40 protein-coding genes and 1 riboswitch are annotated in these 48,931 nt (G+C 71.7%); of the genes, 29 read left to right on the top strand and 11 right to left on the bottom strand.

Annotated elements, in window-relative coordinates; all coding sequences use genetic code 11:
- Positions 1-94: 94 nt before the first annotated feature.
- Both valS and ABZE72_RS01095 read right to left on the bottom strand, forming a co-directional pair.
- Positions 95-2,710 carry a valine--tRNA ligase gene (gene valS, locus ABZE72_RS01100; protein ID WP_372727165.1) on the bottom strand — a complete coding sequence of 872 codons (2,616 nt, stop codon included), beginning with the start codon at positions 2,708-2,710 and terminating at the stop codon, positions 95-97.
- A 250-nt stretch (positions 2,711-2,960) separates the two neighbouring features.
- Complete coding sequence (locus tag ABZE72_RS01095; protein WP_372727164.1) at positions 2,961-3,212, bottom strand: hypothetical protein; 252 nt, start codon at positions 3,210-3,212, stop codon at positions 2,961-2,963.
- 116 nt (positions 3,213-3,328) lie between these two features.
- Here ABZE72_RS01095 and ABZE72_RS01090 point away from each other — a divergent pair, with 116 nt between their 5' ends.
- Positions 3,329-3,712 (top strand): GNAT family N-acetyltransferase, encoded by a 384-nt coding sequence (locus tag ABZE72_RS01090; RefSeq protein ID WP_372727163.1) that lies wholly within the window; start codon positions 3,329-3,331, stop codon positions 3,710-3,712.
- Here the strand turns inward: ABZE72_RS01090 and ABZE72_RS01085 are convergent.
- Complete coding sequence (locus tag ABZE72_RS01085) at positions 3,690-4,787, bottom strand: NAD(P)-dependent alcohol dehydrogenase (RefSeq protein WP_372727162.1); 1,098 nt, start codon at positions 4,785-4,787, stop codon at positions 3,690-3,692. The genes ABZE72_RS01090 and ABZE72_RS01085 overlap by 23 nt on opposite strands.
- 78 nt (positions 4,788-4,865) lie before the next feature.
- Between ABZE72_RS01085 and ABZE72_RS01080 the strand changes: the two genes are divergently transcribed.
- From ABZE72_RS01080 to rodA, 8 genes are all read left to right on the top strand, one after another.
- On the top strand, positions 4,866-6,236 hold the full coding sequence (locus tag ABZE72_RS01080; protein WP_372727161.1) for a folylpolyglutamate synthase/dihydrofolate synthase family protein: 1,371 nt from the start codon (positions 4,866-4,868) through the stop codon (positions 6,234-6,236).
- Positions 6,229-6,678, top strand: coding sequence for a DUF4233 domain-containing protein (locus tag ABZE72_RS01075; RefSeq protein WP_372727160.1), 450 nt, complete (start codon positions 6,229-6,231; stop codon positions 6,676-6,678). Before ABZE72_RS01080 ends, ABZE72_RS01075 begins: the two co-directional genes overlap by 8 nt.
- 220 nt (positions 6,679-6,898) lie before the next feature.
- Entirely contained in the window at positions 6,899-7,312 is a 414-nt protein-coding gene (gene ndk, locus ABZE72_RS01070) for a nucleoside-diphosphate kinase (protein WP_372727159.1), read from the top strand.
- A gap of 196 nt (positions 7,313-7,508) precedes the next feature.
- Positions 7,509-8,537, top strand: a complete 1,029-nt coding sequence (locus ABZE72_RS01065; protein WP_372727158.1) for a rod shape-determining protein — start codon at positions 7,509-7,511, stop codon at positions 8,535-8,537.
- Positions 8,537-9,460, top strand: a complete 924-nt coding sequence (mreC, locus tag ABZE72_RS01060; protein WP_372727157.1) for a rod shape-determining protein MreC — start codon at positions 8,537-8,539, stop codon at positions 9,458-9,460. Before ABZE72_RS01065 ends, mreC begins: the two co-directional genes overlap by 1 nt.
- On the top strand, positions 9,457-9,966 hold the full coding sequence (gene mreD, locus ABZE72_RS01055) for a rod shape-determining protein MreD (protein WP_372727156.1): 510 nt from the start codon (positions 9,457-9,459) through the stop codon (positions 9,964-9,966). The genes mreC and mreD overlap by 4 nt, the downstream gene beginning before the upstream one ends.
- A gap of 29 nt (positions 9,967-9,995) precedes the next feature.
- Complete coding sequence (mrdA, locus tag ABZE72_RS01050; protein ID WP_372727155.1) at positions 9,996-12,092, top strand: penicillin-binding protein 2; 2,097 nt, start codon at positions 9,996-9,998, stop codon at positions 12,090-12,092.
- Between the two features lie 3 nt (positions 12,093-12,095).
- Positions 12,096-13,292: a rod shape-determining protein RodA gene (rodA, locus tag ABZE72_RS01045; RefSeq protein WP_372727154.1), complete on the top strand. Its 1,197-nt coding sequence runs from the start codon at positions 12,096-12,098 to the stop codon at positions 13,290-13,292.
- Between the two features lie 19 nt (positions 13,293-13,311).
- Here the strand turns inward: rodA and ABZE72_RS01040 are convergent, their stop codons facing one another.
- Positions 13,312-15,330: an acyltransferase family protein gene (locus ABZE72_RS01040; protein WP_372727153.1), complete on the bottom strand. Its 2,019-nt coding sequence runs from the start codon at positions 15,328-15,330 to the stop codon at positions 13,312-13,314.
- A 65-nt stretch (positions 15,331-15,395) separates the two neighbouring features.
- Between ABZE72_RS01040 and ABZE72_RS01035 the strand changes: the two genes are divergently transcribed.
- On the top strand, positions 15,396-15,554 hold the full coding sequence (locus tag ABZE72_RS01035) for a hypothetical protein (protein WP_372727152.1): 159 nt from the start codon (positions 15,396-15,398) through the stop codon (positions 15,552-15,554).
- A 72-nt stretch (positions 15,555-15,626) separates the two neighbouring features.
- Positions 15,627-17,579 (top strand): TIGR03960 family B12-binding radical SAM protein, encoded by a 1,953-nt coding sequence (locus tag ABZE72_RS01030; protein WP_372727151.1) that lies wholly within the window; start codon positions 15,627-15,629, stop codon positions 17,577-17,579.
- Here ABZE72_RS01030 and ABZE72_RS01025 read toward each other — a convergent pair.
- Positions 17,549-18,757 carry an MFS transporter gene (locus ABZE72_RS01025; protein ID WP_372727150.1) on the bottom strand — a complete coding sequence of 403 codons (1,209 nt, stop codon included), beginning with the start codon at positions 18,755-18,757 and terminating at the stop codon, positions 17,549-17,551. The two genes, ABZE72_RS01030 and ABZE72_RS01025, sit on opposite strands and share 31 nt — an antisense overlap.
- A gap of 23 nt (positions 18,758-18,780) precedes the next feature.
- Positions 18,781-19,791, bottom strand: coding sequence for an endonuclease/exonuclease/phosphatase family protein (locus tag ABZE72_RS01020; protein ID WP_372727149.1), 1,011 nt, complete (start codon positions 19,789-19,791; stop codon positions 18,781-18,783).
- Between the two features lie 101 nt (positions 19,792-19,892).
- Here ABZE72_RS01020 and ABZE72_RS01015 point away from each other — a divergent pair, with 101 nt between their 5' ends.
- The 11 genes from ABZE72_RS01015 to ABZE72_RS00965 all read left to right on the top strand — a co-directional run bounded on the left by ABZE72_RS01015 (position 19,893) and on the right by ABZE72_RS00965 (position 33,047).
- Positions 19,893-20,627, top strand: coding sequence for a TIGR03936 family radical SAM-associated protein (locus ABZE72_RS01015; RefSeq protein WP_372727148.1), 735 nt, complete (start codon positions 19,893-19,895; stop codon positions 20,625-20,627).
- 372 nt (positions 20,628-20,999) lie between these two features.
- Positions 21,000-24,344, top strand: a complete 3,345-nt coding sequence (locus ABZE72_RS01010) for an Rne/Rng family ribonuclease (protein WP_372727147.1) — start codon at positions 21,000-21,002, stop codon at positions 24,342-24,344.
- Positions 24,345-24,577: 233 nt separating this feature from the next.
- The gene (gene rplU / locus ABZE72_RS01005) at positions 24,578-24,886 is read left to right on the top strand and encodes a 50S ribosomal protein L21 (protein WP_372727146.1); all 309 of its coding nucleotides are present in this window, start codon (positions 24,578-24,580) and stop codon (positions 24,884-24,886) included.
- Between the two features lie 39 nt (positions 24,887-24,925).
- Complete coding sequence (gene rpmA / locus ABZE72_RS01000; protein WP_372727145.1) at positions 24,926-25,180, top strand: 50S ribosomal protein L27; 255 nt, start codon at positions 24,926-24,928, stop codon at positions 25,178-25,180.
- A gap of 136 nt (positions 25,181-25,316) precedes the next feature.
- Positions 25,317-26,873 (top strand): GTPase ObgE, encoded by a 1,557-nt coding sequence (gene obgE / locus ABZE72_RS00995; RefSeq protein WP_372727144.1) that lies wholly within the window; start codon positions 25,317-25,319, stop codon positions 26,871-26,873.
- Positions 26,874-26,887: 14 nt separating this feature from the next.
- A complete protein-coding gene (gene proB / locus ABZE72_RS00990) occupies positions 26,888-28,009 on the top strand; it encodes a glutamate 5-kinase (RefSeq protein ID WP_372727143.1) in 1,122 nt (373 codons plus the stop codon).
- Complete coding sequence (locus tag ABZE72_RS00985; protein ID WP_372727142.1) at positions 28,006-29,040, top strand: endonuclease/exonuclease/phosphatase family protein; 1,035 nt, start codon at positions 28,006-28,008, stop codon at positions 29,038-29,040. Before proB ends, ABZE72_RS00985 begins: the two co-directional genes overlap by 4 nt.
- A 71-nt stretch (positions 29,041-29,111) precedes the next feature.
- Positions 29,112-30,353 (top strand): cysteine desulfurase family protein, encoded by a 1,242-nt coding sequence (locus ABZE72_RS00980; RefSeq protein ID WP_372727141.1) that lies wholly within the window; start codon positions 29,112-29,114, stop codon positions 30,351-30,353.
- On the top strand, positions 30,350-31,453 hold the full coding sequence (gene mnmA / locus ABZE72_RS00975) for a tRNA 2-thiouridine(34) synthase MnmA (protein ID WP_372727140.1): 1,104 nt from the start codon (positions 30,350-30,352) through the stop codon (positions 31,451-31,453). The genes ABZE72_RS00980 and mnmA overlap by 4 nt, the downstream gene beginning before the upstream one ends.
- Positions 31,450-32,445 (top strand): methionine synthase, encoded by a 996-nt coding sequence (locus ABZE72_RS00970; protein ID WP_372727139.1) that lies wholly within the window; start codon positions 31,450-31,452, stop codon positions 32,443-32,445. The genes mnmA and ABZE72_RS00970 overlap by 4 nt, the downstream gene beginning before the upstream one ends.
- 65 nt (positions 32,446-32,510) lie before the next feature.
- Positions 32,511-33,047 (top strand): type 1 glutamine amidotransferase domain-containing protein, encoded by a 537-nt coding sequence (locus tag ABZE72_RS00965; RefSeq protein ID WP_372727138.1) that lies wholly within the window; start codon positions 32,511-32,513, stop codon positions 33,045-33,047.
- Positions 33,048-33,051: 4 nt separating this feature from the next.
- On the opposite strand, the gene ABZE72_RS00960 is transcribed toward ABZE72_RS00965, so the two are convergent.
- The 3 genes from ABZE72_RS00960 to ABZE72_RS00950 all read right to left on the bottom strand — a co-directional run bounded on the left by ABZE72_RS00960 (position 33,052) and on the right by ABZE72_RS00950 (position 36,024).
- Positions 33,052-34,644: an MFS transporter gene (locus ABZE72_RS00960; protein ID WP_372727137.1), complete on the bottom strand. Its 1,593-nt coding sequence runs from the start codon at positions 34,642-34,644 to the stop codon at positions 33,052-33,054.
- Between the two features lie 20 nt (positions 34,645-34,664).
- Positions 34,665-35,270 (bottom strand): TetR/AcrR family transcriptional regulator, encoded by a 606-nt coding sequence (locus ABZE72_RS00955; RefSeq protein WP_372727136.1) that lies wholly within the window; start codon positions 35,268-35,270, stop codon positions 34,665-34,667.
- A gap of 103 nt (positions 35,271-35,373) precedes the next feature.
- On the bottom strand, positions 35,374-36,024 hold the full coding sequence (locus ABZE72_RS00950) for an alpha/beta hydrolase (protein ID WP_372727135.1): 651 nt from the start codon (positions 36,022-36,024) through the stop codon (positions 35,374-35,376).
- A 102-nt stretch (positions 36,025-36,126) separates the two neighbouring features.
- Here ABZE72_RS00950 and ligA point away from each other — a divergent pair, with 102 nt between their 5' ends.
- A complete protein-coding gene (ligA, locus tag ABZE72_RS00945; protein ID WP_372727134.1) occupies positions 36,127-38,223 on the top strand; it encodes an NAD-dependent DNA ligase LigA in 2,097 nt (698 codons plus the stop codon).
- A 123-nt stretch (positions 38,224-38,346) separates the two neighbouring features.
- Here the strand turns inward: ligA and ABZE72_RS00940 are convergent, their stop codons facing one another.
- Complete coding sequence (locus ABZE72_RS00940; protein WP_372727133.1) at positions 38,347-39,357, bottom strand: B12-binding domain-containing protein; 1,011 nt, start codon at positions 39,355-39,357, stop codon at positions 38,347-38,349.
- Positions 39,354-40,688: a PP2C family protein-serine/threonine phosphatase gene (locus tag ABZE72_RS00935; RefSeq protein ID WP_372727132.1), complete on the bottom strand. Its 1,335-nt coding sequence runs from the start codon at positions 40,686-40,688 to the stop codon at positions 39,354-39,356. Before ABZE72_RS00935 ends, ABZE72_RS00940 begins: the two co-directional genes overlap by 4 nt.
- Before the next feature lie 153 nt (positions 40,689-40,841).
- On the opposite strand from ABZE72_RS00935, the gene gatC reads away from it, so the two are divergent.
- From gatC to ABZE72_RS00905, 6 genes are all read left to right on the top strand, one after another.
- Positions 40,842-41,180 carry an Asp-tRNA(Asn)/Glu-tRNA(Gln) amidotransferase subunit GatC gene (gene gatC, locus ABZE72_RS00930; protein WP_372727131.1) on the top strand — a complete coding sequence of 113 codons (339 nt, stop codon included), beginning with the start codon at positions 40,842-40,844 and terminating at the stop codon, positions 41,178-41,180.
- Positions 41,177-42,700: an Asp-tRNA(Asn)/Glu-tRNA(Gln) amidotransferase subunit GatA gene (gatA, locus tag ABZE72_RS00925; protein WP_372727130.1), complete on the top strand. Its 1,524-nt coding sequence runs from the start codon at positions 41,177-41,179 to the stop codon at positions 42,698-42,700. The genes gatC and gatA overlap by 4 nt, the downstream gene beginning before the upstream one ends.
- On the top strand, positions 42,697-44,208 hold the full coding sequence (gene gatB, locus ABZE72_RS00920) for an Asp-tRNA(Asn)/Glu-tRNA(Gln) amidotransferase subunit GatB (RefSeq protein ID WP_372727129.1): 1,512 nt from the start codon (positions 42,697-42,699) through the stop codon (positions 44,206-44,208). The genes gatA and gatB overlap by 4 nt, the downstream gene beginning before the upstream one ends.
- Before the next feature lie 131 nt (positions 44,209-44,339).
- The gene (locus ABZE72_RS00915; RefSeq protein WP_372727128.1) at positions 44,340-45,614 is read left to right on the top strand and encodes a phosphatidylserine/phosphatidylglycerophosphate/cardiolipin synthase family protein; all 1,275 of its coding nucleotides are present in this window, start codon (positions 44,340-44,342) and stop codon (positions 45,612-45,614) included.
- A gap of 108 nt (positions 45,615-45,722) precedes the next feature.
- Positions 45,723-46,982, top strand: a complete 1,260-nt coding sequence (locus ABZE72_RS00910) for a phospholipase D-like domain-containing protein (RefSeq protein ID WP_372727127.1) — start codon at positions 45,723-45,725, stop codon at positions 46,980-46,982.
- Between the two features lie 111 nt (positions 46,983-47,093).
- A riboswitch (cobalamin riboswitch) is annotated at positions 47,094-47,172 on the top strand.
- A 102-nt stretch (positions 47,173-47,274) separates the two neighbouring features.
- Positions 47,275-48,882, top strand: a complete 1,608-nt coding sequence (locus tag ABZE72_RS00905) for a prenyltransferase/squalene oxidase repeat-containing protein (RefSeq protein WP_372727126.1) — start codon at positions 47,275-47,277, stop codon at positions 48,880-48,882.
- Positions 48,883-48,931: the final 49 nt, after the last annotated feature.

The following is a 48,931-nucleotide window of genomic DNA, read 5'->3' as shown; positions in this document are numbered from 1 at the left end:
GCGCTCGACTGAACCCAGGAAACGTGCACTTCACGCGGGGAGTTCCCCGGGTGAAGTGCACGTTTCACTGGTTAACCAGTGAATCTGCCCCCGCTCAGTCCTCGGTGGGCGCCAGCTCCGCTGCGACCGAGATCTCGGACCCGTCGGTGACGGTGAAGACCAGGTCGCCGGTGATCTTGCCGCTGCGTCGCAGGTCGGCCGCGGCCAGCTCGGCGCCGCGGACCAGGTTCTCGGGCCCGCTGATCTCCACCTTCGACAGCTCGGCACGCATCGACACCTTGGCCTGCGACTTCGCGCCCCGGATCCCGATCAGCGCGGACGCCACGGCCTCCAGGGTCGCCGGGCTGGCGGCGGCCGCGGAACCCAGGTCGAGCTCGGTGGGCCAGGCGGCCCGGTGGATCGAGCCCTCCTGCCACCACGACCAGACCTCCTCGGTCACGTAGGGCAGGAACGGCGCCAGCAGGCGCAGCTGCACCTGGAGCGCGATCGCCAGGGTCGCGCGGGCCGACGCGGTCGCCTGACCGCCGTCCTCGGCGTAGGCGCGCTCCTTGACCAGCTCGAGGTAGTCGTCGCAGAAGGCCCAGAAGAACTTCTCGACCGTCTCCAGCGCGGTGGTGTAGTCGTAGGCCTCGAAGGCCTCCGTCGCCTTGGTGACCACGTTGGCCAGCCCGCCCAGCAGTGCGCAGTCGATCGGCTCGGAGACCTCGAACGCGTTCAGCTGCGTCGCGCCGACCCCGCCGATGACGAACTTGGAGGCGTTGAGCACCTTCATCGCCAGCCGACGACCGACCTTCATCTGGGTCTCGTCGAAGGGCGAGTCCAGGCCCGGGCGGGCCATGGCGGCCCGCCAGCGGACGGCGTCGGCGCCGTACTTGTCCAGCACCGCGCTGGGCACCACCGCGTTGCCCTTGGACTTCGACATCTTCTTGCGGTCCGGGTCGACGATGAAGCCCGAGATCAGCGCGTGCGACCACGGGGCGGCGTGGTTCTCGAAGTGGGCGCGGACCACCCGGGAGAACAGCCAGGTGCGGATGATGTCGTGGGCGTGGGTGCACAGGTCCATCGGGAAGACCCGAGCGAAGAGGTCGTCGTCCTCCTCCCAGCCGCCGGCGATCTGCGGGGTCAGCGACGAGGTCGCCCAGGTGTCCATGATGTCCGGGTCGCCGATGAACCCGCCGGGCTTGCCGCGCTGGTCCTCGGAGTAGCCGCTCGGCGCGTCCGTCGAGGGGTCGACCGGCAGCTCGGCCTCGCTGGGCATCAGCGGGTGGGCGTAGTCCGGCTCGCCCTCGTCGTCGAGCGGGTACCAGACCGGGAACGGGATGCCGAAGAAGCGCTGGCGCGAGATCAGCCAGTCGCCGTTGAGTCCGTTGACCCAGTTGTCGTAGCGGTGCTTCATGTGGCCGGGGATCCACTCGACCTCGGCGCCGCGCTCGACCATCTCGGCCCGGACGCCTGCATCACGGCCACCGTTGCGGATGTACCACTGCCGGGTGGCGACGATCTCGAGCGGCTTGTCGCCCTTCTCGTAGAAGTTCGTCATCCGCTGGGTGGGCTTGGGCTCGCCGTCCAGGTCGCCGCTCGCGCGCAGCTTGGCGACCATCGCCTCGCGGGCCGAGAACGAGGTCTTGCCCTTGAGGTCCTCGTACGCCGCCGCGGCCTGCTCGCCGGCCAGCCACTCGGGCGTCTCCCGGGTCATCCGCCCGTCGCGGCCGATCACCGTGCGCACCGGCAGCTGCAGCTCGCGCCACCAGGTGACGTCGGTCAGGTCGCCGAACGTGCAGCACATCGCGATGCCGGCGCCCTTGTCCATCTCCGCCAGCGGGTGGGCCAGCACCGGGATCTCGACCCCGAACACCGGGCTGGTCACGGTCGTGCCGAACAGCGGCCGATAGCGCTCGTCGTCGGGGTGGGCGATCAGCGCCACCACGCTGGGGATCAGCTCGGGGCGGGTGGTCTCGATGTGGACCGGGGAGCCGTCGGGCCGGTGGAAGGCGACGCGGTGGTAGGCGCCGGCGTACTCGCGCGACTCCAGCTCGGCCTGGGCGACGGCGGTCTGGAAGGTGACGTCCCACAGGGTGGGCGCCTCCTGCAGGTAGGCCTCGCCGCGGGCGAAGTTGCGCAGGAAGGCGCGCTGGCTGGCGCGCTGGGCCTTCGGGCCGATGGTCGTGTAGTGCTGCTTCCAGTCGACCGAGAGGCCGAGAGTGCGCCACAGCGACTCGAAGATCTCCTCGTCCTGCTCCACGAGCTCCTCGCAGAGCTCGACGAAGTTCGGGCGGCTGATCGAGATCTGCTTCTTCGGGTCGGGCTTCTCCGGGGGCGTGAAGTCGGGGTCGTACGGCAGGCTCGGGTCGCAGCGCACGCCGTAGTAGTTCTGCACCCGGCGCTCGGTGGGCAGACCGTTGTCGTCCCAGCCCATCGGGTAGAAGACCGACTTGCCGCGCATCCGCTGGAAGCGGGCGATCAGGTCGGTGTGGGTGTACGAGAAGACGTGGCCCACGTGCAGGCTGCCGCTCACCGTGGGCGGAGGCGTGTCGATGGAGTAGACGTTCTCGCGGGGCTGGGTGCGATCGAAGGCGTAGGTGTCGTCGGCCTTCCACCGGGCGCTCCAGGTCGCTTCGAGGCCCTCCAGTGCCGGCTTCTCCGGTACGACGACGGCGCGCTGGTCGGTGCTCGTCTCGTCGGGGGCCGGGGCGTTCGGAGTCTCGGTCATGGGCGAAATCCTAGGGTGCCGGCACGCCGCCCCGGAAACCGGTTGTCGCAGGCGAGCGCACTGCCTAGCCTCCGGGGATGACTGAGGACCTCGGGCCCGGAGAGCTGACGCTGGACTTCACCGAGGATCCGGCGCACTTCCTGGCGGCGGCAGGCCCCTTCCTCGCCGCGGATCCGCTGCTGGCCACCGTGGTCTGCACGGTGACCGAGCGGGCTCTCGCGCGTGACCTGGCGGGGGAGCGGCGACCGGATCACCCGCAGTGGTGGGTCACCGTGCGCGAGGGCCGGCGCGTCGTGGGGGCGGCGATGCGGACGGCGCCGTTCGCGCCGTACCCGCTGTTCGTGCTGCCGATGGCCGACGAGGCCGCCCGCGCGATCGCCCGTGCGCTGCACGAGCGGGGCGAGGAGCTGACCGGCGTGAACGGCGCCCTGCCGGCGGTCGGGGCGCCGGCCGACGAGGCGGCCTCGCTGACCGGGGGTGCGGTGGGGGTGGAGCAGCACACCCGGCTCTTCGAGGTCTCGACCCTGGTGGAGCCGGCGCCCGTTCCCGGACGGCTGCGGCTCGCCGGGGCAACGGATCTCGACGTCTGCGTGCGCTGGTACGCGGCCTTCCACGCCGATGCCGACGAGCAGGCCGGACGATCGGGCGGCTCCGTCGACCCCCGAGGACGTCCGCGCCCGGATCGACGCGGGCAGGGTGTGGCTCTGGGAGAACGCGGCGGGGGAGGTGGTCCACCTGACCGGTGCCAGCCTGCCCAGTTTCGGCGTCTCGCGGATCGGGCCGGTCTACACCCCGCGCGAGCACCGCGGGCGCGGGTATGCGAGCTCCACGGTGGCGGCGGTCACGGCACGCCTGCTGGCGCAGGCCGAGCGGGTGTGTCTCTTCACCGACCAGGCGAACCCGATCTCGAACCGGATCTACGAGGCGCTCGGCTTCGAGCCGGTCACCGACATGGCGAACCTGCTGATCCGCCGGGACGTCACCACACCAGCACCGGTTTGACCACCCGGCCCTCGAGCAGGTCGTGCATGGCCGTGTTGATCTCGGAGAAGGCGTACGGCGCGACGAGCCGGTCGACGTCGAACTGACCGGCCGCACTCAGGCCGAGCAGCCGCGGCACCATCTCCAGGGGGTCGGAGTCGCCCTCCACCGAGCCTCGCACCACCTTGCCGTTCTGCATCAGGTCGATCGCGTCGAGCGAGAACTCCTCGGCGCCCAGGCCGAGGATGACCAGCTCGCCGCGGGGGCCGAGCGCCTGGGCGGCCTGCTTGATCACGGCGGGCACCGCGGTGGTGTCGATCGCGCCACTGGCGCCGCCACCGGTCAGCTCCTTGACCGTGTCGACCAGCGAGACGTCCCCCAGGTCGGCCGGGTTCACGGTCAGGGCGCCGTACGACGCGGCCACCTCGAGCCGACCGGGCGCGAGGTCGACGGCCACGACCGTCTCCACCCCGGCGCCCACGGCCGCCGCAATGGCCGCCAGGCCGACCGCACCCACGCCGTACACCGCCAGGCTGTCGCCGGGCCCGGGGCGGAGCACGTTGAGCACGGCGCCGGCGCCGGTCTGGAAGCCGCAGCCGTAGGGCCCGACCCGGGTGAGATCGAGGTCGGGGTCGACGACCACCACGTTGTCGGCGGTGGCCAGCGCGTGCCGGGCGAAGCTGGACTGGCCGAAGAAGGAGCCGTAGAGCGGCCCTTGGTCGCGGGTGTGGGTGGTCGAGCCGTCCATCCGCATGCCCATGTAGTTGAGCAGCATGCTGTTCTCGCAGTACCCCACCTCGCCGCGCTCGCACCGGGAGCAGGAGCGGCAGGAGCGCAGGCTGAGCACGACGTGGTCGCCCACGCTGATCCCGCTGACCTCGCTGCCGACCTCCTCCACGACGCCCGCGCCCTCGTGACCGAAGACCCGGGGGAACATCTCGGCCGGCAGCACGTCGCGCAGCGAGATGTCGGTGTGGCAGAGGCCGGTCGCGACGATGCGCACCAGCACCTCGTCCGCCCGGGGGGCGTCGAGCTCCACCTCCTCGAAGGTGAACTCCGCGCCCTGCTGGTCCACGACCGCCACTGTTGTCCGCATCCGGACAATCTAGAACGTGTTCTCGTGGCGCGCGACGTTTCACCGGGCCGTCGGTGCGTCAAATAGACTGGGGCCACGATGGAAGACACCCCCGCCGCCCCCCGCCTCGCCGAGACCTTCACCGAGGTCGAGGACGCCCTGCTCTCCCGCTGGCCCGAGACTCGGCTGGAGCCCTCGCTGGACCGGATCAAGGCGTTCGTCGAGCTCCTCGGCGAGCCCCAGACGTCGTTCGCCGTGATCCAGCTGACCGGCACCAACGGCAAGACCTCGACCTCGCGGATGATCGACCGCCTGCTGCGCACCCTGGAGCTGCGCACCGGTCGCTTCACCAGCCCGCACGTGGAGCGGATGACCGAGCGCATCTCCATCGACGGGGAGCACCTGAGCGACGAGCAGTTCGTCGCCGCCTTCAACGACGTCGCGCCGTACACCCACCTGGTCGACGCCGACCAGCTCCACCCGCTGTCCTTCTTCGAGACCGTGGTCGGGATGGCGTACGCCGCCTTCGCCGACGCGCCCGTCGACGTGGCCGTGGTCGAGGTCGGCATGGGCGGCGCCTGGGACGCCACCAGCGTCGCCGACGCCCAGGTGGCCGTGGTGCTTCCGGTCGCGATGGACCACGCGCAGTACCTCGGCGACTCGCCGGCGCAGATCGCGCGCGAGAAGGCCGGGATCATCAAGCCCGGTTCGATGGCCGTGCTCGCCGAGCAGCGGCCCGAGGTCGCCGAGATCCTGCTGCAGCGTGCTGCCGAGGTCGGTGCCCGCGTGGTCGTCGAGGGCGTCGACTTCGCGGTGACCTCGCGGGTGCCCGCCGTGGGCGGGCAGGTGATCTCGCTGCAGGGGCTGCGCGGCCACTACGACGAGGTCTTCCTGCCGCTGTACGGCGCTCACCAGGCGCAGAACGCGGCCATCGCGCTCGCGGCGGTCGAGGCCTTCGCCGGCAACGAACCGCTGTCCGACGAGATCGTCCGGGCCGCGTTCGCCGAGGTCACCTCACCGGGTCGCCTCGAGGTGATCCGGCGCAGCCCGACCATCGTGCTCGACGCCGCGCACAACCCGCACGGCGCCGAGGCGCTGGCGGACGCGCTCGACGACTCCTTCGCCTTCTCGCCGCTGATCGGCGTTCTCGGGGTGATGGCCGACAAGGACCACGAGGGGCTGCTGAACGCGCTCGAGCCCCAGTTGGCGCACGTGGTGTGCACGCAGAACTCCACCGACCGCGCGCTCCCGGCGGCGCAGCTCGCCGAGACCGCCATCGAGATCTTCGGCGAGGACCGGGTGACGATCGCCCCGGTGCTCGGCGACGCGATCGAGCAGGCGGCGGCCCTGGCCGAGGCGGGGGATGCGTTCGGCGACCCGCTCGGCTCGGGCGCCGTGCTGGTGACCGGCTCGGTGATCACCGTCGGCGAGGCCCGGAGCATGCTGACCCGCCGAGGTGGTCATGACTGAGCCCGGCGAGTCCGCCGAGTCCGCTGAGTCGGACGAGTCCGCCGAGTCCGCCGAGACGGCCGAGACGACGCCGCCCGCGCCCACCCGCTCCCCGCGCCGGGGGATGTGTGCGGCGATCCTGACCCTCGAGGCGATCGCCCTCGGGCTGACCACCCCGGTGCTGATCTCGGTGGCCGAGGTCTCGACCCGGACGTCGCTGGTGATCGGTCTCGGCCTGATGGTGGCCTGCCTGCTGCTCGCCGGGATGCTCCGCCGTTCGTGGGCCTACTCGGCCGGCTGGGCGATCCAGGTCGCCGCCGTCGCGCTGGGCTTCGTGATCCCGTTGATGTTCCTGCTCGGCGGGATCTTCGCCCTGCTCTGGGGCACCGCCGACTTCCTGGGGCGCAAGATCGAACGCGAGCGCGCCGCGGCGTACGCCGCCTTCCACGCCCAAGGCCGCTGACCTGCCACTTCTGGTTGCGCTGACCTGCCACTTCTGGTTGGGCCAAGGCCGCTCACCTGCCAGTTGTGGTTGTGCGGGTGCAACCACAACTGGCAGGTGAGCGCTGTTGAGCAACCACAAGTGGCAGGTGAGCGCTATTTGAGCAACCACAAGTGGCAGGTGGGCCCCGACGACGTACGCCGACTCGCCGCCGGCGGAGCGCCTCGATAGGCTGCGGGCCATGTCGACCCCCCAGCGCACCCTGGTCCTGCTCAAGCCCGACACCGTCCGTCGCGGCCTGGTCGGAGAGGTGATCTCCCGCTTCGAGGCCAAGGGGCTGACGATCGTCGCCCTCGAGCACCGGACGATCGACGCGAGCCTGGCCGACACCCACTACGCCGAGCACGTCGAGCGCGACTTCTACCCGCCGCTGCGCGACTTCGTCACCAGCGGCCCGCTGGTCGCGATGGTGCTCGAGGGTGACGAGGCGATCGAGGTGGTGCGCGCCCTGAACGGCGCCACCGACGGCCGCAAGGCGGCTCCGGGCACCATCCGCGGCGACCTGTCGCTCTCCAACCGCGAGAACCTCGTGCACGGTTCGGACTCGCCGGAGTCCGCCGAGCGCGAGATCGGGATCTGGTTCCCCGCTCTCTGACGGCCCGCTCTCTGACTGACCGCGCTCTGACGGGCCGCGTTCTGACGGGCCGCGCCCAAACGGGCAGCACTCCGAGCCCGACACCCAGCATTTCCTGACCTGCCCGGCGCGTGTCCTGCCGGGGGAGGTCGCCTGCGCTCCTTAGCCTTGGGTCACCACTTCCCCAGCAGCACCATCACGATCCAGGCGGCAGCACATGGCGAACAGCTTCATCGGCCGGGACATGGCCGTGGACCTCGGCACCGCCAACACCCTGGTCTACGTCCGCGGCAAGGGCATCCTGCTCGACGAACCGAGCGTCGTCGCGCTGAACGCCAGCACCGGCGAGATCCTGGCGGTCGGCCACGAGGCCAAACGGATGATCGGGCGCACGCCCGACAACATTGCTGCCATCCGCCCGCTCAAGGACGGCGTGATCGCCGACTTCGAGGCGACCGAGCAGATGCTCCGCTTCTTCATCCAGCAGGTGCACCGTCGCCGCTACTTCGCCAAGCCACGGATGGTCATCTGCGTGCCGAGCGGGATCACCGCGGTCGAGCAGCGTGCGGTGAAGGAGGCCGGCTACCAGGCGGGCGCCCGCCGGGTCTACATCGTGGAGGAGCCGATGGCCGCCGCCATCGGTGCCGGGCTGCCGGTGCACCAGGCGACCGGCAACATGATCGTCGACGTCGGCGGCGGCACCACCGAGGTCGCCGTGATCTCCCTGGGGGGCATCGTCACCAGCCTCTCCATCCGCACCGCCGGCGACGACCTCGACGCCGCGATCGTGGCGTGGATGAAGAAGGAGTACTCGCTGATGCTCGGCGAGCGCACGGCCGAGGAGGTCAAGATGACCCTCGGCTCGGCGGTCCCGCTGCCGCAGGAGCCCGAGGCCGAGATCCGCGGCCGGGACATGGTCTCCGGCCTGCCCCGCACGGTGAGCGTCTCCAGCGCCGAGATCCGCCAGGCGATCGAGGAGCCGTTGCACGCGATCGTCGACGCCGTCCGCACCACCCTCGACCAGACGCCGCCCGAGCTGGCCGGCGACATCATGGATCGCGGCATCGTGCTGACCGGTGGGGGAGCGCTGTTGCGTGGTCTCGACGAGCGCCTGCGCCACGAGACCGGGATGCCCGTCCACGTGGCCGAGGACCCGCTCTCGTCGGTCGCCCGCGGCGCGGGTCGCTGCGTGGAGGAGTTCGAGGCGCTCCAGCAGGTGCTGGTCACCGAGCCCCGGCGGTTCTGATGGTCGACCGTGAGAAGCGCTGGCGCGGCTCGGACCAGCTCGACCAGCGTGGACGCCCGCCCCGGAGCCTGATGGTCGCCCTGGTGCTGGCCTGCCTGACTTTGGTCACGCTCGACTACCACGGCGGTCCCGACTCGCCGATGGAGCCGGCCCGTCGCGTCGTCGGCGAGGCGCTGGGCCCGGTCGAGACCGGTACGGCGACGCTGGTCCGGCCGTTCACCTCGGTGCCTGCCTGGTTCCGCTCCCGCCAGTCGCTGCAGGGCGAGCTGGCCGATCTCGAGGCCGAGAACTCCCGGCTGCGCTCCGAGGCGGCGACCGCGAGCTTCGACCGCAACCGGCTGGCCGAGTACGAAGGCCTGACCGCCGCCGCCGGCACGCTGGGCTACGCCCTGGTGCCCGCCCGCGTGGTGGCGCTGGGTCCCTCCCAGTCCTTCTCTCGCACCGTCACGATCGACGCCGGCTCCGCGGCCGGCGTACGCCCCGACATGACCGTGATCAACAACGACGGTCTGGTCGGTCGCATCCTGCGGGTGACCCGTACGACGGCCACCGTCCTGCTCATCCTGGACCCCGACTCGGTGGTGGGGTCGCGGCTCGGCGAGAGCATGGAGCTCGGCTTCCTGCAGGGCCGCGGCGTGCTCGGCCGCCAGGGCCGCCTCGACCTGGAGCTGGTCGACGGCTCGGTCATCCCGGCCCGCAACGACACCGTGGTGACCTGGGGCAGCCAGGGCGGCGCGCCCTACGTCTCCGGCATCCCGGTCGGGCGGGTGACCTCGGTCTTCCGCAGCCTGCGCGAGACCACCCAGCGGGCGGTGATCGCGCCGTACGTCGACTTCGGCTCGCTCGACCTGGTCGGGGTGATCGTGCCCTCGGGCACGCTCAGCGACCGGGCCGTCATCGAGGCCGACGGGACCCTGCAGTGACCGGCCTGCGGGCCGCGGTCGCGGCGCTCGCCGTCGTGGTCGCGCTGATCCTCCAGGTCTCGCTCTTCCCGCACCTGGCCTGGCAGGGCATCGTGCCCAACCTGTGTCTGCTCGTGGTGGTGGGCGCGGCGCTCACCCGGGGTGCCCAGTTCGCGGCCGTGCTCGGCTTCGTCGCCGGCCTCGCCCTGGATCTCGCCCCGCCGGCCGACCACGTGGCCGGTCGCTGGGCGCTGGCCCTGGTGATCGTCGGGTATGTCGCCGGGCGCGTGCGCCAGGAGACCCGGCCCACGGCGACCGCGGTGATCGCCACCGTGGCCGCGACCTCGTTCATCGGCACCTCGGTCTTCGCGCTCAGCGGGATGCTGCTGCGCGACCCGGTCCTGCCGGTGACGGAGATGCTCCAGGTGATCGTGGTGGCGGTGGCCTTCGACGTCCTGCTCACGCCGTTCGTGCTGCCGCCGGTGATGACGATGTTCCAGCGGCTCGAACCCGTCCGGACCGCCTGATGGGTCCCTCGAGCGGTCGGGGTCCGAGCGTGTCGACGACGCGCGGCCGGCTGCGGCTGGTCGTGATCCAGGTTCTGGTCTTCTCGCTCTTCGCCACGCTCTTCACCCGGCTCTACTACCTCCAGGTGGTCACCGGCGAGGAGTACATCGCCCGCGCCGCGTCCCAGTCCGTCCGCGAGATCGTGGTGCAGCCGCAGCGTGGGCTGATCGTCGACGACGTCGGCCGCCCGCTGGTCGCGAACCGCACCTCCTGGGTGGTCTCGGTCGACCGCACGATGCTCGGCAAGATGTCGACCCGCCAGCGCAAGGCGCTGGTTGCGCGGCTCGCGGAGGTGGTCGGGCAGAGCCCGCAACGGATCCGGCGCAAGCTGGTCACCTGCGGCGACGAGGGCAGCGTGGTCGGCACCTGCTGGAACGGATCGCCGTACCAGCCCGTCCCGGTGGCTCGCGACGTCGCGCAGCCGGTCGCGCTGCGGATCCTCGAGCAGCCGGAGGACTTCCCGGCGATCCTGGCCGAGCAGCAGAGCGTGCGCGCCTACCCGCGACCGTTCGGCGTGAACCTCGCCCACGTGCTGGGCTACCTCAGCCCGATCACCGAGGCGGAGTACGACCAGGCGCGCGCCGACGGCGACCGCTCGGTCAACGGCGCCTCGTCCGTCGGGCGGGCCGGGGTGGAGAAGCAGTACGACCGCTGGCTGCGCGGCATGCCGGGCTACCGGCGGGTGGCCGTGGACTCCATGGGTCGGGTGCTCGGGGACGACGGCGAGGTCATGGGGCAGCCGGGCGACACGCTGGTGACCTCGATCGACGCCAAGGTGCAGGGCGAGGTCGAGCGCCAGCTCGCGGCCACGATCAAGCAGGCCCGGGCCACCCGGGACACCGTCACCGGCCGCAACTACGTCGCCGACTCCGGCGCGGTCGTCGTCCTCGAGGCGAAGACCGGTCGCGTGGTGGCGATGGCCAGCCAGCCGACGTACGACCCCTCGGTCTGGGTGGGCGGCATCACCAAGAAGCAGCTCGCGCGGCTCTACTCCGAGAAGGCGGGCACGCCGCTGCTTGCCCGCGCGACCCAGGGCCAGTTCGCGCCCGGCTCGACGTGGAAGCCGTTCATGACCTCCGGAGCGCTGCGGAACGGCTACCGCCGTGACGCCCGGCTGAACTGCTCCTCCGCGGTGCGGGTGGGCAACCGGGACTTCAAGAACTACGAGTCCGGCGCCTACGGCTTCATCGGCTTCGCCAAGGCCCTGGAGGTCTCCTGCAACACCTTCTTCTACCGGATCGGCTACGACTACTGGCGTCGCTACGGCTCCGACGTCGCCGACGTGAAGGCCAGGGACCCGCTGGTCGAGGAGGCCAAGGCCTTCGGGTTCGGCAAGCCCACCGGGATCGACATCCCCGGCGAGTCCTCGGGCCGGATCGCGGACCGCACGTGGAAGCGGGCCTACTACGAGTCGCAGAAGGACTACTACTGCAAGATCGGCAAGGAGCCCGGTCAGGACTTCCTGCACCGTTTCGCCCGTGAGTTCTGCATCGAGGGCTACGCCTACCGGGCCGGGGACGCGGTCAACTTCGCGATCGGCCAGGGCGACACCATCGTCACCCCGCTCCAGCTCGCCCGGGCCTACGGTGCGTTGGCCAACGGTGGCACCCTCTACGAGCCGCAGGTGGCCAAGGCGATCGTCGCTCCCGACGGCGAGGTGATCCGCCGCTTCGCGCCCCGGAAGGCGGGCCGGGTGCCGGCGCCGCGCGAGACGATCGCCTTCATCGACGAGGCGCTCAAGGGCGTCAGCCGGCAAGGCACCATGTCCTGGCGGTTGATCGGGTTCCCGCTCGACGAGGTCGTGGTCCGGTCCAAGACCGGCTCGGCGGAGGTCTACGGCAAGCAGTCCACCTCGTGGGTCGCCTCGTACAGCGACGACTACGTCGTGGTGATGATGGTCAGCCAGGGTGGCACCGGCTCGGGCACCAGCGGCCCGTCGGTGCGCGCCATCTGGGAGACGCTCTACGGCATCGAGGGCGAGACCGTGTCGCCGGCGCGTGCCGCCATTCCGGGGACCACGCCCCCCAAGCGCCTGCCCACGTTCATGAAGGACGGCTCGATCCTGCCGCCCGCGCGGAAGGACTGACCCGTGAGCTCCCGCACCTCCTCGCGCAGCACCCGTCCGGCCCTGCGGGCGCCCGGCCTGGACTGGATCCTGATGCTGGCCGTGCTCGCCCTGGTCACCCTGGGGTCGCTGCTGGTCTGGTCGGCCACCTCGCACCGCACGGACCTGAACTTCGGCCAGCCCACGGCGTACCTGGAGAAGCAGGTCGTCAACATCGCGATCGGTCTGGTGCTGCTGGTGATCGTGCTGGCCACCGACCACCGCTGGGTCCGGATCGCGGCGCCGCTGGTCTACCTCGCCTCGATCGTCGGCCTGGTCCTGGTGCTCACCATGGGCAGCACGATCAACGGCTCCCGGTCGTGGCTCCAGTTCGGCGGCGCCTCGGTGCAGCCCTCGGAGTTCGCCAAGCTCGCCGTTGTGATCGGGATGGCCCTGCTGCTGGCCGAACGCTCCGAGGGACGCTGGCGCAGCCGGGTGGGCACCGTCGAGGTGGTCGGCATGCTCCTCATCGCCGGCATCCCGGCCGCGCTGATCATGCTGCAGCCCGACCTCGGCACCATGCTCGTGCTCAGCGCCACGGTCTTCGGCGTGATCGCGGTCTCCGGGGCGCCGCGACGCTGGCTGCTGCTGCTCGCCGGCAGCGCGGTGACGGCCGGCGTGGCGGCGGTGGCGGCCGGACTGCTCAAGCAGTACCAGGTGGACCGTTTCCTGGCGTTCACGAACCCCGACCTCGACCCGCGGGGCGCGGGCTACAACGTCGAGCAGGCCCGGATCGCGGTCGGCAACGGCGGCCTCTTCGGTCAGGGCCTGTTCAACGGCTCCCAGACCCGCTCCGGCTTCGTGCCCGAGCAGCACACCGACTTCATCTTCACCGTCGCCGGCGAGGAGCTCGGCCTGGTCGGGTCGGCGATCCTGATCGGGCTGCTCGGCATCGTGATCTGGCGAGCCCTCGCGATCGCGGCCGCCAGTGACGACGTGTTCGGGCGGGTCGCGGCCGCGGGCATCGCCTGCTGGTTCGGTTTCCAGGCGTTCCAGAACGTCGGCATGTGCCTGGGGATCATGCCGGTCACCGGGGTGCCGCTGCCGTTCGTGTCGTACGGCGGCAGCTCGATGTTCGCGGGCATGCTCGCGATCGGGCTGCTGCAGAACATCCACCTGCGCTCGACCGCGTCGGTGCCGACGCGCTACGTGATGCCGACCCGGGTGCTGGCCGGTCGCTGACCCTCGGCGACCCGACGGCTCAGGACGCCGGCTCGAAGGCGCCCGTCGCGGTGAGCTTCTCCCAGATCGCGTCCCGCTTGCGCACCAGGGCCCGCGGGTGGAAGTGCACCCCGTCGCGCCAGACCGGGATGCGTCCGAGCATGGGGTCGCAGACCGGCCAGGCGGGGCACATCACGTCGTTCAGGGTGATCGAGTGAATCGCCTCCGATGTCGCGGCAGCGGTGCGGTAGTAGGCGTCCACGTCGTGCAGCGGGCTGATCGGCACCCGGCACTGGTCGGTCGTCTCGGCCGCCGAGAGGCACTCCAGCGGGTTGCCGAGCGAGTCGCGTGCGATCAACGGCGTCTCCACGATGACGGCCTGGGCGCCGGCCTCCTCGATGGTGGCCAGGGTCTGGTTGATCGTGGTCAGGTTCAGCTCGGCCAGCCCCGGGGTGGTGCCGTCGAGGCGGGTCAGGTTGGTCTCCCACGCCCCCTTGTCCCGGGCCACCTGGTTGAGCACGATGACGTCGACCTCGAGCTCCTGCAGGACGCCCTCGTAGAGGTCGCGGCGGGCAGAGGCGCACCGCTCGCGCTCGGCGGCGGTGTCGTAGAGGCTCTGCACGCCCTGCTGCCACGGACAGCCGCCGACGATGCTCAGCGCCAGCGTGAAGTCGTGCTCCTGGGCGAGCCGGGTCATCGTCCGCCGCAGCATCCGGGACTCGCTGTCACCGGCCAGCATCACGGTCAGGCCGCTGTCGCCTCGGTGCACCACGCACGTGTCGAGCGAGGACAGCCGGCAGGCCAGGTCCTCACCCCCGTTGTCGCTGGCCAGCCCGGGCCAGTCGATGTCGGCGGGGATCGGGCGGTCCACGTTCAGCTCCGTGCCGCTGACCGGCTGACCGCTGGCGCTGGCGACCAGGGACGGACGGCGCTCGGAGTTGAGGGCGCTCGGGGCCAGGGTGAAGGCGATGACGGCCGAGACGGTGAGGCCGGTCAGCAGCACCGGCACGGGAAACGGCGTGAGCCGTGGTGAGCGGCGGAAGGGGTGCTCGACGAGCTCGAAGGAGGCGGCTGCGAGTCCGGTGGCGACCCCGCTGGCCAGCAGCGCGATCACCCAGGAGCTGGTGTCCAGGATCTCGGTGAGCAGCAGGATGACCGGCCAGTGCCACAGGTAGGTGCCGTAGGAGATCCGGCCGAGGTAGGTGATGCCGCGCCCGCTGAGCAGTCGGTCCAGGCCGCCGTCGGCGCGCGTCATCAGGGCGAGCACCAGCGAGACCGAGGCGAGCGTGGCGAGGATGCCGCGCACGCTGGGGGTGACCGGCACGAGTGCGGTCGAGATCGCCAGCAGCGCCGCGAGGGCGGCCCAGCCCGCGCCACGCAGGGAGGGCGGTGCCTCGCGCCACCGTCGCCAGAGCAGGGCGGCCAGCACTCCGGCCATCAACTGGTAGAGCCGGGTGTCCGTGCCGTAGTAGGCGTGGTTGAGGTCGCGGGGCGCCCAGTAGAGCTGCGCTGCCAGGGAGAGCACCGTGATGGCCACGACCCCGACCAGCAGGGCCGGCGCCCAGCGACGCCGGAGCCAGAAGAGGCCGACCAGGAGCAGCGGGAAGACGACGTAGAACTGCTCCTCGATCGAGAGCGACCAGAAGTGCAGGTACGGCGACAGGTCGACGTCCGCGCCGAAGTACTCGTTGGACTGCAGCAGGAAGCGCCAGTTGGCGACGTACAGCAGGGCTGCCTGTGCGTCGCCGGCCCACGTCAGGCGTCGCAGCAACGGTGCCACCAACGGGAAGACCAGCGCCGTGGTCACGATCACGACCAGGGCGGCCGGAAGCAGGCGTCGGACTCGACGGGCGTAGAAGCGCCAGACGTCCAAGCGACCGGTCTCGTGCAGCTCGTCGAGGAGGATCGTGGAGACCAGGAATCCGGAGAGCACGAAGAAGAGGTCGACGCCGATGAACCCGCCGTCGAACCACGCCACGCCGCTGTGGAAGAGGAGCACGAGGTAGACCGCGATGCTGCGCAGGCCGTCCAGTGCCGGCCAGTACGCCCTCGATGCCATGGCTTGAGGTTAGGAAGCCGGGTGGTGGTCGCCAAATCGCGCGCTTCCTCTGTTTGGATGGAGCCATGAGCGAGCACTCCGTCGACCCGGCTGTCTCCGAGGCAGTCCAGTCCATCGCCAACCGCTTCGGCGTGGCCGGACTGGCCGACCTGATCGCGGTGGCCCAGGAGGAGCTCGAGACGGCCCGGCTGGCTCTCGAGGAGCTCGCCGACGAGGGCTCCTGACCCGCGAAATCGCCCGCGCCACGAAGGCGCGCGTACCCTTGGGGGATCCCGTTCTGCGATGAGAGGTACCCCTTGTCTGCCAGCACGTCCGAGAGCGTCTTCTCCCGCCTCGAGCCCCGGCTCCCGTCGGTCTCGAAGCCGATCCAGTACGTCGGCGGTGAGCTGAACTCCACCGTCAAGGAGTGGTCGTGCGCTCCCGAGGGGGAGACCGTCCGCTGGGCTTTGATGTACCCGGACGCCTACGAGGTGGGCCTGCCCAACCAGGGCGTGCAGATCCTCTACGAGGTCCTCAACGAGCGGGACTGGATCGTCGCCGAGCGCACCTACGCGGTCTGGCCCGACATGGAAGCCGTGATGCGTGAGGACGGCATCCCGCAGTTCACCGTCGACGCGCACCGTCCGGTCCGCGACTTCGACGTCTTCGGCCTGAGCTTCTCCACCGAGCTCGGCTACACGAACATGCTCAACGCCCTCGACCTGGCCGGGATCCCGCTGCACGCGGTCGACCGCACCGACCAGGACCCGATCGTCCTGGCCGGCGGCCACGCGGCCTTCAATCCCGAGCCGATCGCCGACTTCATCGACGCGGCCGTCCTCGGCGACGGCGAGGAGATCGTGCTCGCGATCTCCGAGGTCGTCCGGGAGTGGAAGACCGAGGGCGAGCCCGGCGGTCGGCAGGAGCTGCTGCGTCGGCTGGCCGTCAGCGGCGGCGTCTACGTCCCGCAGTTCTACGACGTCGCGTACGCCGAGGACGGCGCCATCGAGGCCGTCGTGCCGAACCGTCCCGGCATCCCGTTCCGGGTCCGCAAGCACACGCTGATGGACCTCGACGCCTGGCCGTACCCGGCCAAGCCGCTGGTGCCGCTGGCCGAGACCGTGCACGAGCGCTTCTCGGTCGAGATCTTCCGTGGCTGCACGCGCGGCTGCCGGTTCTGCCAGGCCGGGATGATCACCCGACCCGTGCGGGAGCGCTCGATCGAGACGATCGCGGCGATGGTAGAGAACGGCATCCGCAAGTCCGGTTTCGAGGAGGTCGGCCTGCTGTCGCTCTCCAGCGCGGACCACACCGAGATCGGAGACATCGCCAAGGGCCTGGCCGACCGCTACGAGGGCTCGAACGTCTCGCTGTCGCTGCCCAGCACCCGGGTCGACGCGTTCAACATCTCGCTGGCCAACGAGTTCTCCCGCAACGGCCGGCGCTCCGGCCTGACGTTCGCCCCCGAGGGCGGCTCGGAGCGGATGCGCAAGGTGATCAACAAGATGGTCACCGAGGAGGACCTGATCCGCACGGTCGCGGCGGCGTACTCGCACGGCTGGCGCCAGGTGAAGCTCTACTTCATGTGCGGCCTGCCCACCGAGACCGACGAGGACGTCCTCGAGATCGCCGACCTCGCCCGCAAGGTGATCGCCAAGGGCCGCGAGGTGACCGGTCGCAACGACATCCGCTGCACGGTCTCGATCGGCGGCTTCGTGCCCAAGCCGCACACCCCGTTCCAGTGGGCGGCGCAACTCGACCACGAGACGACCGACGAGCGGCTGAAGAAGCTGCGCGACATCGTCCGGGCCGACAAGAAGTTCGCCCGCGCGATCGGGTTCCGCTACCACGACGGCAAGCCCGGCACCATCGAGGGACTGCTGTCTCGCGGCGACCGTCGCGTGGGCGCGATCATCGAGGAGGTCTGGCGCGACGGTGGCCGTTTCGACGGCTGGAGCGAGCACTTCTCCTACGACCGCTGGGTGGCCTCGGCCGAGAAGGCGCTGGCCGACACCCCGGTCGACCTCGACTGGTACACCACCCGCGAGCGGGAGTACGACGAGGTCCTGCCCTGGGACCACCTCGACTCCGGTCTCGACAAGGACTGGCTCTGGGCGGACTGGGAGGACGCGATCGACCCGTCCACCGACGTCGAGGTCGAGGACTGCCGCTGGACCCCCTGCTACGACTGCGGCGTCTGTCCGGAGATGGGCACCGAGATCCAGATCGGGCCGACGGGTCAGAAGCTGCTGCCCCTCGCGGTCGTCTGAGCCGCGAGCTGGTCCTCGATCAGGTTCGGTCGGGCGACATAGAGCCCGAGGAGCATCTGGGGGAGCGTCAGCGCGATCAGCAGCGCCAACGGCCAGGTCCAGCCGCCGGTCGCCTCGTAGAGCAGGCCCACGGCGAACGGCCCGACCGCAGCGATCAGGTAGCCGAGCGACTGGGTCAGCCCGGAGAGCGCCGCGGTCCCGTCCGGGGTGCGCGAGCGCAGCCCGATCAGGGTGAGCACGATCGGGAAGGTCACCGCCCCGATCCCGACGAAGACCGCCCAGAGCAGCGCCCACGCGTGCGGCGCGACCATCAGCCCGAGGTAGCCCACCGGGTAGCAGGCCATCACGGCGAGCAGCAGCCCGCGCTGGTCGTCGCGGCGGGCGGCGGCGCGCGGTGCCCAGAACGACAGCGGGATCGACACGGCCGCCACCAGCCCGACCAACCCGCCCGCCTGCGCGGCGGTGAAGCCGTTGTCGCGCCACAGCTGCGCGAACCACCCGAAGATCACGTAGGCCTGCAGCGACTGCAGGCCGAAGAAGAGCGCCATCGACAGACCCAGCCGGGTCCGGGCCACGTCGAGGAAGCGGATGCCCCGCGGGGCCCGCTCCAGGGCCCGGTCGTGCGCCACCAGCCCGAGCCACGGGATCGCCGCCAGCAGGGCGACGAGCGCCCAGGTGCCCAGCCCGACCCGCCAGCCGCCGTACGCCTCGGCGATCGGGACGGTCAGCGTCAGCGCGCCGGTCAGGCCGATGGCGAGAGCGGTCGTGTAGATCGCGGTGACCAGGCCGATCCGGTGGGGGAAGTGCAGCTTGACCAGGGAGGGCAGCAGCACGTTCGCCATCGCCATCCCGGCCAGTGCCAGCATCGACAGTGCCAGGAACTCCGGGGCCGCCGAGACGACGGCGCGACCGCCGAGCCCGGCCACCACGGCCAGCAGGGCGAGCAGGGTGACCCGGTGCACGCCCAGCCGTCGGGCGAACCACGGGGCCAGCGCGCCGAAGAGGGCGAAGGCGAGCACCGGCAGCGAGGTGAGCAGGCCGGCCGCCGGGGCCGACATGCCCAGCCCGGCCCGCACCTCGGCCAGCACCGGTCCGACACTGACGGCAGCCGGGCGAAGGTTGAAGGAGAGCAGCACCAGCCCGAGGAGCACCAGCACTGACGTACGGCGGACAGTCACCGCCGCATGCTGTCAGGCCGAGGTCAGCGGCACGACTGCGGGAGGGGCAGGTCGAACTCCACCCGGACGGCCCGGTGGTCGGAGACCGAGGAGACGAAGGTGCGGGCGCTGGTGGGCACCCAGCCGGGGCCGTGCAGCAGGTAGTCGATGCGTCGGCGCGGCACCCGCGGCGGCACGGTCAGCCCGGCCCCGTTGCCGACCCGGGGCCACGGGTCGGCAAGGGTGCCACGCATCACGGCGAGGGCGGGGGAGTCGGGGGTGGCGTTGAGGTCGCCACCCACGATGACCGGGAACGGATGGGCAGCGATGATCTGGCGGATCGCCCGCAGCTGGACGATCCGGATGTTGCCCCGGGTGTGCTGCAGGTGGGTGTTGTAGACGTCCACCCACTGCCCGCCCACGGCCACCCGCGCCCGCAGCAGGCCACGGGGCTCCTGGCGCGGCTGCCGGGGGAGCGCCACGTTGCTCCAGTTCTGGATCGGCAGCCGGGACAGGATCGCGGTGCCGTACTCCTGCTCACGTCGCCCGGGGGCGGGTGGCGGCCAGATCACGTTGCGGCCGAAGACCACGTTCATGCCGAGCCGGGAGGCCAGTCGGGTGGGCTGGTCGTCGTACCGGGTCCGGGCGCGGCCGCGGTCCACCTCCTGCAGCAGGACCACGTCGGCGTCCCAGGCACGGATCTCGTCCGCGATCCGGTCCAGTCGGTAGCCGGCAGGGGAGAGGCCGCCGTGGATGTTGAAGGTCAGCACCGACAGTCGCCCGGGCGGGCCGGGCTCGGGGCAGGGGACGACCGTCGTACCGCCGCGGGCCCGGGGCGACGCGTTGCGCTTGCCGTTGCCGTTGCCGAAGCCGGAGTCCGTCCCGTCCCCGAAGTCCGTCCCGTCCCCGAAGTCCGGAGGCGTGAACGGCAGGCTCCCGGCGCCGGCGCCCGCAGGGGGTGCCGGCGTGAGCGCCGGGCGGGGCCAGCCGACGGCGATGCCGACGACGAGGCCGAGCACCAGCAGCCCGAAGGCCGCGTGGATCCAGCGGTTCATCGGCCTCCTCGTCGCGGGTCTGGCCTCCAAGGATAGGTGGGGTGCCGCGGGCGCAGAGGCACGATCGCGTGGTTGGGCCACCCACGCCGTAGCCTTGTCCGGTGCGTGAGCAGCCCGAACAGCAAGCCCCACCCGTCCAGCGACTCCGGATCCAGTACGCCAAGCGCGGCCGGCTCCGCTTCACCAGCCACCGTGACTTCAGTCGCGCCTTCGAGCGTGCGGTCTTCCGCGCCCGGGTGCCGATGGCCTACTCCTCGGGCTTCAACCCGCACCCGCGGATCTCGTACGCCGGCGCCGCCCCGACCGGGTCCGCCAGCGAGGCCGAGTACCTCGAGCTGGCCCTGGCCCAGGTCGTGGACCCCGCCGACGTGCACGCCGCGCTGGACGAGGCGATGCCCGACGGCCTCGACATCGTGGAGACCGTCGTGTCTCCGGGGGGCGCGCTCGCCGACCAGCTCCAGGCCAGCCACTGGTGGGTCGACCTCGTGGTCGACCCCGAGCAGGCCAGGGCCGCGGTGGCGGCCTTCCTCGCCGCCGACTCCGTGCCGGTCTCGCGGATGACGAAGAAGGGCCTGCGCGAGTTCGACTGCCGGGCCTCCGTGCTCGCACTGGTCGTCACCGACCCGGATCCCGAGGCGGCGCCCCAGGCGGCGGTCCGGCTCGACCTGCGGCTGCGACACGCCGTACCGGCCGTCCGGCCCGACGACGTCCTGACCGGCCTCGCCTCGGTGGCCGAGCTCTCGATCGAGGGCTCCCCGCTGCTGACCCGGCTCGCGCAGGGGCCTCTGGACCCCGAGACCGGGGAGATCGGCGATCCGTTGCGTCCGTCGGCGTAGCGGAGTTGGCGATGTGGTGTGCGATACTCGCGGTGGTTGACAGCAGGTGGTGGGTCCCAGGACAGGGCGCGTAGCGCTCGGCCCGAAGCTCCGCAGCCCAAGTCGACCCGACGACGATCTCGCCGCCCCCTCGATGGGTCGGCACACAGGGGACACGTCGTCGCCGGACCGCGACGCGGCCGGGCGAGTTCGGTGACAGGGACCTCGCCCATCGGCCCGCTGACCGCGGAAGGCGGCGCATCGGGGACCCAGTGACGCGCAGCGGGGACTGTCGCCGCCACCCGAAGGCTTTGCGTCGTCGGCCCTGAGTACGTCGGGCCCGCGGCGTCAGATCGCCGGTCGCACCTCGTGCGGCGGGCCGAGGAGCGCAACATGCTCGACGACACCCCGGTCGACGACTCGACCACCCCCGCAGCTTCGGACGACGCGTCGTCCGGGACGAGCGCCGCACCGGCCAAGAAGGCGGCTGCCAAGAAGGCGCCCGCCAAGAAGGCTGCTGCGAAGAAGGCGCCGGCCAAGAAGGCCGCAGCCAAGAAGACCGCCGCTGCCGAGGCCACCACCGAGGACCCCACCCTCGACGTGGCGCTCGAGCCGGGCGACGAGGCCGCCCCGGCGAAGAAGGCCGCGAAGAAGGCGCCCGCCAAGAAGGCCGCGGCCAAGAAGGCGCCCGCCAAGAAGGTGGCCGCTCCTGTCGAGGAGCCGGCCGTGGACGAGGCCGAGAACGAGACCGGCGAGGCCGAGGCCGAGGCAGCCGCGGCTGTGGCTGCCGCCCCGCCCACCATGCTGCTGTTCAAGGCGCCCGACCCGACCGCGGCAGCCCCGGTGCGGCGTACCCGCAAGGCGGCAGCGTCCGCCGAGACGCCTGCTGACACGTCGGCTGACACGTCGGCCGACTCGCCCGCTGCCACGGATGAGGCCCCGGCCCCGGCCAAGCGCACCCGCAGCCGCAAGCCCGCTGCCGCCCGTGACGAGGCGTCGGATGAGCCGACCGACGAGACCGACACCGCCGACGCCTCGCCGGAGGAGACCTCCGGCGCGCGCAACCGTGGCGGCCGCAAGCACACCAACGACCACGACGGCGGAGACCTCGACACCGGTGACGCGGGCGAGGTCGAGGGCGAGGACCGCGACAACGACGACCAGGACAACGACGGCGAAGGTGGCGGACGTCGTCGTCGCCGCCGCGGCGGGCGTCGGCGGCGCAAGTCCGGCGACGGTGAGTCGCAGGACTCCGGCTCCGACCAGGGCGGCAACGGCCAGGACCGGCAGCAGAACAACCAGAACCAGGACAAGCAGGACAAGCAGGACGGCGGCAAGCAGGACGGGCGCGGCGGCAACCGCTCCGGCGACCAGTCCCGCAACGACTCCGACGACGACTCCGGCGAGGGCGGCACGTCGCGCCGGCGGCGCCGTCGTCGGCGCTCCGGCGACGACGGTCCGGACGCCGCCGGCGACCCGGAGAACACCGTCACCCGGGTGCGCCGCCAGCGCAACGCGGAGGACGAGATCACCGCGATCTCCGGCTCCACGCGCCTCGAGGCCAAGAAGCAGCGTCGTCGGGACGGCCGCGAGGCCGGACGGCGTCGTGCGCCGATCGTGAGCGAGGCCGAGTTCCTGGCCCGACGTGAGGCCGTCGACCGGGTCATGGTGATCCGCCAGCAGAAGGACCTCACCCAGATCGCCGTGCTCGAGGACAAGGTCCTCGTCGAGCACTACGTCTCGCGCGAGTCGCAGACCTCGATCATCGGCAACGTCTACCTCGGTCGGGTGCAGAACGTGCTGCCGTCGATGGAAGCGGCGTTCATCGACATCGGCAAGGGCCGCAACGCGGTCCTCTACGCCGGTGAGGTCAACTGGTCGGCGCTGGGCCACCGCGACGGTCAGCCCCGCAAGATCGAGTCCGTGCTCTCCTCGGGCCAGTCGGTCCTCGTGCAGGTCACCAAGGATCCGATCGGTCACAAGGGTGCCCGGCTCACCAGCCAGGTCAGCCTGGCCGGTCGCTTCCTGGTCTACGTGCCCGACGGCACCACCAGCGGCATCTCGCGCAAGCTCCCCGACACCGAGCGCGCCCGGCTCAAGGCGCTGCTCAAGGAGATCGTCCCCGAGTCCGCCGGCGTGATCGTCCGTACGGCGGCCGAGGGTGCCTCCGAGGACGAGCTGACCCGCGACGTCGAGCGGCTCAAGGCGCGTTGGGAGGACATCGAGGCCAAGCTCAAGGGCCAGTCCCCGCAGCTGCTCTACGGCGAGCCCGACCTGACCCTCAAGGTCGTCCGCGACCTGTTCACCGAGGACTTCAGCAAGCTGGTCATCGAGGGCGACGACGCCTGGGACACCGTCCAGAGCTACGTCCAGCACCTCGCGCCCGACCTCGAGGAGCGCCTCGAGCGCTACGACCCGTCGGCGAACAACGGCAAGGACTCCTTCGCCGCCCACCGCATCGAGGAGCAGATCGCCAAGGGCCTGGACCGCAAGGTCTGGCTGCCCTCGGGCGGTTCGCTGGTCATCGACCGCACCGAGGCGATGACGGTCGTCGATGTGAACACCGGCAAGTTCACCGGATCCGGGGGCAACCTCGAGGAGACCGTCACCAAGAACAACCTCGAGGCCGCCGAGGAGATGGTGCGCCAGCTCCGGCTGCGCGACATCGGCGGCATCATCGTCATCGACTTCATCGACATGGTCCTGGAGTCCAACCGCGACCTGGTCCTGCGACGTCTCGTCGAGTGCCTCGGTCGCGACCGGACCCGCCACCAGGTCGCGGAGGTCACCTCGCTCGGCCTGGTCCAGATGACCCGCAAGCGGATCGGCACCGGCCTGGTCGAGACCTTCAGCGAGAACTGCACGCACTGCCAGGGTCGCGGGGTCGTCATCCAGGACACTCCGGTCGAGCCCACGACGGCCGAGGACGACTCGCGTCGTGGTGGCGGTGGCGGCAACAGCCGTCGATCGCGCGGTGGTCGGGGCCGCGGCCAGGACGGCGACGACCAGAACCAGAACCAGAACCAGAACCAGGGCGGCTCGGGCGGCAAGGCCACCCCGCCGGCGCCGACCCCCTCGCCGTCGTACGTCGCGGCGGTCGCCAAGCCCGAGAACGCCGAGAAGGCCCCGGTCGACGAGGCAGTCGAGCCCGCGGTCCAGCAGAAGGCCGGCGAGGAGCAGGCCGGCGAGGTGTCGGCCGAGGAGACCCCGGCCTCCACCGAGCCGCCCAAGGTCGTCACCCGGTCGCGTCGCCGCGGCGGGGGGCGTTCCTCGGCCACCACGACGGAGCCCACGTCCACCGAGGCCGTGGCGCCCGTCGAGGCGCCCGTGGCGGCGCCGGACGAGACGCCTGCCGAGGTCGCTGTGCAGCCCGCCGAGCAGCCCGCAGAACAGCAGTCCGCCGCGGAGCCGGCGCCCGCCGAGGCCGCCCCAGCAGCGCCCAAGGTGGTCACCACCACCCGCCGGCGCAGCGCCAGCCGACCGGTCACCACGATGACCCCGGTCACGCCGGTCACCACCGAGGTGGCCTCGGTCGCCGAGGCGGCTCCGGTCGTCGCGGCAGCCCCGGCCGCCGCTCCCAAGGTCGTCACCCGGACCCGTGGCCGCAGCGCGGCCCGTCCGGCCGGCCCGCCGAGCGTCGAGGCGGGGGAATCCACCCCTGCCGAGACGGGCGCGGAGCCCGAGGGCGAGCACGTCGAGCACGTCCCGATCAAGAAGAAGGGCTCGCGCAAGCGCTGAGCCAGCACGGGTCGTCCCGGCGCAACCCGCGCCGGGACGACCTGGTCCGCCGCAGGAAGCATCCCGTTTTGCGGTGTGGCCGTCCCATCCGTACTATTGAACCTCGGTGCGCGCTCCGGCGTCGCCCCTCCTGTGTGTCACCTCCACCCCGTCGTACGACCTCGCGGTCGTCCGGAGCGTGGGCGAGGCCCTCAGACCTGGACGTTCATGCAAGACCGACGAAGGAGACCGCGGTGTACGCGATCGTGCGCGCAGGCGCCAAGCAGCAGAAGGTTGCCGTTGGCGACGTCATCGAGATCGACAAGGTGACGACCGAGGTGGGCCAGACGCTGTCCCTTCCCGTCGTGCTCGCCGTCGACGGTGAGACCATCACCGCCGACGCGACGTCGCTGGACAAGGCCTCCGTGACTGTCGAGGTCCTCGGCGCCACCAAGGGCCCGAAGATCATCATCCAGAAGTACAAGAACAAGACCGGCTACAAGAAGCGCCAGGGTCACCGTCAGAAGTACACCCAGGTCAAGGTCACCGACATCTCCCTGTGAGCTCCGCTCACTGACGGCTCCAGGTAAAGGACTGAACTCATGGCACACAAGAAGGGCGCAGCCTCGACCAAGAATGGTCGCGACTCGAACTCCCAGCGTCTCGGCGTGAAGCGTTTCGGCGGCCAGCTGGTCAACGCCGGCGAGATCATCGTCCGCCAGCGTGGCACCCACTTCCACCCGGGCAGCGGCGTCGGCCGCGGCGGCGACGACACCCTGTTCGCCCTGATCGGCGGCAACGTCGAGTTCGGCACCCGTCGTGGTCGCAAGGTCGTCAACATCGTCCCGGGCGAGTGAACTGACGCTCTCTCGAACACCTCGATTTCTCCGAAGGGCGTCCTGAAGCCAGGACGCCCTTCGGCATTTCTCGGGCAGAATCTCCGCACGACCTCCGTAGCACCCCCGCACACCTCAGGCACCGGCAAGGAATCCCATGGCTGTCCCGACGTTCGTCGACCAGGTCACGCTGCACGTCAGCGCCGGCCGGGGCGGGCACGGTGTCGCGTCGGTGCACCGCGAGAAGTTCAAGCCGCTCGGCGGCCCTGACGGTGGCAACGGTGGCCCCGGCGGCTCGGTGATCCTGCGGGTCGACCCCGACGTCACCACGCTGGTGGAGTACCACCACAGCCCGCACCGCAAGGCCGAGAACGGCGGCCACGGGGCCGGCTCGCACCGCAACGGCGCCCACGGCAGCGACATCGTGCTCCCGATCCCGGAGGGCACGGTCGTCTCGACCAAGGACGGCACCGTGCTCGCCGACATGGTCGGCCCCGGCACCGAGCTCGTGATCGCCCAGGGCGGTCGCGGTGGTCTCGGCAACGCGGCCCTGGCCTCGGCCAAGCGCAAGGCCCCCGGCTTCGCCCTGCTCGGCGAGCCCGGCGACCAGGTCGACATCGTCCTCGAGCTCAAGGTCGTGGCCGACATCGGGCTGGTTGGCTTCCCCAGCGCCGGCAAGTCCAGCCTGATCGCCGCGATCAGCCGGGCCCGGCCGAAGATCGCCGACTACCCCTTCACGACCCTGGTGCCGAACCTCGGCGTCGTCACGGCGGGCGAGACCACCTTCACCGTCGCCGACGTGCCGGGCCTGATCGAGGGCGCCAGCGACGGCCGCGGGCTGGGCCATGACTTCCTGCGCCACGTGGAGCGCTGCGCGGCCCTGGTCCACGTCATCGACACCGCCACCATGGAGCCCGGCCGCAACCCGGTCGAGGACCTCGACATCATCGAGAACGAGCTCTCCCGCTACGGCGGCCTGGAGGACCGGCCCCGGCTGATCGCGCTGAACAAGATCGACGTGCCCGACGGCCGGGACATCTCCGACATCACCATCGACGAGCTGCGTGAGCGCGGGCTCCGGGTGATCCCGGTCTCGGCCGCCTCCGGCGAGGGTCTGCGCGAGCTCACGTTCGCGATGGCCGAGATCGTGGCGCAGTCGCGTGCCTCCAAGCCGGTCGTCGAGACCAAGCGGATCGTGCTCCGTCCGGCCTCCGCCGACGGCAGCGACTCCTTCACCGTCACCAAGACCGGTGCCGGCTGGCGGGTGCGCGGCGAGAAGCCCGAGCGCTGGATCCGCCAGACCGACTTCAGCAACGACGAGGCCGTCGGCTTCCTCAGCGACCGGCTCAACCGGCTCGGGGTGGAGACCGCCCTGGTCAAGGCCGGCGCCGTCGAGGGCGACACCGTGCTCATCGGTGACCCCGACGACGCGGTGGTCTTCGACTTCAAGCCCGGGATCGACGCCGGTGCCGAGATGCTCGGTCGCCGCGGCGAGGACCAGCGCTTCGACGAGAAGCGGCCCGCCCACGGGCGCCGCCGGGCGATCGACGAGGCGATGGGCGACCGCAGCGAGACCGAGACCCGGGCGGACGTGGCGCGCCGCCTCGACAAGCCCGACGTCTACGGCCCCACGTCGTACGCCGTCGGCACCGAGCAGGACCCCGACTGGGTCGAGAACGACCCCGGCACGCTCGTCGACGACGACACCGACTGAACGTGCCCGCGTCCGTGCCTGCGTCGAGCCGCGCCGTGGTGCGCGCCGCGAAGCGTGTCGTCGTCAAGATCGGGTCCTCCTCGCTGACCACGGCAGCCGGTGGGATCGACCCCGAACGGGTCCGGGTGCTGGTCGACGCCGTGGCCCAGCTGCGTTCCTCGGGTGCCGAGGTCGTGCTCGTCTCCTCCGGGGCGATCGCGGCCGGCCTGGCTCCGCTGGGGCTGGCCCGTCGTCCCCGTGGTCTGGCCGCCCAGCAGGCCGCCGCGTCGGTGGGACAGGGCCTGCTGGTGCACCGCTACACCGAGGAGCTCGCGCGGCACGGTCTGATCGCCGGACAGGTGCTGCTCACGCTGGACGACGTCACCCGCCGCGCGCACTACCGCAACGCCCACCAGACCTTCTCCAAGCTCCTGGAGCTCGGCGTGGTGCCGATCGTCAACGAGAACGACACCGTGGCCACCACCGAGATCCGCTTCGGCGACAACGACCGGCTGGCGGCGCTGGTCGCCCACCTGGTCCACGCCGACCTGCTTGTCCTGCTCTCCGACGTGGAGGGTCTCTACGACGCGCCCCCCGGCCTGCCCGGGAGCACGCTGATCGGTGACGTGACCGCGCTGGGTGAGCTGGACGCCGTACGCATCGGTCCGGCCGGCCCGGCCGGGGTGGGCACCGGTGGGATGGAGACCAAGGTCGAGGCCGCCCGGATCGCCACCGGCGCCGGCATCCCGGTCGTGCTGGCCTCCGCCGAGCGTGCAGCCGACGCGCTGGCGGGGGAGTCGGTGGGCACTCTCTTCCACGCCACCGGTCGCCGACGGCCCACGCGGCTGCTCTGGCTGGCCCACGCCACCGAGGCCAAGGGCACCCTGCTGCTCGACGCCGGGGCCGTGAAGGCCGTGGTGGAGCGGCGGGCCTCGCTGCTCGCCGCCGGGATCACCGCGGTGACCGGCAGCTTCACGGCCGGGGATCCGATCGACCTGTGCGGGCCGGACGGCGTCGCTGTCGCGCGCGGCCTGGTCAACTTCGACGCCGAGGAGGTGCCCCGGCTCGTGGGCAAGTCCACCCAGGACCTCAAACGCGAACTCGGTGCGGCGTACGAACGAGAGGTCGTGCACCGCGACGACCTGGTGCTGCTGTGAGCGTGGACCGGGCGACCTCGGTGTCGCGTTCGGCGGCGACCCGCCGCGGGGCCCTGCTCCATGCCGCCCTCTTCCTCCTGGTGTCCCCGGCCCTGATCGCCGGTCTCGTGCTCACGTTGAGCCGGCTCACCGACGACAGCAACGGTCGGGCGCTGCGGATCGAGTCGTTCACCCCCTTCGGCATCCCGCTGTACGCCGCGCTGCTGGTCGTCTCGCTGGTGGGCCTGGTGCTGGTGCCCCGAGCCGAGGGCGCGCGCCCGGTGTGGCGGGTGGTCGCCCTGCTCGCGCTGGTCGGGCTGGCGCTGCACCTGGCCTGGTTCTCGCCGCGGATGGTGGGCAGCAACCCGCCCCCCGCGCCCGACGCCGTGCCGATCACGGTGATGACCGCGAACGTCTTCGCCGGCAACGTGCCCGGCGACGAGATCGTGCGCGCCGTCGAGGAGCAGGACGTCGACGTGCTGGTGCTCGCCGAGGTCACCACCGCCGAGGTCGCCGAGATGGACGAGGCCGGGATCTCCGAGCTGCTGCCGTTCCGGATCGGGGGCTCCTCGGACTACGACGCCGACGGCACCATGGTGTTCTCTCGGCTCACCATGGGCCTGGCGACACCGCTGGAGACCGGACACGAGTCCTGGCGCGTCGATGTCGACGGGCTCAGCCTGATGGCCGTGCACCCCTTCTCGCCGACCGTGTCGGGCAAGTGGCGTGCCGACCACGCCGTGATCGGTGAGGCGGCCGAGCGGTTGCAGCCGGACCTGATCGTGGGGGACTTCAACGCCACCCTCGACCACCAGCCGATGCAGGACCTCGCCTCGGCCGGCTGGCGGTCCGCCGCGGAGCGGACCAACGCGTTCTTCCAGCCCACCTGGCCGGCCAACGGCCTGATCCGCGCGTTCGGCTTCCCGGTGCCGCCGATGGTGCAGATCGACCACGTGCTGGTGGGGCCGCGGATGGCCGCGATCTCCGTGGACACCGTCACCCTGCCCGGGTCCGACCACCTCGCCGTGGTGGCGCAGGTCGCCCGCCGCTAGTTCGCACGCCTGCGCCGGTCCCTGCGCCGGTCCCTGCGCCGGACCCTCGGCGGGGGCGAGGCGTGGGGACGATGTGGGCACCGCTGGCGGCACGCCGTACGCTGGTCGACGCGATGAACACCCCTGCCCACACCGTCTATCTCGACCACGCCGCGACGACGCCCATGCTGCCCGCGGCCGTCGAGGCGATGACGGCTCACCTGCTCGACGTCGGCAACCCCAGCTCGTTGCACGCGTCGGGGCGCCGGGCCCGCCGGGTGGTGGAGGAGTCCCGCGAGCGCATCGCCCGCGCGTTGAACTGTCGCCCCGGCGAGGTGGTCTTCACCTCCGGCGGCACCGAGGCCGACAACCTCGCCCTCAAGGGCATCTTCTGGGCTCGTCGGGCCGCCGATCCCGCCCGTACCCGCATCCTGGCCAGTGCGATCGAGCACCATGCGGTCCTCGACCCGCTGGACTGGCTCGACCAGCGCGACGACGCGGAGGTCGAGCTGATCCCGGTCGACCGCGAGGGTCGGCTGGACCTCGACGCGCTGCGCGACGCGATCGAGCGCGATCCCGGCTCGGTCGCGGTCATCTCGATCATGTGGGCCAACAACGAGGTGGGCACCCTCCAGCCGATCGAGGAGGTCGTCTCCCTCGCCGCACCCCACGGCATCCCGGTGCACACCGACGCCGTCCAGGCGGTCGGGCAGGTTCCGGTCGACTTCGCCTCCTCCGGGGTCGACGCGCTCACGCTGACCGGCCACAAGGTCGGCGGTCCGTACGGCGTCGGCGCCCTCGTCGTACGGCGCGAGGTCGCGGTGACCGCGCTCGTGCACGGCGGCGGTCAGGAGCGCGACATCCGCAGCGGCACCATCGACACCCCGGCGATCGCCGGGCTCGCGGCCGCCGTCGAGCTCTCCGTCAAGCACCAGGCCGAGCACGCCGAGCGGGTGCGCCGCCTGCGTGACGACCTGGTGGCCGGAGTGCTGGCGGCCGTGCCCGACGCCGTCGCCAACGGCCACCCCGAGCTGCGCCTGCCCGGCAACGCCCACCTGACCTTCCCCGGCTGCGAGGGCGACTCGCTGCTGATGCTCCTCGACGCCCGCGGCATCGAGTGCTCCACCGGCTCGGCCTGCTCGGCCGGCGTCCCGCAGGCCTCCCACGTGCTGCTGGCGATGGGCCGCGGCGACGAGCAGGCCCGCAGCTCGCTGCGCTTCTCGCTCGGCCACACCAGCACCGACGCCGATCTCGAGCGCCTGCTCGAGGCGATCGGTCCTGTCGTCGAGCGCGCCCGGGCAGCGAAGGCGCCGCAAGGAGTGAAGCGGGCATGAAGGTCCTCGCCGCCATGTCCGGCGGCGTCGACTCCGCCGTCGCGGCCGCTCGTGCGGCCGAGGCGGGCCACGACGTCACCGGCATCCACCTCGCGCTCTCGCGCAACCCGCAGTCCTACCGCTCCGGCGCCCGCGGCTGCTGCACGATCGAGGACAGCAACGACGCCCAACGGGCCGCCGACGTGATCGGGATCCCGTTCTACGTCTGGGACCTCTCCGAGCGCTTCCACGAGGACGTCGTGGAGGACTTCATGGACGAGTACGCCGCCGGGCGCACCCCCAACCCCTGCCTGCGCTGCAACGAGAAGATCAAGTTCGCCGCCGTCCTGGACCGCGCCCTGGGGCTCGGCTTCGATGCCGTCGCCACCGGCCACTACGCCCAGCTGCACACCGGCCCGGACGGGCTGATCGAGATGCACCGCGCGGTGGACCACGGCAAGGACCAGTCCTACGTGCTCGGGGTGCTCACCCAGGAGCAGCTGGCCCACTCGATGTTCCCGCTCGGCGACTCGACCAAGCCCGACGTCCGCCGCGAGGCCGAGCGACGTGGGCTGCTCGTGGCCGACAAGCCGGACAGCCACGACATCTGCTTCGTCGCCGACGGCGACAACACCGGCTGGCTGCGCGAGAAGCTGGGGGACCGGGCGCCCAACGACGGGGGCGACATCGTCGAGGACGGCACCGGCGAGGTGCTGGGCCGGCACGAGGGCACCTACGGGTTCACCATCGGCCAGCGCAAGGGCCTGCGGATCGGTACGCCGGCCCCCGACGGCAAGCCTCGCTTCGTCCTGGACATCGAGCCGGTCTCCGGCACGGTCACGGTCGGTCCGCGCGAACGGCTGGCCATCGACAGGATCGCCGGCATCCGGGCCCGCTGGTGCGGCACCGTGCCCAGCGAGCCCCTGCACGGCACCGTCCAGCTGCGGGCCCACGGCGACGAGCACCGGGCCGTGGTGACGGTCGGTGTCGACGACCAGGTCGCCATCGAGCTGCTGGACCCGGCGTACGGCATCGCGCCCGGGCAGGCGGCCGTGATCTACGACGGCACCCGGGTGGTCGGCTCGGCCACGATCGCGGCCACCGAGCGGGTGGCCCGATGACCCGCGCCACCGGCGTCGGCTCCATGCCCGGCGACGACAACGAGGCCTTCCTGACCGCCGTCCGCGTCGTCCTGGACGAGCTGCGCGAGCTGGCCCACCTGCCCGAGGTCCCGGGTCGCGGGGCGATCGCCTCGATGACCGGCCGCGGGCTCGCCGTCGTCTCGGGTCTGGGAGCGGACCTGCAGCCGGCCGGGTGGCGGCTCACCGACGCCTCCGGCGTCGACCACCGCCGCGCTCGCAGCCTGCTGGCCCAGGACCTCGACGTGCTCGAGGAGCAGACCGACGGCTACACCGGTGCCTTCAAGATCCAGGTGGCCGGGCCGTGGACCCTGGCGGCATGCGTCGAGAAGCACCGCGGGGACAAGATCCTCTCCGACCACGGTGCCCGCCGCGACCTGGCCCAGGCGCTCGCCGAGGGACTGCGCGACCACGTCCGCGACGTACGACGCCGCCTGCCGGGCGTCGATCGGCTCGTGGTCCAGGTGGATGAGCCTGCTCTGGCGTCGGTGCTCGGCGGCAAGGTGCCCACCGCTTCGGGCTGGGGGCGCCACCGCACCGTGCACCCGCCGGAGGCCTCCGAGCACCTGGAGTGGGTGCTGGGCGCGATCGCCCACGAGGGGGCCGAGCCGTGGGTGCACTCCTGCGCCCCCGGCACGCCGCTGCAGCTGCTGCGCGGCGCCGGCGCCCGCGGCCTGGTGGTCGACCGGGACCAGCTCTCCGCCGCCGACCATGACGTGCTGGCCGAGGCCCTGGACGCGGGCGAGTCCGTGGCCCTGGGCATCGTGCCGTCGACAGCTCCCGAGAGGGCGCCCAACGACGCCGTGCTGACCGAGGGCGTGCTCCGCTGGCTGGACATGACCGGCCTCGACCAGGGCCTGGTCGGCGACCGTCTGGTCGTCTCGCCCACCTGTGGCCTCGCCGGCGCCTCGGACGCGTGGGCCCGGAGCGCCCTGCGCCTGCTGCGCACCACCGCGACCAGCCTGACCGACTGAGGCATCCCCGGCCCCGGTGGCGGGTACGACGGCGGGGTCCCTGCAGTCGAGCACGAGGAGCGCCGATGAGCGACCTGACCGGGAAGAGGGTGGCGATCATCGCCACCGACCATGTCGAGGAGTCCGAGCTCGTCGAGCCGCGTGACGCCCTGCGTGCGGCCGGTGCGGAGGTTCGGGTCCACTCCACGAGCACCGAACCGATCCAGGGCGTGCGCAGCGACACCGAGCAGACCCAGCAGCTCGAGGTCGACGCCACCTTCGCCGACCTCGACCCCGCGGCGTACGACGCGCTGGTGGTGCCGGGCGGGACCGTGAACGCCGACACGATCCGCACCGACGAGCAGGCGCAGGCGATCGTCCGGGCGTTCGCCGCGTCGGGCAAGCCGCTGGCCGTGATCTGCCACGGGCCGTGGCTGCTGATCTCGGCCGGGCTGGTCGCCGGGCGCCGACTGACCAGCTACCCCTCGATCGCCGACGACGTCCGCAACGCCGGCGGGACCTGGCTGGACGAGGAGGTCGTCATCGACGAGCACCTGATCACCAGCCGCAGCCCCGCCGACCTGCCCGCCTTCGTGACGGCGCTGGAGGACGCCCTGGCATGAGCGGTCAGTGCACGCCGACGACCTCCGGGCCGTCCGTGGCCAGCTCGGTGTGCTTGACGTTCAGGAAGACCCAGATCACCAGCGAGCCGAGCAGGGCCATCCCCGCGCCGACGAGGAAGGCGCTGGTCGCGCCGTCGGCGAAGATCTGCTGGCCGATCACGATCTCCATCGCCTGCTGCTGGGCAGCGGTCGGGATCGGGGCGCCCGGCAGCTGAGCCGCCTGCTGGGCCGCTGCCGAGACGGCCTCGCGGGAGGTCTCGATGGTGCGCAGCGCCACCGTGCTCAGGGTGGCCAGGCCGAGCGCGCCGCCCACCTGCTGCATGGTGTTCAGCACGCCCGAGCCGATGCCGGAGTCCTCGGCGCGGACGTGGTGCACGGCGGTCAGGGTGACCGGCACGAAGGTCATCCCCATGCCGATCGACATCAGCACGATGAACGGCAGGATGTCGGTCAGGTAGCCGGCCTGCACGGCGACGACCGGGAATGTCGTGTCGTGGGGGATCCGGGAGAAGCCGTACAGCGAGATCGCGGCCATCAGGGTGCCGGTGCCGGCCAGGTAGCGCGGGTCGACCCGGCTGACCAGGCTCGAGGAGAAACCGGCCGCCAGGATGAGGCCGCCCGAGAAGGGCAGGAACGCCAGGCCGGCCTGGAGCGGGCTGTACCCCATCACGCCCTGGATGTACTGGCTGAGGTAGAAGAACATCGCGAACATCGCGGCAGGCAGCAGCATCATCGCCCCGAAGCTGGCGGCCCGGGTCCGGCTGGCGAAGATCCGGAACGGCAGCAGCGGGTGCTCGGCGCGCAGCTCGATCATCGCGAAGAGGCCCAGCAGGGCCACCCCGCCGACCAGGGTGGTCACCGTCCAGGTCTCGGTCCAGCCGTGGGTGGCGGCCCGGGAGAGACCGAAGACCACGCCGAGCAGACCCAGGGTGCCGGTCAGGGCGCCGGGGATGTCGAGCTCGCCGGGGTGGGACTCCGACTCCGCGAGGAAGCGCGGGGCCAGGGCCGCGGCCACCAGACCGATGGGCGTGTTGATCAGGAACGTGAGGCGCCACCCCTCGACGGTCAGGCCGAGCAGGTCCGGGCTCAGCCCGGTCAACCAGCCGCCGAGCAGCAGGCCGACCGCCGCGCCGGCGCCGGACATCGCGGCGTACACGGCGAAGGCGCGGTTGCGCTGGGGGCCGGCCGGGAACGTCGTGGTGATCAGCGCGAGCGCGGCGGGGGAGGCGAGGGCGGCGCCCAGGCCCTGCAGGCCGCGGGCGGCCAGCAGCAGGGGTTCGGTGGTGGCGACGCCGCCGAGCAGCGAGGCCACGGCGAAGACGACCAGCCCGAGGGTGAACACCCGGCGACGGCCGTAGAGGTCACCGAGGCGTCCACCGAGCAGCAGCAGGCCGCCGAAGACCAGGGCGTAGCCGGTGACCACCCAGGGCAGGCCGGCGTCGCTGAAGCCGAGGTCGCGCTTGATGAACGGCAGGGCGATGTTGGCGATCGTGCCGTCCAGCACCACCATCAGCTGGGCGATCGAGATCAGCACCAGGGCCCAGCCCAGGTGCGCGTGCTGGCCGGGAGCGCGCTGCTCGGTCCGGAGGTCGGTCATGGGGGGTGTCCTTCTGGTCTTCAACGGGGGGTCGGGGTCGCCAGGGCGGCGGGCAGGATGATCTGGTCGATCACCCGGGTGATCAGGGCGGTGTCCGGGACCTCGCCGAGCACGTAGGAGCGGTGCAGCACGATGCCGGCCAGCGCCGAGGCCACCAGGTCGAGGTCGAGGTCGGCTCGGAGCTCCCCGCGGACGCGGGCCTGCTCGAAGATCGCGCGGGTGGTGGCGCGCTTCGGGCCGACCACGTCGCGGCGGAACGCCTCGGCGAACTCGGGGTCGCTGGACAGGGCCGTGACCACGCAGGCGAAGGTCGCCACCGAGGACGCGTCGGTGAGCCCGCCCGGGCCGCAGTAGGACGCGAGCAGGTCGCCGCGCAGGGACCCGGTGTCCGGCACGTCGCTCAGCGCCTGCATCGTCAGCAGCGCGTCGATGACCAGGCTGACCTTGCCGTTCCAGCGTCGGTAGAGGGTCGCCTTCGAGGCGCGGGCTCGCGCGGCCACGGCGTCCAGGGTCAGCCGGTCGTAGCCGACGTCGGAGAGGATGCCGAGCGTCGCCTGCAGCACCTGCAGCTCGCGGTCGCCCTCGACGCGCGGCCGGGTGACCGGCGGGTCGGTGGGGTTCGACATGACGCTCCTCGAGAACCGATGAAACGAAACGGTTTCGTTTCGTCCATCGACCCTAGAGGGGGAGAGGGGGCGCCGCCAAGCGATTTTCGGTGTGGCGTGGGCCTCAGTCGAGCAGGGCCAGGCTGGACGAGACGGCCATGTCGTTCCAGGCGGTCGTGCGTCGCAGCATGTAGTGCCCCGTCTCGCCCATGTCCTCGAGGCGGGCCGAGGCGGCGATCGGCTTCGCCCGCTCCACGAAGTACGCCGTGGCGCGCGGCGAGGTGATCCGGTCACGGCGACCATGGGCCGCCACCAGGTGCTTGCCGGCCAGGGCGCCCACCCGCTCGTCGGGGGGAAACCACGGAGCCAGCGCGACCACCCCGACGACCGAGGGGTCGTCGGCCACGTGGGCCGACGTCCGGGCGCCCATGGAGTGCCCGAGGAGTACGACGGGCAGGTCGCCCAGCTCGCGTCGTACCTCCTCGAGCGCCCAGCGTGCATCCTCGATGGGGACAGCGCCCGAGCCGTTCCAGCCCCGCTCGCGATAGCGCAGCAGCCACGTACTGACCCCCGCGGTGTGGGCGCGGGGGGTGATCGTGCGCTGCATCGCCCAGGACCGTCGCCACGATGCACTGCGGCCGTCGACGGGTTGCGTCGACGTCTCCTTGCCGCCGTGCAGCATCAGCACCACGCCCCGGGGCTGGCCCGGGGCATCGTGGCGCGTCAGCGAGGGCCCGGTCACGAGCTGGCTCGTCGGGTCGGTCTGCGACTTCATCTGCGATCCCACGTGGGTGTGTTCGGAGCGGGCGCCCCGACGGATGGGTCCTACCCAGACCTGGCCGGATCGAACGTCGGTGGCACCCGGCAAGATGTGCCCATGAGCGCGACGCTGGAGCCCGGGTCGAACCTGTGGCTGGAACGACGCAACGAGCACCGTCTCCTGGCCGAGGAGATCGAGGAGGCGCGCTGGCGCTACTACGTCCTCGACGACCCCACGATCTCCGACGCCGACTTCGACCAGCGGATGCGGCGCCTCGAGCAGCTCGAGGAGGAGGTGCCCGAGCTCCGCACCCCCGACTCGCCCACCCAGAAGGTCGGCGGAGCGGTCTCCACCGAGTTCACCCCGGTCGACCACCTGCAGCGGATGGAGAGCCTGGACAACGCCTTCTCCTTCGACGAGCTGGCCGCCTGGCACGCTCGACTGGCGCGCGACGGGGTGGAGGACCCGGCGCTGCTCTGCGAGCTCAAGGTGGACGGCCTCGCGATCAACCTGCTCTACGAGGACGGCCGGCTGGTGCGTGCGCTGACGCGCGGCGACGGCCGCACCGGCGAGGACGTGACGCCCAACGTCAAGACGATCACGGGCGTGCCGCACCGCCTGATGCCCTCGGACGACGTCCCGGTGCCCGCGCTGGTCGAGGTGCGCGGCGAGGTCTTCCTGCCCGGCGAGGCCTTCGAGCGGCTCAACGTCGCGATGACCGAGGCCGGCAAGCCCGTCTTCGCCAACCCGCGCAACGCCGCGGCCGGGTCGCTGCGCCAGAAGGACCCCCGGGTCACCGCCACCCGCGCCCTGGGCATGGTCTGCCACGGGATCGGCGCCCGGGAGGGCTTCGAGCCGACGTCGCAGTCCTCGGCGTACGACGCCCTGCGGGCCTGGGGTCTGCCGATCTCGGAGCGGGTGCGCGTGCTGGACTCGCTGGCCGAGGTCCAGGAGTTCATCGAGTACCACGGCGAGCACCGCCATGACGTCGAGCACGAGATCGACGGCGTGGTGGTCAAGGTCGACGACGTGTCGCTGCAACGCCGGCTCGGGTCGACCAGCCGGGCGCCGCGCTGGGCGATCGCGTTCAAGTACCCGCCCGAGGAGGTCAACGCCAAGTTGCTCGCCATCGAGGTGAACACCGGGCGCACCGGGCGGGTCACGCCGTACGGACGGATGGAGCCGACCCGGGTGGCGGGCTCCACGGTCGAGATGGCGACGCTGCACAACGGCCACGAGGTCAGGCGCAAGGACGTCCGGCCCGGCGACACGGTGGTGCTGCGCAAGGCCGGCGACGTGATCCCGGAGATCGTCGGCCCGGTGCTGGCGCTGCGCCCCGAGGGGCTGGCCGCGTGGGTGATGCCGAGCGAGTGCCCCTCCTGCGGCACCTCGTTGGTGCAGCAGAAGGAGGGTGACAAGGACCTGCGCTGCCCCAACCACCGGGCGTGTCCGGCGCAGGTGCGGGAGCGGGTCTTCCACGTCTCCGGTCGTGGTGCCTTCGACATCGAGGGCCTGGGCTACGAGGCCGCGGTCGCGCTGCTGGAGGCCGGCGTGATCGCGAACGAGGGTGACGTCTTCGACCTCGACGAGGCCGCGCTGCGACGTACCGATCTCTTCACGCGGGCGCCGAAGAAGGGGGAGGGGGATGCTCCCGTGCTCTCCGCCAACGGGCAGCGGCTCCTGGACAACCTGGACAAGGCCAAGGACGTCCCGTTGTGGCGGGTCCTGGTGGCGCTGTCGATCCGGCACGTCGGCCCGACCGCCGCGCGAGCCCTGGCGACCGAGTTCGGCTCGATGGCAGCGATCCGGGAGGCCGGCCTGGAGCAGCTGGCCGCGGCGGACGGCGTCGGTCCGACGATCGCCGAGGCGGTCGTCGAGTGGTTCGGCGTGGACTGGCACGTCGCGATCGTGGACGCCTGGGAGCGGGCCGGCATCACGATGGCCGACGAGCGGGACGAGTCCACCCCGCGCACCCTGGAGGGGCTGACCATCGTCGTCACCGGCTCGCTGGAGGGCTACAGCCGTGACGGGGCCAAGGAGGCGATCCTGTCCCGCGGGGGGAAGGCGTCGGGGTCGGTGTCGAAGAAGACCGACTACGTCGTGGTGGGGGAGAGCCCCGGGTCGAAGGCCGACAAGGCCGAGGCGCTCGGCGTACCGATCCTGGACGAGGCGGCGTTCACCGCCCTCCTCGCCGGCGGCCCGGACGCCCTCTGACGTGACCTGCCACTTGTGGTTGCCAGAACAACGCTGACCTGCCACTTGTGGTTGTTCGGAGCAACCACAAGTGGCAGGTCAGCGCTCCGACAGCAACCACAAGTGGCAGGTCAGCGTGGGCTTTCAGGTCAGGGCGATCAGCCGGGTCGCCTCGGGGTGGTCACGTAGTTGACGGGCCAGCGCCGTCCAGACCAGGGAGGTGGTCTCCGCAGGGGCATCGCGGGAGTCCATCACACTGCGCAACCAGTCCCGGCTCTCGGTGAGGATGCTCGCGTCGTCGGTCAGGAGTCCGCCGGCGACGCAGTCCACCACCATCGGGATGGAGGTGGCCAGCACCACCCGCCAGTCGTCGGGAGAGCCCGCGGCCTCGCCGCCATCGGTGAGGCCCAGGGCGCTGTCGACTACGCGGGTCACCGAACGAGTCAGTGTCTCGGCAGCGATCTGGACGTCCCTGGCCTCGGCCGCGCCCGGGTGGCGCAGCGTGGGTGCCGGGGGGACGTGGCGGGGCAGCCGCTCGACCAGCTCGAGTGCCTCGGACGCCGTGGTGGCGCATCCGGTCGCGCCCAGCCACCGGGCGCGTTGACCGGCCCGGTCGAACGCCGCACCGCCCACGATGACCGGGGTCCCGGTGCCGCGGACCGCCTCGATCTGGCGCCGCACCCGGGGGAGCGAGGAGCTCATCGAAGCGCTCAGCAGCACGGCGCGGGGTCCGCGGTCCAGGATCCCGGCCACGATGTGGTCCCGCGAGGTGTTGGGGCCCAGGTACTCGGCCCGGGCGCCGTGCAGAGCCAACAGCTGGGTGATCACCAGAGCCGGCAGCGCATGCCACTCGCGCTCGGCGCAGGCCACCAGCAGCAGGGGGCCGGCCGGATCCCCGATGACGTCCTGGCACAGCCGTCGTACGACGTGCTCGTTCACCGCGCTGGAGGCGTGCTCGCGGGGAACCGACCACTCGTTGGCCTCCCACAGCTCGCCGACCCGCACCTGGCTGGCCACGACCAGACCCATCAGGGCCGCTTCCACGGACACACCTCGTCCGACCGCGGCGAGCGCGACATCGGCGGCGCGGTGGTCGTCACTGGCCACGATCGCCGACCAGTAGTCGGCGAACTCGCCGTCCAGGACGGCGGTCACGAGGTCACCGGCCGGTACCGAGCAGCCAGGATGGCGATGTCGTCGTGCTGGCGGTCCCCGACGTGCTCGGAGACCGCGACCGCGACCGACTCCACGATCGCCTGCGCCGGAAGGCCTCCCAGGTGGGACAGGTGATCGAGCAGGCGCTTGTCGCCGAAGAGACCGTCGGCTCCCCGCGCGTGGGTGACGCCGTCGCTGTAGAGCATCAGGGTGTCGCCGGCTCGCAGGCGGGCCGAGGTCTCCGGATACTCGCTCTCCTCGAGCAGGGCCAGAGCGACGCCCCAGGTGGGCACCGTCTCGACGGCGCCGTCGGAACGGATGACCAGGGCGTGCGGGTGTCCCGCGTTGGCGATGTCCACGTCGAGCCCCCCGTCGCCGGGGCGCAGTCGCGCACAGACGGCGGTGGCCAGGCCCTCGTCGAACCTGCTGGCCTCCGCGACCAGGACGCGGTTGACCAGTCGCAGGATGGCGCCCGGAGAGCGGTCGACGACGGACGCCGTCCGGGTCGCGTTGCGGATGCGCTTGGCGTGCACGGCCGCCTCCACGCCCTTGCCGGCCACGTCGCCACACAGCAGCAGCAGGTCGTCGTCAGGGCCGTGGACGTCGAGGAAGTCGCCGCCCAGTGCTTCGGACTGGTGAGCCACCCGGTAGTACGTCGCCAGGTCGAGACCTGCCACCACCGGCGGGTCCACCGGGGCCAGTGAGGCGCGCAGCACGTTGGCGACGTGTCGGCTCTCGGCCACGACGAGGGTGGCGTCGACCCCCACGGCGACCCGATCGGCCAGGTCGGTGAGGAAGGAGTGGGAGCCCGAGAAGGTGTAGCCGGGGGACCGACCCAGCACCAACAGGCCGAAGGTCCGACCCCGTGCGGTCAGCGGCAGGATCGCCAGCTCTTCGGCCCGCAGCTGGTCCACCTCGTCCACCAGGTCGGCCTCGAGGAGCCGCTCGAGGGCGGTTCGTCGGGCCCGGCCGGCCGGCGGGAGCACGACCTCCTCGTACATGCCCCGGCGGAGGACGTCGTCCAGGCCGAGGGGAGCGTCCTCGGGGCTACGTTGGGCCGAACAGGTCGGGTCCTGGCCGGTGACCGCGCCGCAGATCAGCTGCCAGCTCCCCGCTCGTACGACGACCTGGGCGACGTCGACCATCTCGTCGAGCAGGAGGGCGACCAGCGCCTCGAGGGCCCGTTGGGGGTTCTGGATGGCCGAGACGGTGCGGGAGAGGCGAAGCAGGAACTCGGCACGGCTGACAGCCTGTGCCAGTCGTGCCCGGGCCTCGGCGGACCGTGAGTCGGCGAGGAGCCTCGCCTGGCGTTCACGCACCGTGGTGGGCACCCGTCTCCTCCGTTGTCGGCGCGTACGAGACGGTGTTCCGCACGCTGTTGGTTCCAGAGTAGGTCCTCTCGCGCTCAATGGGGGGTCACGTTCACCCGCAGGGGTGGTGGAGGCGAGGGTGGGAGCGCGGTAGGCGCCTCCTAGGATGGCGCCATGCCTGAGAACCCCGCATCGAGCGCGTCGCCGAGCGACCGCGTCGAGATCACCCGGGCCGAGGTCGCGCATCTGGCGAACCTCGCGCGGATCGATCTCGACGACGCCGAGCTCGACCACCTGGCCCCCCAGCTGTCCGTGATCCTGGAGTCGGTGGCCTCGATCGGAGCGGTCGCGGCCGACGACATCCCGCCGACCTCGCACGCCCTGCCGCTGACCAACGTCTTCCGCGAGGACGTCATCCGGCCGGGGCTGAGCGCGGAGCAGGCGCTCTCGGGCGCGCCCGCCCAGGAGCAGCAGCGCTTCGCCGTACCGCGGATCCTGGGGGACGAGCAGTGACCGACTGGACCAGACTTCCCGCCTCCGCCCTCGTCGAGGCGCTCGCCGCCGGCGAGGTGACCTCCGTGGAGCTCACCCAGGCGCACCTGGACCGGATCGCCGCCGTCGACGGCAGCATCCACGCCTTCCTGCACGTCGACGCCGACGGTGCGCTGGCCCAGGCCGCTGCCTCGGATGCCCGGCGCGCCGCGGGCACCCTCGCCTCCCCGCTGGACGGCGTACCGATCGCGGTCAAGGACGTGCTCGCGACCGAGGGGCTGCCCACCACGTGCGGCAGCAGGATCCTGGAGGGCTGGATCCCGCCGTACGACGCGACCGTGGTCGCCCGGCTCAAGCTCGCCGGGCTGCCGATCCTGGGCAAGACCAACATGGACGAGTTCGCGATGGGCTCCTCCACCGAGCACTCCGCCTACGGGCCGACCCACAACCCCTGGGACCTCGACCGGATCCCCGGTGGCTCGGGCGGTGGCTCGGCCGCCGCCGTGGCGGCCTTCGAGGCGCCGCTGGCGATCGGCACCGACACCGGCGGCTCGATCCGCCAGCCCGGCGCCGTGACCGGCACCGTGGGTGTGAAGCCGACCTACGGCGGCGTCTCCCGCTACGGCCTCGTCGCGCTGGCCAACTCCCTCGACCAGGCCGGCCCGGTGACCCGCACGGTGCTGGACTCGGCGTTGCTGCACGAGGTCATCGGCGGTCACGACCCGATGGACTCGACCAGCGTCGACCAGCCGCTGCCCGCCCTGGTGGAGGCGGCCCGTCTCGGTGCCGCCGGCGACCTGAGCGGGGTCCGGGTCGGTGTCGTCACCGAGCTCGGCGGCGGGGGCTACCAGCCCGGCGTGCTGGCCCGGTTCGAGGAGTCCCTGGCGCTGCTGGTCAAGGCCGGCGCGGAGATCGTCGAGGTCTCCTGCCCGAACTTCGTGCACGCCCTGGCCGCCTACTACCTGATCCTGCCGGCCGAGGCCTCCAGCAACCTCGCGAAGTTCGACGCGATGCGTTACGGCCTGCGGGTGCTGCCCGAGCACATCGACAACCCCAGCGCGGAGGACGTCATGCGGGCCAGCCGCGACGCCGGCTTCGGCGACGAGGTGAAGCGCCGGATCATCCTGGGTACCTACGCCCTCTCCAGCGGCTACTACGACGCCTACTACGGGCAGGCCCAGAAGGTCCGGACGCTGATCAGCCGGGACTTCGAGGCGGCGTTCGCCCAGGCGGACGTCCTGGTCTCGCCGACCGCGCCCACCACGGCGTTCAAGCTCGGCGAGAAGCTCGACGACCCGATGGCGATGTACCTCAACGACCTCGCCACCATCCCGGCCAACCTCGCCGGTGTGCCCGGCATCTCGGTGCCGAGCGGGCTCGCGGACGAGGACGGCCTGCCCGCCGGTTTCCAGATCCTGGCCCCGGCACTCGCCGACGACCGCCTCTACCGCGTCGGCGCCGCCCACGAGGCGGCGCTGGCTGCCGAGTGGGGCGGACCGCTGCTCGACAAGGCGCCTGCCCTCGAAGGAGCTCCCTCATGAGCGCGCTCGACCACCGTGACACCGAGATCGTGGCCTGGGACGACGTCCTGGCCGAGTACGACCCGGCGATGGGCCTCGAGGTCCACGTCGAGCTGAACACCCACACCAAGATGTTCTGCGGCTGCCCGACCGAGTTCGGCGCCGAGCCGAACACCCAGGTCTGCCCGACCTGCCTGGGGTTGCCCGGCGCGATGCCGGTCGTCAACCGCAAGGCCGTCGAGTCGGCGATCCGGATCGGTCTCGCGCTCAACTGCGAGATCGCCGAGTGGTGCCGCTTCGCCCGGAAGAACTACTTCTACCCGGACATGCCGAAGAACTTCCAGACCTCCCAGTACGACGAACCGATCGCCTTCGAGGGCTGGATGGACGTCGAGGTCGAGGGTGAGACCTTCCGCGTGGAGATCGAGCGCGCCCACATGGAGGAGGACACCGGCAAGTCGCTGCACGTGGGCGGCGTCACCGGCCGCATCCACGGGGCCGACTACTCGCTGGTCGACTACAACCGCGCCGGCATCCCGCTGATCGAGATCGTCACCAAGCCGATCATGGGCACCCGGGAGAAGGCGCCCGCCATCGCCAAGGCGTACGTCGCCCAGCTGCGTGAGCTGATCGTCGCGCTCGGCGTCTCGGACGCCCGGATGGACCAGGGCTCGATCCGGGCCGACGTGAACCTCTCGCTGGCCGCCAAGGACTCCGGCGCCCTGGGCACCCGGACGGAGACCAAGAACGTCAACTCGCTGCGCTCGGTCGAGCGTGCGGTCCGCTACGAGATGCAGCGCCACGCGGCCGTGCTCCGCAGCGGCGCACAGATCCTGCAGGAGACCCGGCACTGGCACGAGGACACCGGGGTCACCACCAGCGGCCGCGAGAAGTCGGACGCCGACGACTACCGCTACTTCCCCGAGCCCGACCTGGTGCCGGTGGCGCCGTCGCGCGAGTGGGTCGAGGAGCTGCGGGCCACCCTGCCCGAGCCCCCGCGCGAGAAGCTGGCGCGGCTCCAGGCAGCCTGGGGCTTCTCCGACCTCGAGATGCGCGACACCGTCGGGGCGGGTGCGCTCGGACTGGTCGAGGAGACGATCGCCTGTGGCGCCGCCCCGCAGGCCGCGCGCAAGTGGTGGCTCTCCGAGATGGCGCGTCGGGCGAACGACTCCGGGGTGGACATCGCGGCGCTGGGTGTGACGCCGGTGCAGGTGGCCCGGGTGCAGGCCCTGGTCGAGGAGGGCAGCATCAACGACAAGCTGGCCCGTCAGGTCTTCGACGGCCTGCTGGCCGGTGAGGGCACGCCCGACGAGATCGTCGCCGCCCGCGGCCTCGCGATCGTCTCCGACGACGGGGCGCTCGGGGCAGCGGTCGACAACGCGATCGCCGCGAACCCGGACGTGGCCGACAAGATCCGCGACGGCAAGGTCGCGGCCGCCGGCGCGCTGATCGGCGCGGTGATGAAGGAGATGCGGGGACAGGCCGACGCGGCCCGGGTGCGCGAGCTGATCCTGGAGAAGCTCGCCTGATCCGGTTCCGCCGTCCCGGGTCCACCCGGGTCCGGGGTTCCTCGTCGAACCGGTCCAGTCCGGTTGTTACGGTGGACGAGCGCCGTGAGCGCCGTCCACCTCGCAACCGTCCCCCGGGAGTTCCGCCCAGCATGCCCGTTCCGCCCCGCCGTCCGCTGTCCTCCGTGCTCGTCCTGGTGACCGTCCTCGCGGTCGGCCTGGGAGCCCTCGCGGCTCCCGCCTCCGCGAAGCGCTACACGCCGTCGCCGGGGGTGACGACGAACAACCCGCTCGGGGACTTCGGTGAGCGGCGCGCGATCACCCGCCACATCCTGCGCTCGATCGACGCCTCGCGCGGCGGGTCCAAGATCCGGGTGGCCAGCTGGAACATCCGCAGCGACGACGCCATCGATGCACTGGTCCGCGCTCACAAGCGCGACGTCACGGTCCGGGTGATCCTCTCGCGCGGCAACGCGAACCCGGAGAACCGCAACGTCGGCATCGACCGACTCGAGCGGGCGCTGCAGCGCTCCGGCAACGCCAAGAGGTCCGAGTCGCGGCGCAGCGGCCTGAGCAAGTGCGTGCGCTCGTGCCGGGGCAGGAGCGGCATCGCCCACTCCAAGTTCTTCCTGTTCAGCAAGGCCGGCAAGGCCCGGCACGTGGTGATCAACGGCTCCTTCAACCTCACCGACCTGGCCGCCAGCCACCAGTGGAACGACGTCTACACGACGGTGGGGCGCACGAAGGTCTACCGCGAGTTCCGCGAGACCTTCCGGCAGATGTTCCGGGACAAGCGGGTCAAGCAGGGCTACCGGGCCGAGCGGCTCGGCAAGATCAAGACGATGATGTACCCCTACACGGGCAAGAAGACCCGACGCGCTCCGATCCTCAAGGAGCTCGCCAAGACCCGGTGCTCCGGCGCGAGGTACGGCACGAACGGTCGCACCAGGATCCGGATCGCGATGACCTCCTGGCACGGCCAGCGCGGGATCAACATCGCCAGCCGCCTGCGCCAGATGCAGAACCGTGGCTGCGACGTGAAGATCATCTACGCGGTGATGGGCAACGAGGTCCTTCGGATCCTGCGCAAGGAGGGCCGCCGTCCGGTCCCGATGCGCCAGATCGTCCAGGACTTCAACGGCGACGGGGTCTACGACCGCTACCTGCACACCAAGGTGATGACGATCAACGGCCGCCACCGCGGCGACCGGGCCGCCTGGGTGACGATCAACGGCTCCGCCAACTGGTCGCCGGCCGCGCTGGCCAGCGACGAGGCCGTGATGAAGATCCAGGGTCGCAAGCTGGTGGGCCGCTACAACACCTGGATGGACCGCTGGTTCCGCAACCCGCCGCGCAGCCGCCCGGTCTCGGCCGAGCGCCGCGCCGCCGGCCCGGTGGACCCGTACGCCAACATCCAGCCCGACTGATCGGTCTCTCGGCGTTGCACCCTCCGCTGGTCTGGACCGGTTGTTACGGTCCTCGCGTGCTCGGGAGAGCACAGCTCCACGCGACGGTCATTCGGGGGGATGCCGCTCATGCATGGACGACCAGATCGAGCACCACGTCGACGGCTCAGCGCGGTGGTGCTGGTCGCCGCGCTGACGATCGGCGGCGCAGCCCCCGCCGGCGCCCAGGTCGGTGGCTACACCCCACCGCGCGGTGTCGTCATCAACGACCCGCTCGGGGACCCGGCGCAGCGGCGCGCGATCACCGATCACCTGATCAGGTCGATCGACAGCACCCCACCGCGCGGGCGCATCCGGATCGCGAGCTGGAACTTCCGCAGTCGGGAGCTGGCCGCGGCGCTGATCCGCGCTCACCGACGCAACGTGGTCGTCCGGCTGATCCTGTCCGCCGGCAACGCCGGCGAGCGTCACCCGAACGGGTCCATCCGCCTGCTCCGGCGGGGCCTGCATGGCGCCCACAACGGTCAGCGTCCGGTCTCGCGTCGTAGCCGGGTGGTCGCCTGCGCCGCCTCATGCCGGGGCACCAAGGGCATCGCGCACTCGAAGTTCTACCTCTTCAGCCGCTCGGGCGGAGCTCGCTGGGTGGTGATGAACGGCTCCTTCAACGCCACCGACGTCGCGGCCCATCGCCAGTGGAACGACCTGGTCACCGTGCGCGGGCGCAGGAAGGTCTACCGCGAGTTCCTCACCACCTTTCGGGAGATGTATCGCGACCAGCCGGTCCGCCAGGGCTACCGCTCGCGTGACTTCGGGTCGCTGGCACTCTCGGTCTTTCCCTACGTGGGCAGGCGCACCGTGGTCGACCCGGTGCTCAAGGAGCTCAACAAGACCGTGTGCGCCGGCGCGCGGCACGGCACCGACGGCCGCACCAAGGTCCGGATCGCCATGACCTCCTGGCTCGGTGAGCGGGGGATCCGGATCGCCCGGCGGATCCGGCAGATGCAGGTACGCGGCTGCGACGTCCAGGTGATCTACGCCGTGATGGGCACCGTCGTACGTCGGGTGCTGCGGCTGGGCAGGCCGGGCAAGGTCTCCCTGCGCCAGATCGTGCAGGACCTCGACGGCGACGGCGCCTCCGACCGCTACCTGCACACCAAGGTGATGACGATCAACGGCGTCCACCGCGGGGACCCCGCGGCCTGGGTCACGCTCACCGGCTCGGCGAACTGGACGCCGAAGGCGCTGGTCAGCGACGACGTGACGCTGATGCTCTTCGGACGCTCGACCGTGCGCCGCTACAACACCTGGATCCAGCGGTTGTTCAAGGAGCCGCCGGCCGATCCCGGCCGGAAGGCCAGGAAACGGGCCCGCAGGCAGGCGGCGTCGTAGGCACCCGGCCAGCCGGTTGCCGGACCAGCCCTCGGGACGGGGACGCCCGCGGCGCACAGGTGGGCGCCGGATTGCTACGCTGCGCCCGCACACTCATCACGTCTGCCTCTGGGGAAAGCCGGTCGAAGTCCGGCGCTGACCCGCAACCGTAGGTCCACTCGAGCGATCGAGGGGGCGAGCCGGAGCACCCGATGCGAGACGTCCTGATCACACGCTGTCGAGGACAAGCAGCGGGTGGCACCTGGGGAAAGGCCCCAGGGCTTCCCGCTGTTGCAGCGGGAAGGAAACATCGATGCGTACGTCCCTGCGCCGGGCCGCCCTCTGGGCCGCGACCCCGGCACTCGCCCTCTCCACCCTGGCGGTCACCGCGCCGACGGCCGGTGCCTACTCCGAGGCACGGGTCGGAGCCCTGGAGAGCGCCCCGGTCGCCGGGGCCGCCGGGTGGCTGAGCGGTCAGCTCACCAACGGCCTCCTGGTCAACGAGCAGTACACCTTCACCGACGTCGGACTGACCGTGGATGCCGCGTTGGGTCTGGACGCGGTCGGCGACGACGAGTCGGTTGCGGTCGTGGCCGGGGCCGTCGACGACCCTGACACGCTGAGGGGCTACATCGGCGACGGCGAGGGCGAGGCGTACGCCGGGTCCACCGCCAAGGCGCTGTTGCTGGCCCAGGTGGCCGAGGTCGACCCGACGACGTTCGGCGGGGTGGACCTGGTCTCTCGCCTGGAGTCGCTGGTCGTCGCCGAGGGAGACGCCGCGGGACGGATCAAGGACCGCTCGGCCTGGGGCGACTACGCCAACGTGATCGGGCAGGCGTACGCCGTCGAGGGCCTCGACGCCGCCGGCAGCGAGCTGACCGACCCGGCCACCGACTTCCTGCTCCGCCAGCAGTGCGCGGCGGGCTACTTCCGGCTCTACCTGCCGGCAGCGGACGCCGCGCAGGGCACGTGCGACACGGCCGGGGCGCCGGCCAGCATCGACGCGACCGCGATCGCGGTTCGCGCCCTGCTGCCGCAGGCCGACGACCTGGACGTGGCGCCCCGGGTGGCGACCGCGCTGAACTGGCTGGAGAGCCAGCAGGCCGAGGACGGTTCGCTGGGCAGCGGTGACGGCGAGGTCGCCAACACCAACTCGACCGGGCTCGCCGGCTGGGCGTTCGGGCTGGCCGGCCACGACCAGGCGGCGGCCGACGCCGCCGACTGGGTGGTCGAGCGCCAGGCGGGCACCGCCGACGCCTGCCGGCCCAATGCCCTGCGCCACGACCTGGGCGCCATCGCCTACGACGACGCCGGTCGCAGCGCCGGCGAGGTCGACGGGATCACCGTCGAGGCCCAGGACCAGTGGCGTCGAGCGTCCGCCCAGGCGCTCCCCGCACTGCAGTGGCTCTCCTCGAAGCAGCCGATGGGCGACGTCCGCGTCGACGGACCGCGAAGGTTCAGCCAGGGCAGCTACTCCCTCTCCGTGAGTGGGTTGGCCGAGGGTGAACAGGCCTGCCTGCGGGGTCCCGGCCTGCGCGACCTCCTCGTCGGTGAGGACTCCGCCGCCTACGAGATCAAGGCTCCCGCCCGCACCACCCGCCGCAACTACACCCTGACCCGGCTCGGCGCGGCACCCGTGACGGTCGGCACCACGGTGCTGGCGGCCAGGAAGCTGCCCATCACCCTGCAGAAGCAGCGCGTTGCGGCAGGCAAGCGTCAGACCGTGAGGATCCGCGGCCTCGAGGCCGGCGAGAAAGTCACCGTCCGCTTCCGGGGCCAGCGGGTCGATCGGGGTCACGCCGGCCCGGCCGGCCGTTTTGTCTCGACCTTCCGGGTGCTGGGCGACACGGGCAGGGCGAAGATCAAGGTGGTCGGCCAGTTCGCCAACCGCACGAACCGCAAGGGTTTCTGGGTCCGCTGATCATGCGTGCGATCTCTCGTCTCGTCGCCGCGGTCCTCCTGACCGCGGC

The sequence above is a fragment of the Nocardioides sp. genome, from assembly GCF_041600255.1.
Lineage (GTDB): Bacteria > Actinomycetota > Actinomycetes > Propionibacteriales > Nocardioidaceae > Nocardioides.
The sequence above is the reverse complement of the archived record's forward strand: the minus strand, read 5'-3'. Positions and strand labels throughout refer to the sequence as shown.

What these genes read in the sequence shown, in the direction of transcription:
- ABZE72_RS00970 (WP_372727139.1), top strand. Translation starts at nt 31,450, where the DNA reads ATGACCCGCGCCACCGGCGTCGGCTCCATGCCCGGCGACGACAACGAG.
- ABZE72_RS01040 (WP_372727153.1), bottom strand. Translation starts at nt 15,330, where the DNA reads ATGGCATCGAGGGCGTACTGGCCGGCACTGGACGGCCTGCGCAGCATC.
- ABZE72_RS01090 (WP_372727163.1), top strand. Translation starts at nt 3,329, where the DNA reads ATGCCGACGAGCAGGCCGGACGATCGGGCGGCTCCGTCGACCCCCGAG.
- ABZE72_RS00955 (WP_372727136.1), bottom strand. Translation starts at nt 35,270, where the DNA reads ATGTCGAACCCCACCGACCCGCCGGTCACCCGGCCGCGCGTCGAGGGC.
- ABZE72_RS01035 (WP_372727152.1), top strand. Translation starts at nt 15,396, where the DNA reads ATGAGCGAGCACTCCGTCGACCCGGCTGTCTCCGAGGCAGTCCAGTCC.
- rpmA (WP_372727145.1), top strand. Translation starts at nt 24,926, where the DNA reads ATGGCACACAAGAAGGGCGCAGCCTCGACCAAGAATGGTCGCGACTCG.
- ABZE72_RS00965 (WP_372727138.1), top strand. Translation starts at nt 32,511, where the DNA reads ATGAGCGACCTGACCGGGAAGAGGGTGGCGATCATCGCCACCGACCAT.
- mnmA (WP_372727140.1), top strand. Translation starts at nt 30,350, where the DNA reads ATGAAGGTCCTCGCCGCCATGTCCGGCGGCGTCGACTCCGCCGTCGCG.
- ligA (WP_372727134.1), top strand. Translation starts at nt 36,127, where the DNA reads ATGAGCGCGACGCTGGAGCCCGGGTCGAACCTGTGGCTGGAACGACGC.
- ABZE72_RS01075 (WP_372727160.1), top strand. Translation starts at nt 6,229, where the DNA reads ATGACTGAGCCCGGCGAGTCCGCCGAGTCCGCTGAGTCGGACGAGTCC.
- ABZE72_RS00910 (WP_372727127.1), top strand. Translation starts at nt 45,723, where the DNA reads ATGCATGGACGACCAGATCGAGCACCACGTCGACGGCTCAGCGCGGTG.
- mreC (WP_372727157.1), top strand. Translation starts at nt 8,537, where the DNA reads ATGGTCGACCGTGAGAAGCGCTGGCGCGGCTCGGACCAGCTCGACCAG.
- ABZE72_RS00905 (WP_372727126.1), top strand. Translation starts at nt 47,275, where the DNA reads ATGCGTACGTCCCTGCGCCGGGCCGCCCTCTGGGCCGCGACCCCGGCA.
- ndk (WP_372727159.1), top strand. Translation starts at nt 6,899, where the DNA reads ATGTCGACCCCCCAGCGCACCCTGGTCCTGCTCAAGCCCGACACCGTC.
- ABZE72_RS00960 (WP_372727137.1), bottom strand. Translation starts at nt 34,644, where the DNA reads ATGACCGACCTCCGGACCGAGCAGCGCGCTCCCGGCCAGCACGCGCAC.
- gatB (WP_372727129.1), top strand. Translation starts at nt 42,697, where the DNA reads ATGAGCGCGCTCGACCACCGTGACACCGAGATCGTGGCCTGGGACGAC.
- ABZE72_RS01080 (WP_372727161.1), top strand. Translation starts at nt 4,866, where the DNA reads ATGGAAGACACCCCCGCCGCCCCCCGCCTCGCCGAGACCTTCACCGAG.
- ABZE72_RS00950 (WP_372727135.1), bottom strand. Translation starts at nt 36,024, where the DNA reads ATGAAGTCGCAGACCGACCCGACGAGCCAGCTCGTGACCGGGCCCTCG.
- ABZE72_RS01010 (WP_372727147.1), top strand. Translation starts at nt 21,000, where the DNA reads ATGCTCGACGACACCCCGGTCGACGACTCGACCACCCCCGCAGCTTCG.
- ABZE72_RS00980 (WP_372727141.1), top strand. Translation starts at nt 29,112, where the DNA reads ATGTGGGCACCGCTGGCGGCACGCCGTACGCTGGTCGACGCGATGAAC.
- ABZE72_RS01065 (WP_372727158.1), top strand. Translation starts at nt 7,509, where the DNA reads ATGGCGAACAGCTTCATCGGCCGGGACATGGCCGTGGACCTCGGCACC.
- gatC (WP_372727131.1), top strand. Translation starts at nt 40,842, where the DNA reads ATGCCTGAGAACCCCGCATCGAGCGCGTCGCCGAGCGACCGCGTCGAG.
- obgE (WP_372727144.1), top strand. Translation starts at nt 25,317, where the DNA reads ATGGCTGTCCCGACGTTCGTCGACCAGGTCACGCTGCACGTCAGCGCC.
- ABZE72_RS01085 (WP_372727162.1), bottom strand. Translation starts at nt 4,787, where the DNA reads ATGCGGACAACAGTGGCGGTCGTGGACCAGCAGGGCGCGGAGTTCACC.
- valS (WP_372727165.1), bottom strand. Translation starts at nt 2,710, where the DNA reads ATGACCGAGACTCCGAACGCCCCGGCCCCCGACGAGACGAGCACCGAC.
- ABZE72_RS01020 (WP_372727149.1), bottom strand. Translation starts at nt 19,791, where the DNA reads ATGAACCGCTGGATCCACGCGGCCTTCGGGCTGCTGGTGCTCGGCCTC.
- ABZE72_RS00915 (WP_372727128.1), top strand. Translation starts at nt 44,340, where the DNA reads ATGCCCGTTCCGCCCCGCCGTCCGCTGTCCTCCGTGCTCGTCCTGGTG.